Consider the following 57,671-nt stretch of genomic DNA (forward strand, 5'->3'; position numbering starts at 1 on the left):
TTGGACATGCTAACTTAGCCATCACAGAAAGTTAAGAAATAATCTTAATTTTAGCCTATGAAACAAGTCCGCAAAATTTATGACAAAGCTTTTAAAGGAAAAGCCGTTCAATTGAGTTATGATAGAACAAATGTATCAGAACTCGCCAGAGAGTTGGGAGTCACAGCACCACAGTTGTATAAATGGCGTAAAGAGTTTGAGGAATTTGGAGAAGGAAGTTTTCCTGGGAAAGGAAATTTAAAACTCACTCCCGAGCAAGAAAAAATCCACGAACTGGAGAAAAGACTCAAAGATGCCGAGTTAGAACGTGATATATTAAAAAAAGCAATCGGCATTTTTTCCAAGAGCGTTCGATGATTTATAGTTTCATAAAAAGCAATGAACAACTATTCCCGATTGAAAAAATGTGCAAAGTTCTACAAGTGAGCAGCGGAAGTTATTACCGATGGAAAAAACAAGCAATCACAGCAAGACAACAACTAAAAATTACCATAAAGGAACAGATAACATTGATTTATTTTGCAGCCAAGCAAAGATATGGAAGTCCTAGAATAACATTGGAATTACAGTATTTAGGTTATAAAGTTTCACGAATTACAGTTGCAAAATATATGAAAGAACTTGGCTTACGGAGCAAATTAAGCAAGAAGTTCAAAGTTACAACCAACTCAAATCATAATTATTTAGTTGTCGAAAATGTATTAAACAGAGAGTTTATTGTAAAAATGCCTTCAAAAGTTTGGGTTTCGGATATTACATATATCCAAACTAAAGAGGGGTTTGTATATCTGACCACTATTATGGATTTATACGACAGAAAAATTATCGGTTGGAGTTTGAGTGACGGAATGAGTACAGAAGAAACTACGCTTGGAGCTTGGAAAATGGCGGTTAAAAACCGAGATATTGATGAAGGTTTGATTTTTCATTCTGACAGAGGTGTTCAATATGCCAGTAAAAAGTTTGTAAATGTTCTTGATTCCTATAAAAAAATAACCCGCAGTATGAGCCGTAAAGGAAATTGCTGGGATAATGCTGTGGCGGAAAGCTTCTTCAAATCTTTGAAAACGGAATTGATTTATGGGAACAAACTGATTTCTAAAGAACAAATGAAACTAGAAATCTTTGAATACATTGAAATTTGGTACAATAGAAAAAGGAGACATTCTGCTTTGAATTATGCAACTATTGAAGAATTTAATAATCAAATTAATTACAAAAATGTAGCTTAACTTAATGTGCAGTTTTTATTTGCATATCCAGTTCACTATTAATTCTTTATAAATATTTTGAGTAAAGAATCTTTTCGATTACCTTTAAACTGTGAATGATATAACTTTTATTAACAATTGTATAACACTTTGAGCGTACAATCAAAATACATTTGTAATGTAATTATCACTTCTGCAAAAGGAGCTTTAATTATTTAAAGTGGATGTTTTTAAACCAATTCGGTTAAAAACATCCGCTAAAAAAAGTATAAATCTTAAAAAAGAAAAATCATGAATCTTAAAAGAATATTTGGAGCGTTACTTACTGCTCTTGGAATAGGTGGACTTATTTACACTGCAGTCATATTTGCAAGTACTTCAGGCGAAACAACGGATATTAAAGCACTAATCATTTACGGAGTATTAGGTATACTATTCTTTGTTTCAGGAATTAGCTTAGTTCGTACAACAAAAGACGAATCATAAATTATATTTCTGCCTGTATGATTCTATTTCTTTAAAACCAATTGAAACAAGCAAGCACAATAAATTGATTACAATCTATAACTTCCTTTTTATTATATAAAAGGAAGTTTTTTTATTTCCATAGTAATAGCTTTTTTTTTGCATTACCGAACTTAAAATACCAAATAAACCGCTCCATTTTTTAACTCACAGCAGTTTATTTTATAACCTACAAATATTCCTGTCTATTTCCAGAGTCTTTTCTGCCAAGACTCTAATTTCATTTCATAATAATCCTGAGATTTATCAGATTAGTAGAAATATTTTTTATAAAAATCCTTTAAAAACAACTACTTACCTATCACCTATGAGAAGTTGTATCGCTGAAATCATTTCTTTTTTTTAGTAAATCTAAATGGCCTGAGTACTTTGATCAACACCGAAATTGTAAAGATTTCATCCTGATTGATTTCAAAAGATTAATTTGACAATATGTGAAAGATGTAATACATATGATTAATTGTGTAATACTTTAGAAGTATTATAACTCCAACTTTACAATATCGAATTAATGTTCTTCAATAAAATAAAAAACAAATGAAAAGTACCATAACCAAAACTGATAAAAATGTCACGCTAGAAAAAGGGAAAGGAAATTCAAATGAAACATTTTCCGAAACTAGTGAAGGCTGTCGAAATATTTTTGTAGAGGAATTAAAAGAAATTTACTTTACAGAAAAAGCACTGATTATCTCGATTCCCGTATTGATTAAAAATGCTGTCACTGATGAACTAGCAGACGCACTCAAAGTGCATCTGCAATTTACAATAGACCATATCAAACGCCTGGAAGAATTTTTTAATTCCATTGGCGAAAAAGACATCATGTTGCAATATGAAGCAATGTATGGTTTGGTAACCCCACAAGAAAAACAAGAAATTACAATTAATCCTTCTAAAAAATAAAAAATGGCTATTCAAACTGTTAATCCATATACCAATAAAGTAGTACGCTCTTTTGAGGAAATGACTGATAAAGCTGTTGATATGTTGCTTGCGCAATCTGCAAAAACATTCAATTCATGGAAAGAAACTAATTACGAGCAACGTGCTCAAATATTGCACAAAGTAGCTGCTTTGATGCGTGAAAAAAAAGAATATCTAGCTAAAATAATAACACTGGAAATGGGTAAATTAATTGCTCAGGCCGAAGGTGAAATTTTATTGAGTGCTGATATTTTTGACTATTATGCTACTAACGCTGCGGAATTTTTAGCTGATAAAGAGTTAAAACCTGAATTTGGAAGCGCCTACATTCGTTGTAGCCCCATTGGTGTAATATTAGGCGTTGAACCATGGAATTTTCCGTTTTATCAAGTGGCGCGTTTTGCTGCTCCAAACCTTATGGTTGGAAACACGGTTCTTGTAAAACACGCATCAATGGTTCCTCAATGTGCCATTGCTATTGAAGATTTATTTAACGAAGCCGGAGCACCCAATGGTCTTTACACTAATCTTTTGATTTCTGGAAAAAGAGCATCTTCTTTGGTTGCAGACAAAAGAATAAAAGGAGTTTCACTTACCGGAAGCGAGGAAGCTGGTGCAAGTATAGCATCAGAAGCTGGAAAATATTTAAAAAAATCAGTACTGGAATTGGGTGGTAGCGATGCTTTCATCATTCTTGAAGACGCAGACATTGACAAAGCTGTTGAATGGGCAGTTGTAGGTCGAATCAATAATAATGGAGAATGTTGTGTGGCGTCTAAAAGATTTATAGCTGTAGAAGCAATTGCAGATGAATTCATTGAAAAATTCAAAGAAAAAATGTCCAACTTAGTTGTTGGTGACCCAATGAACTCCACAACAGAATTAGGGCCGATGAGCAGCGAAGAAGCTGCCGTACACATTATAGATCAAATTAGGAAATCTGTTGATGCTGGAGCAACCATTTTGCTTGGTGGAACTCGTTCTGATCTTCCAGGTGCTTTTGTACAGCCTACTATTCTAACTGATTTGAAGCCAGAAATTCCTGCTTATTATGAAGAAATATTTGGACCTGTAGCTTCTTTCTACAGAGTCAAAGATGAACAAGCGGCAATAACATTGACAAATGATTCCAGTTTTGGGTTAGGATGCTCCATATTTACTCAAGACATAGAACGTGGTAAACGTATCGCTGATAAAATTGATACTGGAATGGTATTTATCAATCACCCAACCTGGACCCAACCTGATCTGCCTTTTGGAGGAACTAAAAATTCCGGTTACGGCAGAGAATTATCTGAATTAGGAATTCAAGAATTTGTAAACAAGAAACTCATTCGTATTAGCGGGCTTTCGGATCCACTATAGAATAATTAAGGAACAAGATATTGGCCAAAATTCATATTACGGCAAAAAATATATAAATAAAAATGACTACAAATCAAATTGTATTGGCCTCAAGACCAAAAGGGATACCAACTCTGAGTAATTTTAGAAATGAAAATGTAAAAATGCCCGAAATTAAAAATGGAGAAATTTTAGTAAAAGTAATATACTTTTCTGTTGATCCTTACATGCGTGGCAGAATGAATGATATACAATCATATATAGAACCATTTCAAATTGATCAGCCAATAAAAGGTGCTGCAGTTGCAAAAGTAATAGAAAGTAAATCTAATAAATTTAAACCTGGGGAAGTCATTGTTGGTATGCTGCCTTGGAGCCAGCACTACATTTGTTCCGAAAAAGAAATCAAAAAAATTGATACTTCTATTGCACCGTCAAGTTATTATTTAGGTGTTTTAGGAATGACAGGACTAACCGCTTATTTTGGTTTTATGAACATTTGTAAACCTAAATCCGGAGAAACAGTTGTAATATCCGGAGCAGCTGGAGCTGTTGGTGTAGTAGTTGGACAGATAGCCAAAATTCAAGGCTGTAGAGTCATTGGAATAACTGGTTCTGATGAGAAAACAAATGTATTAAAGGATGACTTTGGTTTTGATGAAACTATCAACTACAAAACTACCAAAGATATCTCTAAAGCCATTGCTAAAATATGTCCCGATGGAGTTGATATCTATTTTGATAATGTAGGAGGTGACATTTCGGATGCTGTTATTGCAAATATGAATTTCCAGGGGCGTATCGCTTTATGCGGACAAATATCGCTATACAATACTATTGAAAAACCCATAGGGCCTCGCCTCCAACCTATATTACTGACCAGAAGTGTACTCATGCAGGGCTTTATAATCAGTAATTATCAAAGTGATTTTCCTGAAGGTATAAAACAGCTGTCTACATGGGTCAAAGAAGGTAAATTGAAATTTACTGAAACTATAGAACTTGGTTTTGACCAATTACCAAAAGCATTACTGGGATTATTCAAAGGAGAAAATACCGGAAAAATGATTGTTGAATCACAAATGCATTAAATTGTAAAAGACTTATTTATTGAGAAATACATTATTTTCTTAGCTATTTTAAATTTAAATAAATTAATTATAATTACCTTTATATCAATAATTTAAGATTATAAAACATGAAAACATTAGAATTATTCTTATCTAAAAAAGTTGGCGATTTAACATTAAAAAACCGAATTGTTATGGCACCAATGACAAGATGCCGAGCTATTGGGAATATTCCTAATGAATTGATGGCCGAATATTACAAACAACGTTCCGATGCCGGATTAATAATCACCGAAGGAACTTCTCCATCTCCAAATGGGCTTGGTTATGCCAGGATTCCAGGAATATTTAGTGAATTACAAGTAGAAGGTTGGAAAAAAACAACCAAGGCCGTTCATGAAAATGGTGGAAAAATAATTGTTCAATTAATGCACTCCGGAAGAATAAGTCATCCATTGAACATGCCTAAAGAATCACAAATTCTTGCTCCTTCTCAAGTGAAAGCCGCTGGACAAATGTGGACCGACTTGAAAGGCTTACAAGATTTTTCAATACCAAAAGAGATGACCGCACAAGATCTTTTACATGCTAAAACTGAATATGTAGCAGCTGCTGAAAATGCCTTATTTGCAGGATTTGATGGTGTCGAATTACATGGTGCCAACGGTTATTTGTTAGAAGAGTTTCTTTCGCCTATAAGCAATATCCGTACGGATCAATATGGCGGAAGCATTGAAAATAGATGCCGTTTTGTGATTGATGTTGTTACCGCAGTTGCACGAGCCATTGGAAAGGAAAAAACAGGCATTCGTTTATCACCCTACGGAGTAGCCAGTGATATGCCTCATTATCCAGAAATTGATGAAACTTACAATTACCTTACTAAAGAACTCAATAAACTGGATATTGCTTATATTCATCTTGTAGATCATTCCGCTATGGGAGCACCTGCTGTACCCTTGGAAATCAAGAAACTGATTCGTCATAATTTCAAGAACACTTTGATTCTTTGTGGTGGTTATGATAAAGAAAGCGCTGAAGCAGCTATTGAAAGCGGGCTTACCGACCTTGTTGCTTTTGGACGTCCTTTTATTAATAATCCTGACTTGGTGGAACGATTTAAAAATGATTGGCCTTTATCAGAAGATCTTAAAATCGATTTATTTTATTCGGCAGATGAAAAAGGATATACTGATTATCCAATTCATAAAACACAGTAATAGAATTATCACACCTATTAAACATTGAAATATTTATATCATATCAAACAAATGGTGTGTGAATAATGCAACTTATTTAATAAATTTTATAATTTTTTTTGGATGAATAGAATGAACTTTGTAATGTAAAATTTTAGTCTTAATTGCATTATACTGTTTTGAGAATTCAAAAGAAAAGAATTAGACAAAATCGTATTTAAGCACAAAAATTAAACAATAATAAAATTCAGAAATTATGAAACTACAAATAGGAATTACGCAAGAACATTTAAAAAACAGTATTTCAATTCTTTCTTCAACTTTAGCGAATGAAATGACTTTATACATCAAATTAAGAAAATTTCATTGGAACGTTTCAGGCGAAAGTTTTATGGAACTTCATAAATTATTTGAAGGTCAGTACACCCAATTAGAAAAATCTATTGATGAAGTAGCGGAACGCATTAGCAAATTAGGCGGGAAAACAATTGGAACAATGAAAGAGTTTTCAGATTTAACAATACTTAAAGAATCACCAAATCATTATCCTTCCCAAAAAGATATGATTAAAGAATTATTAGAAGATCATGAAACTGTTATTGTTCATTTAAGAAAAGATGTTGATGTTTCTGCAGAAGAAAATAAGGATGCTGGAACAGCTGATTTCCTGACTGGCTTGATGGAAGCACACGAAACAATGGCATGGACACTAAGAAGGTATTTAGAATAATTAAAACGAAATAAATAAAATGGAAAAATCAGAAAACGAAGTTTATTTAGCTTCTAAAAGTTATTGTAAAGTAGGTAAAATAACTCCCAGAGTCTATAACGAAGAAGATATAGCAAATACAGAAACCAGTTTTGAAAGTTTTGACGAAACGTTATGTATTAAAATGCTTTAGTTAAAGAGTTATGCTATTCAAAATTTCCATTCATTAAACTAAACTTTAACATGAAAAAATTAGAGAATAAAGTAGCGATTATAACAGGAGGAGCTGGAAGTATTGGTGAAACAACTGCAAAACTTTTCTTAGAAGAAGGTGCAAAAGTGATGTTGGTTGATTTAAATGAAGAAATACTTAAGGAGACTATTGAAAAACTAAATGATAAAAATGTCAAATATTGTGTTGCTGACGTGTCAAAATCTATAGACGTAGCAAACTATGTTAATGAGACTGTAAAAGCTTATGGAAAAATAGATGTATTTTTTAACAATGCTGGTATTGAAGGTATTGTGAAACCTATTGCTGATTATCCAGAAGAAATTTTTGACAAAGTTATTGCGGTTAATGTAAAAGGAACATGGCTAGGAAACAAATATGTTCTGCCACAAATGAATGATGGCGGGAGTATTATCATGACCTCGTCAGTAGCAGGAATAAATGGAAGTCCGAATGTAAGTGCTTATATCACCAGTAAACATGCTGTAGTAGGAATTATGCGAGCAACAGCTGTTGAAGGAGCAACGAGAAAAATTCGTGTAAACACTGTTCACCCTTCACCAGTTGATAACCGAATGATGCGTTCTTTGGAAGAAGGTTTTTCTGCAGGACATGCTGCCGAAGTTAAGAAAAATTTAGAAGCAACTATCCCACTAGGCCGTTATGCTGAACCAATTGAAATTGCAAAACTAGTAGTTTTTCTTGCCAGTGATGATAGTCAGTTTATTACTGGAACTACCCAAGTAATTGATGGTGGACTAAGTGTACAATAAATTTAGTAATGAAAGTTGGCAAAAATAACGTTTAGAATTTAAAACTCTAAACTATTCAAAAATAAGAATACAGTTCAAAAATGAACTACTAAAAATAATAAGATTAGGTTGGGTTTTTTGGTTAGGAAAAGGCTGTTGGCAACAACAGCTTTTTTATGGAAATAAACTACTTATTTTATTCCTTTTTTAACAAAAACCGTTTCAAATTCACCTTCAAATTAATTACTATTTCAACATTTTTATGAATATATTTTGAATCATCTTATCAAGATAGCGTCACTTCAATCTCATTATAATAGATTCATCTACTATTATTCTTTTTAAATATGTGAATTTTATAATTTTTATGTAAATTTATATAAACATTTATTAAAATAAATACCTGAAATTTAGACTATTATAATTTATATTTAAATAAGTAACCAAAATTATTCAGCTGTATTATCTAAAAAAGTTCATTATGAAAACAACCAAAAAATTAGGTGTCTGGATGGATCATTCCATTGCTTATTTAATGGAGTTTACATCAAAACATTTTGAAATAGAAACTATTGAATCAAAGCTAACAAATCAACAGAAAAACATAAGTTTAGCTGAATACGAAAGTTTAATAAAAAGTAAAGAAAAAAAACAGCTTTCTGATTATTATAAGAAAATAGGAGAAACCATAAAAAATTATAAACGTGTCATTCTCTTCGGGCCCAGTAATGCAAAAGTAGAACTGTTTGATTTTTTGAGTGAAGATGAGCGTTTTTTAAAAATTAAATTTGAGATTAAAAATACCGATAAAATGACGGCAAATCAGCAACATACTTTTGTAAAAGAATATTTTTCAGAAGCTTAATTCCAACTTTATAAAATAACTTTTAAATAAATAATAATAAACATGAAAACAAAAACCATAGGAATCGTATTGATTATTTTAGGAATAATAATGGTACTATACAATAGCTTCAATTTCACAACCACCGAAAAAGTAGTTGATATAGGCCCAATAGAGATAAATAAAGAAGTGAATCATCCAATGGCCTGGTCACCAGTAATTGGTATTGTACTTGCCGTAGGAGGTGTCGTTTTGATTGTGACGAGCAATAAAAAAAGTGCCTAAATTCAGTAACTGAAGCTCTTATTTTCATCTGTGAATAATGTAACATTTTAAAATAGTTATATAACTCATTTTACTGCTAATATTATGAATTTTGTATGGTAAATACATTTAAATAAAAACCATAATGACAATTAAATTCAATTCAATTAGTAGCAAATTATTCACGGGTGTTTCAGTACTTATCATGGCGTTATCTTTACATTCTTGCGGAAAAAATGTTTCTTTTCAAACTTCTTCGGTAGTTCCAGCAGCAGAGGGTGATGTAAAAGTGAATAAGGATAGCAACAAAAATTATTTGATTAAAATAAAAATATCAAATTTAGCAGAAGTTTCCAGATTAGAGCCTTCAAAAAATGTATATGTAGTTTGGATGGAAACTGATGAATCTCTGATCAAAAATATTGGACAGGTAAAAAGCGATACCGGATTTATGTCTTCAAAACTTAAGGCTTCATTTGAAACCGTTACTTCATTTAAACCATCAAAAATATTTATTACCGCTGAAGACCATCCAGATGTTAAATCTCCTGGAATGCAAATGGTTTTATCAACAAACAGATTTTAGATTTTAGATTTTTTTACTCAGATTATTAAATCAATTAATAATTTGAGTAATTTTTATAGGCTATTAAAATAATTATAAGTGTCAATTTAATTCAAGTGTAAGATGAATACAGCCAAATCAATTGTAGTATTAAACAATCTTATTGAGATCAATAACGATAGAATTGAAGGTTATGAAATAGCCACAAAAATAACGGAAGAAAATGATTTGAAAAATTTGTTTTCTGAATTTCAAGAAACCAGCTTAAAATGCAAATCAGAACTTGTTGAAGAGGTTAAAAAAATGGGAGGAATTCCTGTTGAAAAAACTAAAATTACAGCACGTTTATTAAAGTTTTGGCATAATTTCATGGCTACTCTCAACTATAGAGAAAGAGAAGATCTTTTAAATTCATGTGAATATGAAGATTTTGTAATCATGAAAAATTACAGGGATACTGTGTCAAATAATCTTGAACATCTTACCTATGAGTTACAAATAAAACTTAAAGCACAGCAACTTTTACTAAAAGCAGACCACGATAAAGTAAAAGAATTAGGAGATTTAATGCTTGTCTAATCGAAAAAAATATCAGTAGACAAAACCTTTAATCCCTTATGAATAAATAATACTACTATTAATTTTATAGTTTTTTGGTATTGTATCTCTGATAAATCATAAAAAAATCAATTGAAATTGTTCTTATGATAGTATGTTTTTGATTCCTGAATTCTACAATAAGAATATAAATAATTTTAGGACTATTTTTTAATTGAATAAAAAGATAAATAGGCTAATACATTATGATCCTTAAAAAATAGTAGCATACAATTGACTCCTTAGTTTATTCAAAATCCATAAACATCTAGTATACTCTTTAATAAAAAAACAATATAATGACAAATGAATAATATAGTAGCAGCTAAAAAAGAGAGCGTAATTAATTATATGAAAGATATTTTTAATGATGTAGGAAACGTGACAATATTTGCATTACGTTTTTTTAAAGAAGTCGTTAAGCCTCCTTATGAAATGAAGGAATTCATTAAACAATGTTATGTTATTGGATATAAATCTTTGCCATTAGTTACTATTACAGGTTTTATAATGGGATTAGTACTTACACTTCAATCCAGACCAACATTAGCTAAGTTTGGTGCAGAATCCTGGTTACCAAGCATGGTTGCCCTTTCTCTAATCAGGGAAATAGCTCCCGTGATTACCGCTTTGATCTGTGCAGGTAAAGTTTCTTCCGGTATTGGTGCTGAATTAGGTTCTATGAAAGTAACGGAACAAATAGATGCAATGGAAGTTTCTGCTATAAATCCTTATAAATATTTAGTAGTAACACGGATTTTGGCCACGACACTTATGATCCCACTTTTAGTGATTTATGCCGATGGAATTGGTATTCTTGGAGGATACGTGGGGATAAATATTCATAGTGATGTTAATTTTCATCGTTACCTAGCGCAAGTTTTAGAATCAATTACCTTTTTAGATATCTTTCCAGCGACCATAAAAACTTTTTTCTTTGGCTTTTTCATTGGTATGATAGGCTGCTATAAAGGTTTTAATGCGGCCAACGGGACAGAAAGTGTTGGTAAAGCCGCTAATTCTGCTGTAGTAACTGCTTCGCTAACTATATTTATTATTGATATGCTTGCGGTACAATTAACTGATTTATTTTTCTAATATGATACAAGAAAAAATAATACAAGAAACTACTCCAGTTTCTAAAACGGATACTGCAGTAATAGAAATAAAAGAACTCTATAAATCCTTCGGTAAAAACGAGGTTTTGAAAGGGGTCAATCTTACTGTGAAAAAAGGAGAAAACTTGGTCATTTTGGGAAAATCGGGCTCTGGTAAATCAATTACCATAAAATGCATCGTAGGATTATTGGCTATAGATAAAGGTGAAATAAACGTATTTGGCACTGATATTACTAAACTGGATAATGCCGGACTTAACGAAATTAGGGTCCGAATCGGATTTTTATTTCAAAATGCAGCTTTGTATGATTCCATGAGCGTTCGGGATAATCTTGGCTTTACTTTAAAACGACATGCAAAAGATTTATCTTCAGAGGAAGTAGAGAATCAAATTAAAGAAATTTTAGAAAGTGTCGGTCTGAGTGAAGCCATTGATAAAATGCCTTCGGAATTATCAGGTGGTATGCGCAAAAGAATTGGGCTTGCTAGAACTCTTATTCTAAAACCAGAAATCATATTATATGATGAGCCGACTACTGGATTAGATACTATAACTTCAAGAGAAATCAGTGAATTAGTATTGGAAATACAGAAAAAATATAAAACATCATCAATAATAATTACACATGATATGGCTTGTGCAAAACATACCAGTGATAGACTGATGATTTTAAAAGACGGTATCATCCATGCCGAAGGGACTTACGAAGAATTAGAAAAAAGTGACGACGAATGGGTTCGTTCTTTTTTCATATAACCAATAAAAAATAAGAAATGAATAAAGAATCTGGATACCAATGGAAATTGGGAATGTTTGTAATTATAGGATTAGTCCTTTTTGTAGGAACCATTTATTTTGTTGGAAAACAAAAAAATCTATTTGGATCCACATTTGAATTGTATTCAAAATTTAATTCGGTCAACGGACTTGAGATAGGAAATAATGTTCGTTTATCAGGTATTAATATTGGTACTGTTGAAGAGATTGAATTTTTAACGGATACTTCTGTGGTTATCAAATTAGTTATAAAAGATGAAGTTCGTAAATACATCAAAAAAGATGCTTTTGCCAGTATTAGTTCCGATGGTTTGATGGGCGACAAAGTCCTTACAATTTCTTCTGGCAAAAATTCTTCGAACATTGTTGTAGAAAATAATGATTATATCGCTTCAAAGAAAGCCGTTGAAATGGATGATTTAATGAATGGGATTAAGAAGAGTGTTGATAATGCAAGCGTTATAACTTCTGAAATTGCCAAATTCAGTTACAGCATGAATAATGGAAATGGTGCTTTGTCTAAATTGGTTTCCGATGAAGAATTTGGTAACAGTATAAAAAACATGATTGGTAATCTTGAAAATAGCTCGACTGAATTCAAAAAATTCACCGTTAAAATGAACGATGGAAAAGGAGCGTTATCAAAACTGGTGAGTGATGAAAGAATGGGAAAAGTTATTGATTCTTCTTTAACGAATGTCAAATCAGCTACAAAAGGTCTTAATGAAGTCATAGAGGCTGCCAAACATAATTTTTTGTTGAGAGGTTTTTTTAATAAAAAGAAAAAGGAGGAAGAAAAAAAGGCTGAGGAAGCTTTAGAATTAGAAGAGGCTGAAATGAAGAAAGAATTAAAAATAGATATTGAAAATGATTCTTTAAAATAATTTTCATTCTAAAAAACATTTAAAAATGAATAAGTCTTTTTTTAGAACCTTCAAAGTGCGAATCCTATAACATAATACGGAAGTACTATAATAATTCTAGATAAAGTGGTTAATATCTTTACCTAGTTGAAAAAACTTAAAACTAAAAAAATGAAAAAAATGAAAATTATTCTGTCCTTTATCATGCTTGGATTATTAATAACTTCATGTAACAATGATGATGATCAAGCAGCCAAGTATCCTTATGCTGTGAGACTAACTGATGCTCCAGGTCCTTATGATGAGGTAAATGTAGACATACAAGGAGTAGAAGTTATGGGTGAGGATGGTAAAACTGTCATACTAAATGTAAAGAAAGGTATTTACAACTTACTTGAGCTTTCTAACGGAGTTGATGTGTTAATTGCAACCGACTCATTAGAAATGTCTAAAGTAACTCAAATAAGACTTATTTTAGGAGCAGAAAACACGGTAGTACTTGACAACGTAACGTATCCTTTGAGCACTCCAAGTGCAGAACAAAGCGGTTTGAAACTTCAAGTCAACCAATCTCTTAAAGAAGGAATATTATATAGCGTTCTTCTTGATTTTGATGCCAACAAATCAATAGTTAATTTAGGAAATGGAGGGTATCAATTGAAACCGGTCATTAGAACAATAGAAAAAGCAACCAGTGGTTCTATAAAAGGCATGATTACTCCTGGAGTTATGGCTGTTGTAGAGGCAAAATCAACTACAACCCTACTGTCTTACTCAACTAATGTAAATGAAAATGGTGAATTTATGGTTATGGGACTTCCTCCAGGAATCTATACCATAACTGTAACTCCCACATTACCTCTATTACCTGTTATAAAAACTGATGTTGTTGTAACTGCGGGTCTGACAACAGACATCGGAATTTTAGTAGGTCTGTAAAAACAAAATACGGGTTACTTTCAAAACGCTCCTTTCTCTAAAGAAAAAGGAGCGTTTTCATTAATAGAATATCAATCTAAAAAACTAAAATTAAATTATCATGAAAACTGAAAAAGAACTTAACGAAGCTATTCTCAAAATTACTTCCAAAATACATAATGAATATCCCGAATTATCAAAATATTTATTAGAAATCCCAATAACGATTCCGGAGGTGAGTTCCCCAGAAATAAATATTAAAATTCTAACCGATTATTATGAAACCCTAGAGAATATTCTTAAAAAATACATTCCAAACCATAACTAGATTTGGAACTGAAAAAATAAAAGCCCCATTATCTTTATGCATTATTTTAAGCTTCTTCTGTGGAATCCAATAAATTTTTGAAAAGTTTTGTTGATTTTAATAAAATCTGTGAATAAAACAAATTTTTTATAAAGTTATACAAGAGATTTTATCTACAAACTGACCAACTTTGTAAAAGTGAAAATTATTTTACGTGCAATAAACAAAAAAAAATGAATTCAACGGAGCTAGCGGGAAATTGGGAAGAACAAAAGGAAAAACTGAAACAAAAATTTGCAGCTTTGACTGAAAATGATTTGTTTTTTTCAGATGGTAAGAAAGAGGAAATGATCGAAAAACTTAAAGTCAAATTGGGTATAACCAAAGAAGAATTACTTAAAATTATAGAAAAACTTTAAACAATCCCCTTTTACCAACCATTTACTATTTTAATAGTAGTTCCAATTAAAAAAATTTTGGTTAACAATTACAATTTTACTATCTTTAATACATTATAACTAACTAAGCAAAAGCTATTTAAAACAAATTCTTTTGCGAATTTTATCAAAAAAATATAAAAAAATGAAAAAAATAATTTTTACACTTGCCATCACAACATTCATGGCTGGAACTGTTTTAGTAGGTTGTCAAGATTCCTCAAAAAAAGAAGAAGCTGCTAAAGATAATGTTGAGGAAGCAAGAGATAATCTTAATGATGCAAAAGAAGAATTATCAGATGTAAGAGCCGCTGCTACCGAGAAAGAATGGAATGATTTCAAAGAAAGTACGGATGCTACTATTAAGCAGAATGAAATGCGAATAGCAGAAATGAAAGCTAACATGAAGAATACTGGTAAATCAATTGATGAAGCCTATGCTAAAAAAATTGAAGAGCTAGAAGAAAAAAATAAAGAAATCAAACTTAAAGTTGAGACTTATAAAAATGATGCTAATAGCGATTGGGAATCTTTCAAAGAAGAATATAAACGTGATATGGATGGACTTGGCCAAGCATTAAAAAACTTGACAGTGAACAATAAGTAGTGAATTATAAAGGCGAGTTTTGAACTCGTCTTTTTTATTTTATATTGTTCATTATGGTAACAATCTTTAAAACGAAACAATTACAACACGTTGAGGTGTGAATAATATAAATTTAACTAAAAGTATTGTAACAATGTAGCGCTGTAAGATGTTGATATTTGTATTATAATAATTCAATAAAAAACAAATAAAATGAAAAATTCAAAAAAACTAATTTTCGCTTCATTAGTATTAAGCTTTATGTCTTTTACAGCTGTTCAAGCTCAAGAAAAAACTGCCTCTTTTGGTTTTAAAGGAGGACTAAACTTCTCAAATCTATATACAGATAATGTAGATGATAATAATGTATTAACGGGTTTCAACGCCGGGTTGTATGCTAAGTTTCCTATTAGTAATAATATCGCGATTCAACCTGAAATTAGCTATACTACAAAAGGTGCTGAATTAGTATACAATAACGCTTTTGTACAAGGAACTGCTAAATTCAATGTAAACTATATTGAAGTACCCGTTTTATTAGTAATGAATATTACAGATAATTTTAATGTACATGTTGGTCCTTATGCTGCCTATATGGTAAGCGGAAAAACAACAAATGATTCCAATTTTAGTAGTTCTGAAAACGAATTAGACACTAATGATTTCAATAAGTTTGACGCTGGTCTTGCTGGAGGTTTAGGGATTGATTTAGATGTAGTAAACTTTGGGGTACGTTACAATTATGGATTAACTAAAATTGGAAAAGACGATAGTTTTATTTCTTCAGATGCAAAAAACAGTGTTTTAAGCGCATACATAGGTCTTAGACTAAACTAAAAATTAATCATTAAAACTAAAAATCATGAGCAACCTTCTTTACACCATCGCAGTAATCTTAGTTATTTTTTGGGCAATTGGATTCTTCGCATATAGTGCAGGATCAATTATTCACATCCTTCTAGTCATTGCAGTTATAGCAATTCTATTTAGACTTATCTCAGGTAGAAAAATTTAATTCAATCACTATTGAAAACTTTAATAAAAAAAATAATTAAAAATAAAAAATAATGAGCAATCTTCTTTATACCATAGCAGTAATATTAGTCATTTTTTGGGCTATTGGATTTTTTGCATTCAGCTTAGGATCAATAATACACATTCTTCTTGTTATTGCAGTAATAGCAATACTATTTAGACTTATTTCAGGTAGAAATATCTAATAAAATAATCAATAATAAAATAAATAATTATGAAAGCAGATAAAATAATATTAGGAGTTTTAGGTGGAGTTGCCGTTGGAGCATTATTAGGAGTATTGTTTGCACCTGAAAAAGGCGATAAAACGAGAAAAAAAATAATGGATAAAAGCAATGACTATGCTGATGAGTTGAAAGACAAATTAGATACATTATTAGGTTCAATTACCCAAAAATACGAGAAAATTTGGAAAGAAGGAGAATCTTTAGTTTCTGAAGGAAAATCAAAGTTTTACGATGCAAAAAATGAAGGCGAAGCTTTACTTGCTGAAGGAAAATCAAAATTTTACGATGCAAAAAACGAAATTAAAAATACGAATATCTAATCCGATATTTAATTTTTAAAATTTCAATAAATAAGTACGTTTACAAATTATATCATGGAAAACAACGCAACAACAATAGAAATGCTTTTTGAAAGAGCAGAGGATTACACTAGAACAACAGTAGAATTGGCAAAGTTACATACAGTCGATAAAGCTGCTGATGTCATGTCTTCTCTACTCTCTCGATTGGCCGTTTCTATTGTTTTTGCAATGTTTGCCTTTTTGGCAAATATTGGACTTTCCTTATGGATTGGAGAATTAGTTGGAAAACTATATTATGGTTTTTTTATAGTATCTAGTTTTTATTTACTAATTGCAATTATTCTTTACATATTTAAAAATGAGTGGATTAAAACACCTATTAGCAATTTTATGATTGTTAAAATGCTTAAAAAAAATTAATATGAAAAAGATAAACCAAACAGAAATTCTTAAGGAAACTATCTTGTTAATGAAGATGAAGCAAGCTGACGAATTAGTACAACTCAAAGATCAGTATCATTATACCATTGAAAGTTTAAAACCGTTGAATTTAATCAAAAACGCTTTTGGTCAAATGGCTACAACTTCTGAATTTAAAGGTAATATACTCAGTAATGTCATAGGGATATCAACAGGATACTTGGCTAAAAAAGTGTTATTAGGATCAACCCACAATCCAATCAAAAGAATATTAGGAACGTTATTGCAATTTGTAATAACAAATGTCGTTACAAAACATTCCGATAAGTCCACAGAGGAAAATTCACAAAATATTTAATTCTGATTTTATTTCTGGAATAAAAATGCTAAAATGAATTAAACAATTCTTTTTTTTCCTTTAACTAAATTAAATACACCTGTAATACTCTTATAAATTCTTTCGTTTAACAATATCAATTAAAAAATTTAATTTGAAAATACATGGACAAAAGAATAAAAAAAGAGGCATTACTTATTGCTAATAATGAACTTGTTTTTCAAAACCTAGAAAAAGAAAAACGAGCAGCAGAATTATTAATAGCCAACAAGCAACTTGTTTTTCAAAACCTAGAAAAAGAAAAACGAGCCGCTGAACTATTAATTGCTAACAAAGAACTTGCTTTTCAAAACCAAGAAAAAGAGAAACGAGCTGCCGAACTACTAATTGCCAACGAAGAACTTGCTTTTCAAAACCAAGAAAAAGAAAAACGAGCTGCCGAACTACTAATTGCCAACGAAGAACTTGCTTTTCAAAACCTAGAAAAAGAAAAACGAGCCGCTGAACTACTAATTGCTAACAAGGAACTTGCTTTTCAAAACCTAGAAAAAGAAAAACGAGCTGCTGAGCTACTAATTGCTAACAAAGAACTTGCTTTTCAAAATCTGGAAAAAGAAAAACGAGCCGCTGAACTACTAATTGCTAACAAGGAACTTGCTTTTCAAAACCTAGAAAAAGAAAAACGAGCTGCTGAGCTACTAATTGCCAACAGAGAACTTTCTTTTCAAAACCAAGAGAAAGAGAAAAGAACGGCTCAATTAATAAAAGCTAATTTAGAACTCAAAAGAGCCAAAGAATATCAAAATGAATATACCAATGGATTAGAGGAAATTATGTTTATAACTTCCCACAAAGTAAGACAACCCATTTCTAATATTTTAGGCATTTCTTACCTCCTGAATCAGCCTTCAAATTCACCCGAAGAATTGAAAGAATCCTTATTTTACATGAAACAATCTGCTTTAGCTCTTGATACCTATACTAAAGAACTAACTGTTTTTATTTTCAACTTGAAGCAAAAAGGAAAAAAAATCAATAAAATTGAGAATTAAAACCTTAATTTTTTTGTTCTATTCCAAAAATAAAATTCTGTGTATTCAATCTTTTGTTTTGACTATTTATAGTCCATTTTAATTACCCCCTACATTTTTTTCAATTTCACCTTTCTTTCTAAAGTAGTGCTCTAAAAGATGTTTTTAGAATAATTACTTGTCTAATTTCCCAATTTTTTCAGGAAGTACCTTAACTTTTGTTACTAAAATAAAAGAATAAATTATTGATTTTGAATCGACTATCAACTATTCAGTATTTGAAAGGAGTGAATTATACAAGTTATCTTTCTAATTGTATAATACTAACCGACGATAATAGAACAACCTTTGTTTTTACAAAATACTTAATCCCCTAAATTAAAAAAAATGAAAACAAAAAAATTACTATTAACCTTTGCAATACTTTTTATTGCACTAGTTACCGGTTGCGCGAAAGACGATTTCCAAGAAATCGATGGCGTATGTCCGGTTGTGACAATTACTGCTCCAACAAATGGAGCTACAAATGTCCCTCTTGATCAATTAATTTCGGTCACTTTTAATGAAGAAATGAATCCTGAAACAATAAATGAGTCTTCATTTACTTTATCTAACGGTACTTCACAAATACCAGGCGTAGTTACTTACGTTGGTACTACAGCAACCATTACCCCATCAGCTTTACTTGCTCCTAACACTACTTATACTGCAAGAATAGCAAGAACAGTAAAAGACCTTACAGGTAATGCATTACAAACAGAAACTATTTGGACTTTTAGCACAGGTTTAACAGTTACTCCAATGGTTGCATCTACTGATCCTGAAGACAAAACTAATAATGTGGTTTTAAATAAATTAGTAAGTGTTACCTTCAACATGCCGATGAAGGCTTCAACTATTACTGAAAGTACTTATACTTTAAAACAAGGAACTACAGCTGTTTCAGGAACTGTAACCTATAGTGGTTCAACAGCTACCTTCATACCAGCAGCACCTTTGACAGCTAATACTGTTTATACCGCTACTATTTCTAAAGCAGTAACAAATTTAGACAATACAGCTATAATAGCCGATTATGTATGGCAATTTACAACAGGCGCTTTAGTTGCTCCTACTGTAACGTCTACAGATCCAATTAATATGTCAACGGGAATCAGTATCAATAAAACGATTACTGCTAACTTCAGTATGATTATGGATCCGTTAACAATAAATGGAACAACTTTTACTTTAAAACAAGGTACAACAACTATTGCTGGAGCCGTAAGTTATTCTGGAACTACAGCCACTTTTAACCCAACAAGTGATTTATTAGAAAATACACTTTATACCGCCACAATTTCAATTGGTGCAAAAAATGTTGCAGGTGTTGCATTGGCAAATGACTATGTTTGGAGCTTTACGACATTGGATATTAATACTCCTGCTCCCGCTGCAGGTTTATTCTTCGGGGTATTTGGTGGAAACGCTGGAATCACGAATCAAGGTCTTAACACTAGGATTAATAACGGAGGCATCGGAACAACTGCAGCTTCTACATTAGTAACTGGATTTACTGATAAATTAGCTTCTCCAAATGAATTTTATGATGTTACTCCGCTTAATAACGGACTTGTTTTTGGTGGAATTTTTACTGCTGCACCTGCACCTGGAAATGCTACAAAAGCACAAATAGCGCTTGACGGATTGAATGCAGCAAGAGATCTTTATAATAGTATTTCTCCAGCTTCAAAACCAGGAGGAAGTGATCAAGGATCTGGCGAATTAGGAGCCTTAACATTGGCACCAGGTACTTACAAATCAGCTAGTGGTAGCTATAAAATCACAAATGGTGACCTTACATTAGATGCCCAAGGAAATCCAAATGCAGTTTGGTATTTCCAAGCAGAGTCTTCTTTAACGGTTGGTTCTCCAGCAGCTTCAAGAAGTGTTAAATTGATAGGTGGAGCTTTAGCTAAAAATGTCTACTGGTACGTAGGTAGCTCAGCAGTAATTAACTATGCTGGTGGTGGTGTAATGGTTGGAAACATTATCGCAGAAGAAGGAGTTACATTGTCATCTCCAGCTAACAGTACAACGCTTGTTGGTCAAGAAACTGTGTTGAACGGGAGAGCAATTTCATTAATTTCATCGGTAACTATGGTAAATACGATTATTAATATCCCTTCTAACTAAACAACTAGTATCAGATTTAAATCTCCCGTCTTCGGGCGGGATTTATTTAAATGAACCCTAATAATAAAAAATGCAAAAAATGAAATCAAAAACTAAATATACTGAGAAACCATGTGTGGCATGGTCTCCAAATCACCTTAACATCAAAAGCGTTGCAATAATTGCTTTATCATGGTTAAGTTTTCAAACTCCGCTTCAAGCACAAGAAACACAAGCAGTTAAATATGCAAAACCTTCTTGGTACTTTGGTGTCGCTGGTGGGGCCAATTCTAATTTTTACCGTGGTTCAACAAATCAGTTGAATTCTGGTTTTACACCTCCAGCTACTTTTCATGATGGAGATGGTGTTGGGCTTTTCATTGCGCCACTTTTAGAATATCGTCCAGCTGATTCCAGATGGGGAGTTATGTTACAAGCAGGTTATGATAGTCGTAAAGGATCTTTTGATCAAGTGCTTACCGATTGTGACTGTCCAGCAGATTTATCTACTGATCTTAGTTACATCACTGTGGAACCAAGCGTACGTTTTGCTCCATTCAAATCTAATTTTTATCTTTATGGAGGTCCACGTTTAGCTTTTAATCTGGATAAATCATTTGAGTATCAATTAGGTATTAATCCAGCATTTCCTGATCAAGAGGCTTCTCCTGCGGTAACGGGTGACTTTAGTGACATTGAAAAAACTATTTTATCAATGCAAATTGGTGCAGGATATGATATTCCACTTTCTTCAGATAGCAACAAAACACAATTTGTATTGTCTCCTTTTGTTTCTTTCCAGCCCTATTTTGGTCAAAATCCACGCTCAACAGAAACTTGGAATAACACGACCGTACGAGCTGGTGTTGCCCTTAAATTTGGACAAGGATTAAACGTTCAAGAAGCTACTGATTTGTTACAAGATCGTGAAGTACAGTTCTCAGTAAATTCTCCTAGTAATGTTCCCGGAGAAAGAAGGATGACTGAAATTTTTCCGCTTAGAAATTATGTTTTCTTTAATGAAGGATCAACAGAAATTCCAAATCGTTATGTTTTATTAACGAAAAATCAAGTGAAAGACTTTAAAGAAGATCAATTGGAAGTATTTGCTCCAAAAAACTTATCAGATAGGTCTAAACGTCAAATGACTGTTTATTATAACGTTCTGAATATCCTTGGAGACCGTATGCAAAAAAATCCTTCAGCGACAATTACTTTGGTGGGTTCCTCTAATAATGGCAATACAGATGGTCTTACTATGGCAGAATCTGTTAAAACCTATTTGGTAAATATATTTGCAATAAATGCAGCTAGAATTACTACAAAAGGTCAAGACAAACCAAATATCCCATCAGAACAACCAGGAGGAACACAAGAATTAGTGTTGCTACGTGAAGGAGATCGTAGAGTTTCTATCGAAAGTAATTCTCCAGATTTATTGATGGAATTTCAAAGTGGTCCTGATGCTCCATTGAAACCAGTACAAATTATAGCATTGCAAGAAGCACCTGTTGAAAGTTATGTAACCTTCAATAATAAAGGAGCTGGGGAAGCATTATCATCTTGGTCATTACAAATAGCAGACGAAAAAGGTAAAGTACAATCTTTTGGACCATACACTCAAGAAGAAGTTAAAATTCCTGGAAAATCAATTTTAGGTAATCGTCCAGAAGGTGATTATAAAGTAAAAATGATTGGTCAAACTAAAAGCGGTAAAATTGTAGAGAAAGAAACTCCGGTTCACATGGTGCTTTGGACTCCTGCAAAAATGGAAGAAGGTATGAGATATAGTATCATCTATGAATTTAATACGTCTAAAGCAATTACGATGTATGAAAAATACCTTACCGAAGTAGTTACGCCAAAAATTCCTGTTGGAGCAACCGTAATTATTAAAGGCCATACCGATATTATTGGTGAAGAAGTTTACAATCAGGATTTGTCATTAGCACGTGCAAATGATGTGAAAAAAATAATCCAGAACAGTTTAACTAAAGCCGGTAGAAACGATGTTAAATTCGAGGTGTCAGGTTATGGTGAAAATGAAAACAAATCTCCTTTTGAGAATAAAACTCCTGAAGAGCGTTTTTATAATCGTACGGTAATAATTGATATTATTCCTGCCACAAAATAAGTTGGAATAATACAGCATACCGTTTGATATGTTATAAAAGAGGATAGAAACTTAAAAGTCTATCCTCTTTTTTATTTAAAATTTAGAATTCAGTGAATATCTCATGCTGAAAATCTCTTTTATTTTTCAAAATTAAGAATCAACTAGCATTTTATTTTTTTACATTACCTTTTAAAACCTAAATTTTAACAAAAAAATTATTATTTTTACTATTCACTTTATGTAAATATGAACGCAAACGAAAAAACCATTATTAAGTTCTATACTGCTTTTGCCAATGCAGACGCTTCAACAATGTGTGAATGCTATCATTCCAAAATTGAGTTTCGCGATCCTGCTTTTGGTTTATTAAAAGAAAATGATGTTTGCCAAATGTGGAAAATGTTACTTGAAAAAAGTAAAGGCAATATCAAAATTGAATTTTCAGATATAAAAGCAGATGAATACGTTGGTTCCGCACAATGGATCGCTACTTACAACTTTAGCAAAACCAATAGAAAAGTAGTAAATGTTATTCGTGCGCAGTTTCAGTTTAAAGATGGATTAATAAAGAAACACACCGATAATTTCGACATCTGGAAATGGTCCAAACAAGCTTTTGGAATTACAGGATATTTATTAGGCTGGACTGGTTTTTTCCAACAAAAAATACAACAACAAGCACTATTATCATTGAAGAAATACAAAGAATCTAAAAATGCTAATTGAAAGCTTAAAAATACTGTTCAACCGAGATTTGAATAAGTTAAAAACCGAAATTGAGTCGTACCAAAATGAAAGTGATATTTGGAAAATCCAAAAAGGAATAGCTAATTCAGCCGGGAATCTTTGTTTGCATTTGGTAGGAAATCTTAATACATACATTGGAGCCGAATTTGGAAAAACCGGATATATCAGAAACCGAGCACTCGAATTTTCGCTGAAAGATATTCCAAGAGCAGAATTAATACAAAAAATCGAAGAAACCATTGTTGTCGTTAACAATGCACTTAATATCATCTCAGAAGAAGAATTAAAAATGGAATTTCCACTTTTAGTTTTCGAAAAAAAAACTTCAACTGAGTTTATGCTGATCCATTTGACCACGCACCTAGCCTATCATCTGGGACAAATCAATTACCACAGGCGATTATTAGATAATTAAATCTATTTTTAAGAATATCCTCAAAAATTAAAATTAATTTACACTAAAATTAATTTACACTAAAATTAATTTAAAATTTCTATTATTAATTTTTAGATGACAGATCCTCAATTAACGACTAACATATTAGATGGTTAATAAATAAGTTAAGCAAAATCTACAATGAAAACAATAATACATAAAAAACTAAATGAATTACAAGCAACTGCTATTTGCGGAAATGACATAAGTTCATCCTGTCTTTACGTATCGGCACTTACGATTATGTATGCGGGCCAATATGCTTGGATTTCGTTACTTTTTGTTGCGGTTGTCCTTTTTTTATTCAGAAAAATATATGGTGAAGTAGTTGGTGCAATTCCACTTAATGGTGGTGCTTATAACGTATTGTTAAACACTTCGTCCAAAAGGATGGCATCACTTGCAGCAACATTAACAGTGTTATCGTATATGGCTACCGCAGTAATCTCTTCATCTGAAGGTATGCATTATCTCCACGGAATAGTACCAGAAATTGACATCACAATAACTACAGTAATTGTTTTAGTCGCTTTTACCGGTTTGGCTATTTTAGGAATTGGAGAATCTGCTTTTGTTGCTGTCTTTATTTTTCTAATTCATTTAATCACCCTTAGCCTATTGGTATTTGCATCAGGCTGGTTTCTTTTTAATCATGGTTTACAAACTTTTCATATCAATTGGAGTCTTCCAGTTACCTCAGGCGGGATTGTTAGGGCACTTTTCTTAGGATTTTCAGCTGCAATGTTAGGAATTTCGGGTTTTGAAAGTTCTGCTAATTTTGTGGAAGAACAAGAACATGGGGTGTTTCCAAAAACACTTCGTAATATGTGGGCAATAGTGAGTTTTTTCAATCCTTTACTAGCTTTATTATTGATATGCATAATCCCGCTGGCAGAAGTTGGTGAACATAAAGAATCCCTGCTTGCCTTTTTAGGTCAAACAACCGGCGGATCGTGGCTTGCTTATCTTATTTCCATCGACGCCGTTTTGGTCCTATGTGGAGCTGTATTAACCTCATTTGTTGGCGTTTCTGGGTTACTAAATCGTATGACTTTAGACAGAATCCTACCCAATTACTTTTTGAAACAAAATAAGAGAGGTTCAAATTATAGAATAATTATCAGCTTTCTAATATTATGCATTTCCGTATTATTTGTTACTGGTGGAAATCTTGTTGCACTTGCCGGCGTTTACACGTTCTCTTTTCTGGCAGTAATGGGATTATTTGGTATTGGAAATTTATTATTGAAATTTAAACGAAAAAAACTGCCCAGACCTGAAAGAGCTCGTGGAATTTCGGTAGTTATTGCCGTATCATTAGTAATCACTGCTTTTGTAGGTAATGTCCAATTGAATGTTGATTCCTTTTATACTTTTATCAAATATCTGATTCCTTCATTGCTATTTATTGGTATCATGTTAAACAGGTCTTTTCTAATCCAGCTATCAATTGATGCCTTAGAATATTTTTACAAACCTCTACGCCGATTCGTTATATTCAGTAATCGTTATTTGATGAAAATGAATAAAAAAATCCATTCTCAGGAATTTGTTTTTTTTACAAAAGGAGATGATGTTGCAATTTTAAATAAAGTAATGCAATATGTAGAAAATAATGAAACGACTAAGAAATTAAAAATTGTCAATGTAAAACGGGAAGGCGAAAATAATGATTCACTCATAATTGACCTTAAAGTTCTTGACCGCGCTTATCCTGAAATTGACATTGAATTCATTGAATTAGAAGGTACTTTTGGTCCGGAAATCATTGACGAATTATCAAAAAAATGGAATATTCCTAAAAATTTCATGTTTATTGGTTCGCCAGGTAATCGTTTCTCTTACAGAGTCTCTGAATTAGGCGGTGTTAGATTAATTATGTAATTTTTGCACTCACGCAATGAAAACACCTTGAACTTTAAATATCTAGAATTCAAACAAATAGAAAATTAATTTTAATCCGCTATATTTGTTATACCAGAAAAAATCGTTTTTATTTTCAAAAAATGAAATACTAGCCTGCAATTCCAAAATAGAAATTTGAAATAACGATTATAATCCAAATTTGTATGTTACAATCTTCTAAAACGCCAGTTCCATTTCAATCCAACAGGAGATTTTCTGTTTTAGAAATACTCCAGTTTATAGTCTTGGCTTCTTTAATTCTGTACTTTGGCAAAACACTATTTATTCCGTTAAGTTTTTCGTTACTCATTGGTTTTATCTTGTATCCTATTTGTAAATGGATGGAAACAAAAGGCATTAATAAAGGAATTGCAATTGTTATTTCTATTTTGGGAGTCACACTTTTGGTGGGAGCTGTACTCTATCTATTATTCGCACAGTTCTCAGAATTCTTGCAAGAATGGCAATCTTTAAGAACCAAACTAACCGAAACGATACATCAATTGAGTCTTTTTATTTCAGAGCGATTTGATATTAGTTTAGAAAAACAAACGGAATTTATCAATAATACGCTCAATAATTCTGGTTCTCAAGCTTTTTCAATAGTTCGGAATACCGCTTATTCTCTCTCTGAATCAGCATTTTTTCTAATCATGATTCCTGTTTTCTCTGCATTAATACTTTTCCACCGCCAAATGTTATCAAATGCTTTGTATGAACTTTTCCCTCCCGAAAGAAAAAACACCATTCATGAAATCCTTGTTGAAACCATTCATGAATATTACAATTTCATCAAAGGAATGTTGGTAGTTTATTTAATAGTTGGATTATTAAACAGCATTGGACTTTGGATAATTGGAGTGCCAAATCCCTTTCTATTTGGTTTTATAGCCTCAATCCTCACTTTCATTCCGTATGTGGGCATTATGATATCGTCGCTATTGCCCATTGCCGTTTCCTGGATAACGTACAATTCTATTTGGTATCCATTAGCTGTTATTGCCGTTTTTTCTATTGTTCAAGCACTTGAAGCTTATATTATATTTCCTTTTGCTGTAGGAAGCCGCTTGAAAATAAATACATTGGTTATCATTATTGTAGTAATCGTAGGAGGTATTATTTGGGGCGCTGCAGGAATGATTCTGTTCATTCCGTTCATAAGCATCATAAAGTTGATTGCGGACCGCACACCAAGCTTAAAGATGTTATCCGTTTTATTGGGAGACGGTGAACAAAAGAAAACTACGAAATAATCTATTTCAAAAGCGCAAAATCAAATGTCCAATCCAGCTCTTTTTTATACCATAATTGTCCTTTTGAAACTTCCAGCGGACAGTCAAAATTATTGGTATAAAGCGCTCCGGTTCCTAATCCCTGAGGCATTAAATTCTGTTGTAAAAAGGTCCATTGCGCAATGGCATTCAGTCCAATATTACTCTCCAAAGCAGAGGTAATCCACCACCCTATTTTATGCTTTTCAGCCAATGAAATCCATTCTTGTGTGCCTCGAAAACCACCTACAAAACTAGGCTTCAAGATGATGTATTGCGGTCTGATTTTCTCTAATAATTTCTCTTTTTCTTCTAATGCAAACACTCCGATTAGCTCTTCATCCAAAGCAATAGGAAAAGGAGTAGTTTTACATAACTCTGCCATCCTGTCAGTACGGTTTTTTTGTATCGGTTGCTCAATACTATGCAACTTAAATTCAGATAGTTGAATTAATTTATCTAAAGCTTTATCTTCATCAAAAGCCCCGTTCGCATCCACCCGAATTTCGACTTGTTCCGGAGTAAAATGTTCCCTAATAAATCGCAATAATTGCAATTCTTTATCGAAATCTATCGCTCCTATTTTGAGTTTTATGCATCGAAAACCTTGTGCCAGTTTTTCCTCAATTTGCTCTTTCATAAACGACTCCTCGCCCATCCAAACTAAACCATTTATCAGTATCGATTTTACACCATTTGTAAAGTCCGAAGGGAATAACAAAAAAGGAGTTTCACTCACTAAAGATTGAAACGCCATTTCGACTCCAAATTGTATCGAAGGAAACTCTAATAAAGCTTCCCAAAGCTTGTCTTTTCCCAAGTTAATATTGTCGCAAGTCCATTTCAATTTTTCTTCATAATCTGATCGATCATCAATACTCAATCCGCGAAGGATTCCACATTCTCCGATTCCCTTTTTACCATCTTGTTCCAAGACGATAAACCAAGTTTCTTTTTCGGTCATAACGCCACGGGAAGTCCCCGATGGTCGTTTGAAATCCAGAATGTATTTGTGGTAGGTTGCTTTCAAGAAATTATGAGTTATGAGTTATTTTAATTTGGCAAACTTGTATCTAATTAATTGTATCAAAACTTAATCCACTAACTTCAAAATTCTTTCAAAATCACTGGAAGTTATTCCTGCCTTTTTGAAAGCAGCAAAATCTTGTTTTATTTTTTGAGTCCAACTCAAACTATCCGTGACGTTTTGAGATTGATACTCTTTATAAATAGCTTTTGCTGACGAATAATTATCATTTAATAAATAAGCGTGCGCCAAATTCATTTGTATCAATAACTCCGTATTATCAAGCTTCTCGCCTTCTTTTAGGAATTTAATCGCTTTACCGTATTGCTTCGTCAAAAGATAACTATTTCCTATTGCATTGTAATCCAAAGCAGTTGCTTTTCCATAATTGATTATCGTTGTAAATTTCAAAATGGCTTCGCCTTGCTTTCCTTGTTTTGCTAATGCAGCGGCTTGCTTGCGCAAATCGTCATAAACACTTTTAGAAAGACTGCTTTCACCAAAACAACTGTTACCAAAATCTTTAAACGCTTTAGAACGCTCTACAGCCAATAATTTCTGGAATTCCTTAAACTTATACTTGGATTGAATTTTATCGAGAATACAAACGCAAAAATCATCTGAATTGGTCATTTTTTGAGCCAAATTGGATGTTTTACATTGATCGATGATTGCTTTTCTGTTTTCAAGTGTCCAGCCACGACTGAGTGTATTATCGACCCACGGCACAACTTCCAGAATAATTTTTTGGTTCATGATCCAGTTTTTACTTTCAAAACCAAACCATAAATTTCCAGAATTCGATTGCATACAAGCAGATTTCTCAGATGAAAGTCGTTTAGCATCTTTGCTTACTGGCGTATCCTGAACCAGACAAGCGTCATCAGTTTTTCCGTTTTCTTTATATTTTGTAGCTAATTCAGCGCTAGAAAAAACTGCATACTTGCATTTGTCATCTCCTGAGATTTTTGACAATATAAAAACTGCTCCTGCTGAACCTTGACTAATCCCCGTTGGGTCTGGTATAGCTTTCAAAACAGAAACTAAACTGCCCGCCATTTGCTGGTTTTTGTCCAAAAGTGTTATTCTATAAACGACTTCGGTGGTACCTTCAGGAAAATCTTGAGTTTTTATGATGATTCTGTCTCTTGCGGAAACAGAAATTTCTTCGGTTGTACCACGGGTTTTATCCCAATAGCCGTCTTTTTGAGAGAAAACAGATTGAAAGGAAATAAATGCTACTATTATTAAAGCTATTTTTTGAATATTCATTTTCTTGATTAACGTTTTTTAGCCCAGATTACTTCACTTAATTTTTATTTACATAGGGGTTCATTGAACTTCGTTTGCAGTGAAAATCCTTTTTATCAGCCTTTTTCGGCTGATTAAAAGATTGCAACAAATAGCTGGAGATTGCTTCGAAAAACTCACAATGACTAATTACAATTCGATGGAACTTCCTATTTCCAGCAACATCAAATCTTTTCCTTTGTTGAAGAATTTACGAATGGATTCCTCATGGTCAATTTCGATATAACCGAAAGTATCGTAATGGTAGCCCAGAATTTTATCGCAATCCAAGAAATCAGAAGCAATAATGGCATCTTCGACATCCATAGTGAAATTATCGCCTATCGGCAAAATTGCTAAATCAAGTTTAGTTCGCATCGGAATGAGTTTCATATCCATTGTCAGCGCCGTATCACCAGCAATGTAGATATTTTTATGTTCGCCTTCAATGACAAAACCGCCCGGATTCCCCCCATAACTGCCGTCAGGAAAAGAACTGGAATGAATCGCATTTACATATTTCAGTTTTCCAAAATCGAAATTCCAACTTCCGCCATGATTCATGGGATGTGATTGAAAGCCTTTTGCTCCATAATAACCTGCAATTTCTGCATTAGAAACAATTACCGCATTGGTTCTTTTGGCAATTGCCTCGACATCGAGAATATGGTCCCCGTGAGCGTGCGTAAGCAAAATATAATCGGCTTTTAAAGTGTCAATGTCAATATGCGCTGCATTTGGATTAGCCGAAATATAAGGATCTACAATAATGTGTTTTCCTCCAACTTCTATACCTAATGACGCATGACCGTAAAATGTTATTTTCATATTTATTGATTTAAAATGGAATAATTCCCTACTTGATTATTAATTTATCTGCCGCCTAAAAAAGTATTTACAATGATATCCGAAAAAAAGTAAATCATACCTAACGACAATAAAACCGAAAGTGCAAAAGTACTCAATGCAAGTTTTTTTAATTCAGGATCTAATTCCTTAGCGTTTTGATTTTTATAGACCGTATTTAAATGCTTAATTAAAGGAATGTAAGCCAATAAAAACAAGTATTGATCAAAGTGAAAATCGTCAATAATCGCAAAAATCAACACCAAAACCATCGCCGTAACAATCAAAATGTAATGATATATTTTAGCTTTGGATCCGCCAATTTTTACGACAATTGTATTTTTATTTGACTTCCTATCGGATTCTTCATCACGCATATTGTTCAAATTCAAAACACCCACGCTCAATAATCCAATAGCAACCGCCGGCAAAACCAACAACGCATCCAATTGTTTCGAGTATAAAAAATTCACTCCTAAAGTACTCACCAATCCGAAAAATACAAACACAAATACATCGCCAAATCCACGGTAGCCGTACGCCGTATTTCCAACCGTGTAACGAATTGCAGATACAATGGAAAGAATTCCCAATACTAAATAGAAAAAGGAATACCATAAATTTGTATCTCTAAACGCATAATAAATCAATAACATCGCTGAAAGCAACGTCAAGGCTGATGTCATTATAATGGCTCGTTTCATGGCTTGTGGAGTAATCACACCGCTTTGTATCGCGCGTTTTGGCCCTACACGATCCTCATTATCCGTTCCTTTCATGCCGTCACCGTAATCATTAGCAAAATTGGACAGTATCTGCAATCCTAATGTTGTCAATATAGCAAATCCAAACAATCGCCAATTAAAGACCTCGGTTGGCGTTAATATACTATCTGTTGGGTGCGCCAAAGCATACATACTACCCACTATTATTCCAGAAACCGATAATGGTAAGGTTCGTAATCGTGCGGCTTCAATCCAATGTTTCATATTTTTTTATTTAAAAATTTGCAGTTTAAAACTTAAGATTTGTTGCACAGACAACTTTAAACCTTACACTTTAAACCATTTTGTTAAATCCAATTGCTATCGGAAGTTTCTATTTCGTACAACCAACGGTTGACTTGTTGTTTTACTATTGAATAATTCGCTAACTGAAAAGCAATATTTCCTCCTGCAGTATGCAATGTTATGGAACCAATATTCAACTTTTTATGCCAGAAAAGCTGCGAAGTTGTAATTGCTTGTATTTTACTGGGCTCAATAATATCATTGCTGATGTCCCAAGCGCCACTTTGCTTTATTATAAAATTCTCGTGAATGAATAATCGGTTATTTTTAAATTTAAAATACTGGATTAATCCAATAACAACTAAATACACCGGCACAACATAACTATATTCAAAAATTATAGGCTCAAGCCAATATCCAATCCCTAAAAATCCAAACAAAGGTAATCCTATTGAAATAAAAACAGAAAAAATAAGTTTACGAAAATTAGGTTGCAACATCAACCCTTTTTCAGGAATTTTATGAAACAATAATCTCAATATCGAATCTCTCTCTGCTTCACTACATCCCGGAATTTCAATTATTGATTTTCGTTCTTCTTTTTCTCCGCTGGTCGCTTGTCTAATTTTCAGCTCCAGAATCCCCATTTTCTTTTGGAAATAATTCCTTTTAACGGTCGTAATCTGAACTTTTTCAGGCTTGATAATAGTGCTTTTTGTGTTTAACAACCCAAAAGACAACAACAAAGACCCTTTTTGTCGGGTTATTTTGTAATCATAATATTTAAAAATGATTCGAATGATATTGATCACCAAAACGATCCCAAACAAAAATAGTATTGATCCTAATATAGTTTGAAAGACAAAGCTTTCGTCAATATAAGTCCCCATTTTTTCTTTATAAATAGTACTGTCGTCTCCAAAATTCTGTAAATTCTCGTAAATCGTACTGAAGAAAATTACTAGCAAAGCGATACTTCTTTCGTAATTTGACGTTATCCCAACTTTTAGCAAACTCAAAAAGCTTATTTTGATGAAAGGATGAGCCGCTTCAAATAGTTTTTGTTCGGTTTGCTCCAAGGTAGTTGTTTCTGTTCCAATTGTAGTCTTTAGCTCTTCATTTTCTAATAAATGGAATTTCAAATCCAAAGCCAATTCATGTGAAATCGCTTTGATAGCGCCTTCTTTTTTATTGCTTCCGGCTGTATCCACATCCAATTCATAAACCCCAATTAACTTTTGAATAAAAGACTGATTGATATTTACTTGTTGGATTTTACACAGTTGAATCGAGGTTTTGGTTTTATTAAAAACGCCTTCTGTAATGATAAATTCGTCGTTTTCGGAATCCAAAAAGAAAGTAAAATTCAGGTATTTCAAATAAGAAACAACCCCAATACTTGCAAATACGGCAATCATCCCAAGGAAAAAATACAATTTATTAACCTCGTCGAACTTAAAAATCCAAAGCACAATCATAGGCCACAAAGCTCTGGCATATTGCTGAAGCGTGTAAAAAAACATTACCAAAATACCTATTGAAGATTGCCTCTGTGGCTGACTAAAATCGGCTCCCATTACAATTGCTTTTGTATTTTACCCATCAACAATTGTTTGATATTTTCGGCTTGCTCTTTTTCGATTCCAGGGATTTCAATATCACTAGAACTTCCACCAGCAGTAAAAATTTCAATTTTGGTCAGACCAAAATAACGTGAAATTAACCCTTCATGCAAAGCCACGTGCTGTACTCTATTATAAGGAATTACGATTGTATTTGTAGCAATAATTCCGTACCTGAAAAGCACATCGTGTTCTCGGAAAGCAAATCCTTTTTTCTTAAATCCAATAATAGAAAATGCTACCAACAAAACTGAGAATATAGGAATAACGACACCTATGATCAACCAGACTCTTCCGGAAAATAGTTCGGGTTTAAACATGGAAACAAATATTGGAACAAGAATAAGTATTCCAATAAATAACGCCAAATTAATCAATACCACCCAAATGTAGTTAGGATGCAAATTCGTAAAAGTGACTTCCTCAAATTTTGGAAGTTGGCGCGTATCAATCGTTTCGTTTGTGAAATTTTCCATTTATAAAATTTAGTTTAAAGCTTAAGGTTTTAAAGTTTAAAGTTCCTTTTCAAAACAACTTTAAACTTTAAACATCAAACTTTTTTACGGCAACCATTTTTTCTCAAAATTCGGTTTTCTTTTCTCCAGGAATGCGTTTCTTCCTTCTTTAGCTTCTTCAGTCATATATGCAAGTCTTGTAGCTTCACCAGCAAAAACCTGTTGTCCTACCATTCCATCATCCGTAAGATTCATCGCAAATTTCAGCATTTTAATCGCCATTGGAGATTTTTGCAAAATTTCCTGCGCCCATTCGTAAGCTGTATCTTCTAATTCAGCATGAGGAATCACAGCATTTACCATTCCCATATCCATTGCATCCTGAGCCGAATAATTGCGTCCCAAGAAGAAAATCTCGCGTGCTTTTTTCTGTCCAACCATTTTAGCCAAATAAGCCGAACCGTATCCACCGTCAAAACTGGTTACATCGGCGTCCGTTTGTTTGAAAATAGCGTGTTCTTTACTCGCCAAAGTCAAATCGCACACCACATGCAAACTGTGTCCTCCACCTACAGCCCAACCTGGAACTACAGCGATAACTACTTTTGGCATGAATCGGATTAAACGCTGCACTTCTAAAATGTTCAAACGATGTTGTCCATCATCACCTACATAACCTTGATGCCCGCGTGCGTTTTGATCGCCGCCGCTGCAAAAAGAATACACGCCATCTTTAGACGAAGGCCCTTCGGCAGAAAGTAAAACTACTCCTATTGACGTATCTTCCTGTGCATCGTAAAAGGCATTATACAATTCAGCAGTTGTTTTCGGACGGAACGCATTGCGCACATCTGGTCTGTTAAACGCAATTCTGGCAACGCCATTGCATTTCTTATAAGTGATATCTTCGTATTCTTTAGCAGTGATCCAATCCATTACAATTGATTTAAATTATTTTAGTGTAAAAATAAATCATTTTTTACATTTTATCTATTCTATTTGCATAACCTTATGGTAATCCTTCTCTGATTAAAGGCTTTAAAATGTTAAAAAACTATAAAAAAATAGCAATTTAACAGTTGCCAATTCAAATTATTTTTAATTTTAGAACAAGCTAATCAGATGAATACAAATTCTTTATCTTGATTAATTATTGATTCTTCACTGATTTATTAACCTAAAAAAAGAATGTATTGAATGCAATTAAAAATGTTGTCGCTCCTTTTTCTACGGTAATAACTTATAAAAATATTTTCAAAGCCCCGATAAACGAGCTAATGATACTAGCATTTGCCCCAGCAGTAAAAAATAAAAAGTAACACCTACGGTTAATTAAAGAACTATTTTCTTGTCCTTGCAAAAGTGAGACATTAATAAACAATTGTTTAGAAAATTATCTTCCAATATATAGAAAACCAACGGCCTTATTGTGAAATTATTTCTTAACTCCTAAGCAAGTGATTGTACATTTAAAGACAAAACTATCCTTTAAAGTACTTACGCTTAAATTAATATTTTTAAAATAGTATCGAGCATACTATTGCGCTTAGAAGCGGATAAAGCTACTTTGAACTTCAAATTTATTTTAATGTTGCCAGAATTTAATATTCTAAAACAGCATTAAAAAGAGAAAGACTAACCGTTACGATTAGTCTTTCTTTTTTTTTATTCCTTAACCAAGTAAATTCCGTCTTCCTTGATTTCGATTAATTTCTCTCGGTATAAAGCTCCTATCGCTTTCTTGAAGGTTTTCTTGCTCATTTTCAAAACCGTTTTAATGTCCTCCGGATGTGAATTATCAGTCAAACGCAAGAAACCTCTGCTGGCTCTTAACTCATCCAGAATTTTTTCTGCATTTGGCTCTATACTTTGATATCCTTGAACTTGCAATGCCACATCAATCTTATTATCCGGACGAATCGTCTTGATATACCCTCGCATGCGGTCTCCCGTGCGAATCGCATCATCATAAACTTCATCTTTGTACATCAAACCTTTGTACTTTTCGTTGATGATAACGTTAATTCCTAATTCAGTGATATGAGAAACAATTAAATCTACTTCTTCCCCTTTTTCGACCGTTAAGTGATCATTTTTTAAAAACTGATTCAATTTACTGGAAGCCACCAAGCGATTGGTTTTCTCGTCCATATAAAGATACACCAAGTAGCGTTTACCTTTTTCCATAGGACGTGCCTGCTCTTTGAACGGAACCAAAATATCTTTTTCCATTCCCCAATCCATAAAAGCACCAATCTGATTGGTATAATTCACACGCAAAAGTGCAAATTCATTCAATAAAATATATGGTTCTAATGTCGTGGCAACGGGTCTTTCTTCGTGGTCTAGATACACAAAAACAATCAACTCCTCACCTATTTCAAATTCGTTTGGCACGTATTTGTTAGGCAACAGAATGTCATGGATTCCTTCGGGATCTTGTTCTGGATTGCCCAGAAACAAACCCACTTTGGTATCGCGTAATATGGTAAGCGTATTGTATTTTCCTATTTCAATCATTTTCTTTCAATTTCTAAAGCGCAAAGGTACGAAGTTTGAAAATAGTAAATTAAGAAACCGTCCACAAAAAAACAAAGCCCAAATCCGATGGCTATTTTCTTTTTTAGGAGCAGAATTTTCCGCTTTTTCATAACGAGTTGTCCCGCTGTCCGCAGTATCCACGCCCAAAAGCGTGGGATACTTGCTACCATCGGGGCTAGATTAGGAAGTTTTGTTTTTCAAAATTTCGAATAGTACAAGAGTAAACAATTCCTAAAACTCAATTTCGTTTATACTTTCTTTTTCTTTTTTACTAACTTTGAGAAAACTAAAAAAACCTATTAATGAAACCAACCTCAATTCTCTGTTTGTTCCTACTACTATTTGTTTCTCATACCAATTACGCACAAACCACAGTCGATGATCCCGAAATAAAAAAAATGGTTGCCGAAGTAAAATCGGAAAACATGGAAGCTACAGTTCGTAAACTCGTGTCTTTTGGAACCCGACATACATTAAGTGACACCAAAAGCAACACCCGCGGTATTGGAGCGGCACAACGCTGGGTAAAATCAGAATTTGATAAATATGCTTTGGCATCAAATGGAAGACTGACTTCTGTGATTGATTTTTTTACCATCAAAGCCGATGGAAGACGTATTGCAACTGACAGCCAATTGGGTAATGTAATGGCAACCTTAAAAGGAACTGATCCTACAGACAATCGTGTATTAATCATAAGCGGCCATTTAGATTCCCGTGCTTCAGATGTTATGGATGCCAAATCTGATGCACCAGGTGCAAACGACGATGCTTCTGGAGTTGCAGCGATGATGGAACTTGCCCGAATAATGAGCCAAAGAGAATTCCCTTTTACGCTGATTTTTGTGGCAGTTGTTGGTGAAGAACAAGGATTGTACGGAGCCAAACATTTAGCCGATGTTGCCAAAGATGGAAAATGGAACGTTATTGCGATGATTAATAATGATATGATTGGAAACAGTTTATCCAGCGGTACTTTATTACGAGACAATACTAAAGTTCGCGTTTTCAGTGAAACAATTCCATTCTTAGAAACGGAAGCAGAATCAAAAATGCGTAAATCGACCAATCGTGATAATGACAGTCCATCCAGACAATTAGCCCGATATGTCAAAACGGTTACCAATCAATATGTAGAGCAATTGGATATTAATTTAGTGTATCGCAACGACCGTTTCTTGCGTGGTGGCGATCACACTCCTTTTAGTCAAAATGGATTTACAGCGATTCGTTTTTGTGAAATGAACGAAAACTACGATCACCAACATCAAAGCGTTCGAAAAGAAAATAACATCCAATACGGTGATTTGGCTGAGTTTATGGACTTTGAATACATGAAGAAAGTAACATGTTCTAACTTGGCTACGTTCAGCAATTTGGCTTGGTCACCTAAAGCACCTACAAACGTAGGAATTGAAGTAAAGGATTTGACTAATTTCTCTACTTTAGTTTGGACCGCTCCTGATGGAAAGTCGGTTTATGGATATAACATTCTTATCAGAGAGACGTCATCACAGCATTGGGAAAAAACAATTTTTGTTAAAGACACAAAAGCTGAAATCCCATATTCTAAAGACAATTTTTTCTTCGCTGTTCAAGCTGTAGATGCATTAGGACATTCCAGTTTACCGATTTTCCCAATACCAATTCGTTAAAAAGCGTTCAATACTAAACAAAAAAGCGTTTGCCTCGGCAAACGCTTTTTTTTATGGGTATCATTTACAAATTAAGTATTAATTGTAAACACTTTCTTTTTTGAAGTGAACAGCCAGTAAATAATAAATTACCACTCTGTATTTATTCCTGTTAGAACGACCGTATTTTTCCATGACTGCATCTATTGCAGCATCTAATTCCGGTCCGTCACTAAGTCCTAATTTCTTGATTAGAAAATTGTTTTTTACCGTATCTAATTCGGCTTGTTGGGTTCCGGCAACCGTTGCAGAATCATCATTATAAATTGATGGACCACAACCAATAGTTACTTTTGTCAACAAATCCATATCTGGATTTACACCACATTTGTCTTTCAAATCGGCAGCATACTTTACAATTAATTCGTCTCTTGCACTCATAAATAAAAGTTTAATATTTGATTAATAGATTTTTATACACTCAAATTTAAACATTTAATCGTGCCTTTTAACGGACACCTGAAAATATTTAGACCAATTCTTTAAAATATTGCAGTAAAATGCTGTCATTTTCCAAAGTGGGTGTGAAAATTTCCAAAATACTTGGTTTTTCATTTTGAGCATATAAAGCGGTCAAACTTCTTGATAAACTAGCTTCATCGCTGGCAATACTATATTCAAAACCATACATTTTAGCCAAATGTTCCGCCGTTAAACAATGGGAAGTTTCAAAGAATGTATTAAAAACGGGACTTTCTTCATGACCTGGTAAAATTCTAAAAATTCCACCACCACCATTATTGATTAGAATAATCTTGAAGTTCTTTGGGATATAATTGTTCCACAACGCATTGCTGTCATATAAAAATCCAATATCTCCTGTTATAAAAACAGTTTGTTTATCATTGGCTACAGCCGCACCAATAGCCGTAGAAGTACTTCCGTCGATTCCGCTCGTACCACGATTGCAATACACTTCAATGGAAGGATGTACGTCTATTAATTGTGCATATCGAATCGCTGAACTATTGCTGATTTGCAATTGACTATTGGTTGGCAAACACTGCATCACTTTTTCAAAAACTTTAAAATCCGAAAAAGGAATTTTGTTTAAATAAATATCACTTTTTAGCTTTCGCAACGCTTTTACAGCATCTAATTGCTCGAAATAATTACTTTCTATTGATTTTGTAAGTGGCAAGAAAGTGTCGAAAAACACATTTGGATTTACTTCAAAATGTTTAGTCAAAGCGCCAAAAGTATCATACGCTCTCCAAGAATCAATATGCCAATGGTGTTTTGGTTTGTATTTTCTTAAAAAAGCCTTGATTCGTTTTGAAACGACCATTCCGCCAAAAGTGACTAAAATTTCCGGACGAAAATTTTCAAAATCTTCATTCGTAAATGGCGTAATTATCGTGTCTATATTATTGATAAAAGTATCGTGATGCACGTTAGAAGTTGTTTCGGTCAACACTACAACCGACTCATCTTTGGCGAAAGCCTCAATTATTTTTTCATTGATTGCATTCGGATCATTCAAGCCAACCAGAATCATTTTTTTGGTGGAATTGTTCCAAATCTTTGCATATTCTGTAACAACTTCAATGGAAATCGTCTGAGTAGCATTTGCGGAAGCGACTGTATTCACTTCGACCGAAAGCTCCGAAACAGTTTCGTATAAAGGTTCTTCAAAAGGCGCATTGATGTGAACAGGACCTTTTTGAGTGATAGCCATATTGATGGCTTCATTTATTTTTAAATCATTTTCGATTGAAACATCCTCATGCAGATTAGCATTGTAAAGCGAATGATTTTCGAAAACATTTTCTTGTCTAATCGTTTGTCCGTCGCCAATATCAATTTTACTTTGCGGTCTGTCTGCCGAAATCACAATCATAGGAATCTGGCTGTAAAATGCTTCTGCAAAAGCCGGATAATAGTTCAATAAAGCAGAACCGGAAGTACACACTAAAGCCACTGGTTGTTTGGTTTGTTGTGCGATTCCCAATGCAAAAAATGCAGCCGAACGCTCGTCAGCAATGCTGTAACATTGAAAAGCGGGATTGTTTACAAAACCAATTGTAAGCGGGGCATTTCGAGAACCCGGAGAAATAATTATAGTGGTGATTCCTTTGGCCAAACAAATTTCAATAATGCTTTGTGCTAAAGGTATTTTGGGGTAAATCATTGTTTTAGTTTCAAAGAAACAAAGATACAAAGATGTAAAGGTTTTTCTCTAATCTTAAATAGTTTTCTTAAATTTGAACGAAAATAAATTCTATATGGAAATCAAAATAAGACCGGCTGTTTTTACCGATTTAGATACAATATTGGAAATCATCAATCACCAAATACTGAACAGTACTTCGATTTATGATTATGAGCCACGAGATTTTGAAACCCATAAATTGTGGTTTGAAGACAAAATGGCTCATGACTTGCCTGTGATTGTTGCTGAAACTGAAAATGGAACGATTGGATACGCTACGTATGGCACTTTTCGTCATAAAATAGGCTACCGTTTTACAGTGGAACATTCGGTTTATGTTGCAGAAGAATTTTTAGGAAAAGGAGTTGGAAAATTATTATTGGCTGAACTTATCCAATTGGCAAAAAAACAAAAATACCACACTATGATTGGCGTTATTGACTCCGAAAACAAAGGAAGTATCGCTTTTCATAAAAAATATGGTTTTGAAACCGTTGGCGTTATTAAAGAATCAGGCTATAAATTTGATCGTTGGTTGAGTTCCGTTTTCATGCAACTGATTTTAGAATAATTGAATCTGTACTAGAATTTGGTTCGTTTTCTACTATGTTTGACTTTAAAAACTTTATGCCTTTAAGACTTGAGACTTTATAGTATATTTGCACAACTAAAAATTTCATGGACTATACCTTACTTTCATCGCCTTTACAGGGATTTACTGACTTTCGTTTTAGAAATGCCCAAAACAAAATTTTTGGAGGAATTGACACTTTTTACTCGCCTTACATTCGCTTAAACGGAAAAATGGTTATCAAACCGTCTTACGAACGCGACCTGCTTCCAGAGAATAATCTTGATTTAGAGGTAATTCCACAAGTGATAACAAACGATGCCGATGAATTTTTATTTGTGGCCAAATATGTTCGAGAATTGGGGTATAAAGAGTTAAACTGGAATTTAGGCTGTCCTTATCCTATGGTGACCAAGTCTGGTATGGGTTCCGGTCTAATCAGTAATCCCGAAAAAATCAACAATATCCTTCACAGAGCCCATACTGAATCTGACATTATTGTGTCTATGAAAATGCGTTTGGGGTATGAAAACAGCGAAGAAATTCTGGATGTTTTACCTATTTTAGACACCTATCCTATTAAGAATATTGCGATTCATGCGCGTATTGGAAAGCAACTGTATAAAGGTGGTGTAAACTTAGATGCCTTCCAGCATTGTGTTGATAATACCAAACATAAATTGTATTACAATGGTGATATAACCTCCGTTGCTAAATTTCATGAAATGCAGCAACGCTTTCCAACTATTGACCATTGGATGATTGGCCGAGGATTAATTTCGGATCCATTTTTACCCAGTATGATAAAAAATAATACTTCAGAATATCCTGCCAACAAAATTGAATTATTCAGTGCTTTTCATGATACTTTGTATGATATTTATAGCGAATCTCTTTCTGGTTCAACCCATATTTTATTGAAGATGTACCATTTATGGGAATATTTTTCAGCTACTTTTTCGAATCCGCATAAGATTTTGAAAAAAATAAAAAAAGCGCAAAGTATTCGGAATTACGAAGCTGCTGTAGCTGAAATTTTCAAAAACGAAAAATTCTAGCGGAAAAAATAAACCATTAAGAAATTAAGAAAAATTAAGCGCTGATTCTTAATATAACTTAATTTCTTAATGGTTCAAAGTTTAGAGAATATTCGACACTTACTTAAACCACAAAAAAAAGAGATTTTCATTTGACTGAAAATCTCTTTTAAAATATTTTACTTTATAAAGTTAGCTAGCTGATTATGCTTTGATCCAATTTAATACTTCCGGGTCAGTTACTAAGGTTCTTGGAGCAATTACTTTTTCTAACTCCCCTTTTTCGTTGATTAGGTATTTCTGAAAATTCCATTCTACAGTTGAATCTTGTAATCCATTTTTAGATTTCTGAGTCAAAAACTGGTAAATAGCCGCCATGTCATCTCCTTTTACGGAAACTTTATCCATCATTGGGAAAGTAACTCCGTAATTCATTTGGCAAAAAGTTGCAATCTCTTCATTAGTTCCTGGCTCTTGTGAAGCAAAGTTATTTGCCGGAAAACCTACAATTACTAATCCTTTGTCTTTGTATTCTTTATAAACTGCTTCAAGATCTTTGTATTGTGGTGTCAATCCACATTTTGAAGCGGTATTTACGATCATGATTTTTTTACCTTTCAAAGAAGCAAAATCAAAACTGTTTCCTGATAAATCTTCTACTTTGAACTGATAAATCGTTTCTTTAGCAACTAACGGTGTACTCATTTTATTTTCAGATTTTTGTGGTTGTGCCTGGTTTTGACAACTAAATAACATCAAAGCGCAAGTCGCTATGTATACAAGATTTTTCATAATTGAAATTTTTTATAAAATTAGATAAAAATTTGTTTTATCAAAGCATTTTTTATTTAAACAGTAGTTAAATAAAAAAGAAAACCTGACACTATGAAAATGCCAGGCTTCCAAACAAATAAACAACAAATCTTAATGTGGTATTTAAAACGTATAAGTAATTTTTCCTTTCATGAAGAAAGGCGTTCCTGGAGTAAAATGAATTTCTTCAACACTTTCAGGTTCATTTTGAAGCCTGGATTCAGTAGCAAATTGTGTTTCGTTCCATGCAGTATCAAAAATATTCTCTACTGCAATTCCAAAATTGATATTCTTATATTGATAATTAACATTTAAATCTGAAATAAAATAACCTTTGGCAACAATGGAATTATCTTCATTTGCCGGGCGGTTTTTTAAGTAACGATAGCGAATTCCTCCTGAGAAACCATTCACTTTTTGGAAACTTAATCCTCCAGTTGTAGTAAAATCTGGTGCTAGCGGAATGTAATCCTGACCTTTTGGTTCATCAATGCTTCTGGCGTATGTATAATTTGCATCCGCATCAAAATACAACCAGTCATTCAATTGGTAACGCAATCCAAGCTCTGCTCCCATACGTTTTGATTTTCCGCTTGGCTCAATAATTCCGGCATCTCCCACATAAACAAACTCCTGTTCCAAAAACAAATACCACAAAGCGGAATTCACGATTAATTTTGGAAATGGTTTCCAAATGGTACCAATATCCGTTCCTATAGCCGTTGGTAAAATTTGTTTCCCACTGTTTTGAACGACAACACGTGTATCATTCGAATGGAAACCCATTCCTGATTTTACAAAAAATTGCAAGTTGTTATTTTGCGAGTAAATGAAATTCAATTTTGGAGAAAACTTAACTTTAGATTCCGATTGTGTTTTGTAATTCTCCATCAATTTATCTTGATAATTGAACTTGAAATAATCCAATCGAATGGCCGGATTAATCATAAGTTTCCCAAAATTAAATTCGGAATTCACGTATGAAAACAAATTAGACTCATCAATATCACCTAATTTTATATTCTCAAGAACCGTTCTTCTGTTCAAAGTGTGTGAAAGCTCTGTGTCAGTTGTCGCATCGGCACGAAAACCAGCTCCAAATTGCAACAAAACATCTGTATCATTTATTTTCGTCTTCTTATTCAACTCCGCATTCATTCCATAAATATCGCGATTTTCTTTTTGTTTAATTTGGTCCCCATTAATTGGATCATCTAAAAAGAACGTAAAATTAGAGTATAATTCAAATTGGTAATTCGAATAAAAAGCATTCGCTTTCAAAAATGTATTTTCATCAATTGGTTTGCTCAAACTCGCATTAAAATTGGTTCGCGATGTATTTCCGCCTTCGGTATCATCAACAGCACCAAATCTTGAAATCGTTCCGTTATCGACCAAGCGTTGCGGTATTTGTCCGGAAGCGTCCCATTTGCTTGAAAAGCGAGAAGCCAAGATTGAAAACTTGCTATTGTCACTTAAAATAGCTGAATATTTCCCTAACAAGTTGATTCTGTTAAAATTTTGGGGAGAATCAAACGAACCATCTGTCAATATATATTCTGTGGCAATGTACGCACTTTGTGTTTTTTGGTTTCCCAAAAGATTAAAAAGTCCTACCGTTCTCAGCGTGTTGAATTGACCTACTTCGACACCAATACTGCTTTTTTCTATTTTATCTTTAGTTTGGAAAGCAACGTATCCTGCTGTAGCAAAATCCCCTTTGTTAGCATAATACGTTCCTTTTCCAAAATCTACTTTTTCTACCGTTTCCGGAATTACAAAATGCAGATCTGCATAACCCTGACCATGTGCGTGTGATACCATATTTACTGGCATTCCATCTACTGAAATGGCTATATCTGTTCCGTGGTCGATGTCAAATCCTCTCAAAAATATTTGCTCTGCTTTTCCTCCGCCGGCATGTTGCCCGATGAATAATCCAGGAACTTTTCTAAGAATTTCCTGAGACGAATTCACTGGGGTGGTTTGCAAATCTATTTTTGAAATAACATTCATCGCCGAAAGTTTTGGTTGGATTACTATCTCATTTAATCTAAATATATCATCTTCAAGAATGATTATATCATCCGAAGAAACAATAGTGTAATTTGACTTTTTATATCCTAAAGCCGTTATTTTGATAACATCTCCTAAAAGCGTTTTATCCAAACTGAACAACCCAAATTCATCAGTATGAGCATGGCTTTCAGAATTTGTATTCACCAAATAAGCATTTTCAACAGGATTACCATCACTATCCAACACTTTACCTTTTTGAATTTGGGCATAAGTTGACACTCCAAAAAGGATAATCAACACTAAAATAATATTTTTCATACGCTACAATTGATTTACCTTTTTCTCGAAATTAGGACCCAATTCATATAAACTGGATAGTAATTCCTCCTTAATAGGTTTAGTTTTGAGCGCTAAATTATTTGATTTGTAAATCATTGCCAAGTGGTACTGCACCTTTGGTTCAAAGGATTTTCCAACCACATGATTTTGAGCAATTTCTAATGCTTTTTTATTTTCGCCTACATTTAGATAAGCCCAAGCTAATAAATCGTAAGAATCAGCAGTGGGTCTGTGGTCTACTTCAATTTTAGCAATTTCTAATGCTTTTTGAGCGGTTTGTTTATCATCAGCATAAATCAAAGCATTGTATTTATTGTACATCGCACCATAATTATTTTTCTCCATCATAGAAAAATAAGCATTTCTGTTTTTTACTTCCACACTTTTATTACCTTCAAATTGAGCAATTTGAGATTTCAACAAATAAAAATCTGGTGTGTTATGAGTTGCTGCAATAGCATCAATAATTCTATTGGCCTCGTTTATATTTCTTTCTTTAGAAAAAACAATCCATGCAATTCCTTTTAAAGCATAGGAATAATTAGGATCTAGTGCTAATGTTTTTAAGTAACTGTCGTAAGATTCTTGTATTCTTCCAGCATGTCCATAAAAATCACCCAAATTAGAATAGGACCAGATTTTTAGCACTTTATTGTCTTCTTTTTCAGCAATATCTCTTGCCTTTTCCATGAAAGTTATCGCCGTTTCTAAATCGCCTTTATGATCGTTCCATTTTGCCAAGCGAATCAAATAATCAAAACTATTCATGTCTCTAATCGCATTCAGATTTTTAACCGCTTCCGGATAATTTCCCAATTCCATTTGAACGTCAAAAAGTAATTTTTGAGTTTCTTTTTTACCCTCGCCTATTGCTAATGCTTTATTGGCTAGTTCCAAAGCTTCCTTAAAACGATGTTGCGAAATATAATTTCTTGCCAATGATCGAACGGTTGAAACCCTTGAATAATTGTATGCTTCATTTGATTTAGTCAATAAATCTTCAGATTTATATAAGTTTTTGATATCTCCAGTATATTCAAAAAGTGTGTTATAGTTCGCCGCAAGTTGACTTAAATAACTGATTTGGTTTGGTGCAGCGTTATATTTTTTCTGCCAAAAATCAATTTCTTTATGAGCAAAAGACAACGATTTATTGTCTTTTAAACTCAAGTATTTAGAATAGTCTTCTTTGCTTGTAATTTCTTCTGATTTACTTTCACAACCTAATAAAAGTAGGGTTGTGAAAACAAAAAGGAAAGTTGTTTTTAAAGTTTTCATACTCTAATTATTTTGTTTGTTTGTTTGTTTGTTTGTTTGTTTGTTTGTTTGTTTTAATAAAAAAAACAGAGCGAATAGTGTTTTTTCAAACGCTCTGTTTTTTATAGAAATACTACCAAGCAGAAGCTAGGTAAGGGAAAGTTGTTCCAAATGCTTTGTCATTTGCATTCACATTATCTTTAGTCAATTGTGGATTAGTAGCACCAGTTGGTCCACCAAAAATCAATAATAATTCAACATCTATAACGTCATCTGCCAAAGCTCTTCCTGTCAAAACGTTAGTTCCGTCAAAGAAAGTTGTAGGTGCTGTTTTAGACACTCCTAATACATCTGTTGCTAAAAGACCTGTAAGTTGCGCGGCAGTTTGTCCTAAAGCATTGGTAGTATATGCAGGATTCAAAGCCAATAATCTGGATTGAAAAATAGGTTGGTATTTTGCTCCCATTGCCGATGGAATTGCAGCATTGAAGTCATCTTTAGGTTGTCCTGAAGCAACGAATACCGTATTAATTGCCGGTCTTGCCATTTGGTCTTGCTGAACAAAAGTTCCAGAAAAATCCAAGCTAGCTACTGGATCATTATTTGAATCGTCATTGTCACAATTTACTGAAACAACTGCAGCTACTAGTGCGATTGTTATAATTTTGAATTTATTTGTTTTACTCATGATGTTTAAATTTTAAGTTTTTCGAAATCGAAAATCTTCGATTCCATGTTTTTGCTTTTTTTAAATAAAATTAATTATTGTTTTTTCTTAGTTTCAGCCCAAACACCAACAGTACTTGATGAACCCAACATTGATTTTGGAACCTCAACAACTATAGACATTGCATTGGTACCAGCAAATGTGTCTGTACCCGGATTGTTAAATCCTGTAGCTGTTCCGCCAAGAATTGCTTTGAATTGACCTAAATCAAAAAAGAAAGGATCATCTCTTGGCCCTGCGAAAAATTTCATTCCGTTTTGTTCTGCAGTCAAAGCTGCTGTTCCATATTTAGAGATAGTAACACTTCCTGAGGCTGATGCAGTTTTAACGGTACTTGAAGTTCCAGTTGTTCCTGGAGCTACAGGTCCAAAGAAATACATCTTATCATCTTTCTTAATTGCCTGAATCACTAAATCTTCAACATTGTCACCATTATTGTCAATGTTTATCTCAACCATCACATTATCTTTGAATGTGGCAGCACCAGTAGCATTAGGACTTAACAATCCTTGAGTGTTTACTGCAAATACTAAATTACTTGTGTTTTGCCCTTGAAAAGCATAAACATCCGTAATATCTCCTGCGTCTCCTGACATTGTAGCCGGTGCATCAATGTGATCCGCTGCAACTAAAATTAAGCCCGAAACCGCCACTAGCGATAGACCTAAAAGCATTTTTGTTTTTTTCATTTTGTTTTAAATTAAAAGGTTATAAATGCATTTACGGGATTGTTTCCGATTTGGTTTTTTAAATCCTAAAAAAAAAATTAAAATAATATTTAACTAATTGATTTTAAACTTTTTAAATACTTAAAAAAAGTAAAATTATTTTTATTTTGATGTTGGTAACTATATATTATGTTATTTTTAATTAAGATTGTATAAGTTTGTAATTGTAAAATATAAGATATGAGTCAAGAAGAATTGTTAGTATTAATTTATAAGAAAGACGAAAGGGCATTTACACATTTATATGATATGTATTCCAAAAGTTTATTTTCGGTTATTAATGTTCTTGTAAAAAACAGAGAAGAAGCAGAAGATGTGCTTCAGGAAGTATTTGTAAAAATTTGGAAGAATATTGATTCTTACCACGAGAGTAAAGGAAGATTCTACACTTGGATTCTGAATATTGCCAGAAACACTTCTATTGATAAGCTGCGTTCCAAAAATTTTAATAACAGTCAAAAAAACCTTTCTACTGATAATTTCGTAAATCACTTTGAAGACAGTTCTAAACTATCAGACAAAGTGGATACTATAGGTTTGCAGGAATTTGTAAAAAGACTAAAACCAAAATGTATTCAAATAATTGATTTACTGTTTTTTAAAGGCTACACCCAACAGGAAGCTTCGGACGAATTGGCAATTCCTTTAGGAACGGTAAAAACGCAAAATAGAAATTGTATTAACGATCTAAGAAATTATTTGAAAGTATAATGGAAACAAAAGAATATATTGAATCAGGAATTCTGGAACTTTATGTTTATGGTTTACTAAGTGAACCCGAAAACGAAGAAGTTACAGCTATAGCAAAAAGTAACCCGGAAATAAATGCTGAAATTATAGCTATTGAAAAAGCGATTATTGCAATCTCATCAAGCTTTTCACCATTTCATTCGGTAGCTAATTTCGAAAAAATAAAAGAGAAATTAGAACTGAAACATGCCGAAGTCATTCAATTAGAACCTCGTAAAAACAGGTCTCAATACATTGGATGGGCAGCAGCTATCCTATTATTGGTTGGTATCGGTTACCAATATAATGAGCTGAATCAGACGTCAACTCAGGTTGCGAATACTGAAATTGAAAAAGCCAAATTAGAAAAAGAATTTAATGTCTTAAAATTAAAAAACACAGCTAATGAAACCAGTTTGGCAGTTGTAAGAGACACTAAAAACACGGTTGTAGCTCTTGGAGGACAGGCAGTTGCTCCAGAATCTTTTGCAAAAGTATATTGGAATCAAGATACTAAAGTAGTTTACATTGATGCTGCCGGTTTACCAGAACCACCTGAAGGAATGGTGTATCAGGTTTGGGCATTGAAATTAAGCCCGTTGACTCCTACCAGCATTGGTTTATTAGAAGACTTTGATGTAAATGAACAAAAATTATTTGCAGTGAATAATGCCAATGAAGCAGAAGCTTTTGGTATTACACTTGAGCCTAAAGGTGGAAGTTTAACTCCTACAATGGAACAATTATATACGCTAGGAAAAGTGTAAAAAACATATTCTCTTAGATACTAAAAAAGGTTCAACTGCAAAGTTGAACCTTTTTTAGTTTAAAAGTCTCTTATATTAATTAAGTCTTTTATATTTAAAAGTCACTCCACTAGTATCTTCGCTTAGATATTGAACGGCATAATAATTTCCACTATTTGTATGGTATATTCCAACGAAATCTGTTGGAGGTGTATCAACATTAATACAACTCAAATTTGGATCACCAATATAATCACAATAATAATAATTAGCTATATCTACTGATGTAAGATTATCAAAAGACTTATCATAGACCATTGCCATATCTGTATATTGATTATTCCACCACATTCTTGCACGTACTGTTCCCCCTCCTGCCGCAAATACAAGATCGTAATTTGAAGTTACAATATCAAAACAAGATCCACCACAAAGAGAACCTGCTTCCAAGTCAAAATATTCCTCAAATGGTATAGTTACTTGTGTAAAAAGAGTGATACTGGATGTTTTTGTTAATTTTATTTCTCCGTTTACACCTACTCCACTACTGGTACCAATAGCCCCATTTTTATTAACATAATTAGGTTTTATATTTGTTATTTCACCATTTTTGGTGACTACTGTAACGGCATTTACATTTAAATCAGCACTTATCGTATTGGATAAATGAGTAGCATCTGCATCCTGAGTAGCTGTTATTGTTGATACACCTGCAGCAACTATCGTAACTGTTGTACCACTAATTGTGGCAACATTGGTATCACTACTTACGTAAGAAAAAGCTCCGGTACTATCGGTATTAGGAGGGGTAATTGTAAATGAACCATCAAAATAATATTTGGTAATAGCATCAAAATTGGATAGCGTAGCCGTAGGTTGTACTATTTTATTAGTCATTATTTTTTTGTTTAGATTATCGTTAAAATAGATTGTTCCGTTTCTATCATTGTATAATTCATTACCAGTATATTCGCCATAGGAAACAATAATTCCCTCAGGTGTTATCGAATTAATTTGACTTTTACCGATGTTGGAATCATATGTAGCAAAGTATAAATTGCTCATTGCATCTATTGCAATACTTTGAGGATATACATTAGTTCCATAAATGTAAAGATTTGATACTATTCCTGTCGAGATCAACTTATTTATTTGATAGGTATTGTTATTTGAATCTTGGTTAACAAAGTATATATTGCCTAAATTGTCTATTTTTAGATTTTGAATATAATCATTTGTGCTATACAGTTCTGATACGCTACCATCAGCAGTAATTTTTTTAATTATCCTTGAATTAGTATTATTGTTGTTGAATACAAAATAGATATTACCAAAACTATCCACCATTAAATTTTGAAAATAACCATTATTATCGCTAGTTAAAACTGTTTCTGTTCCATCAGCAGCCATTTTTTTTAATTCCCTTAAATCACCCGAAGCACTATTTTGTATAAAGTATAAGTTACCTGAAGTATCCGTTGTCAAATTATCCAAATATCCTTGACTAACACTTAGAAGAACTGATGTGGCACCATTCGGAGTAATTTTCCTTATTTCACTTGAGTTAGTAATGTAATCATAATAAACAAAGTATAAATTATCGGAAGTATCTGCAGTCAAACTTTGGATATCAGCATTTATTGGAGTAAATAAGGTCGAAAGTACTTTTTCAGGAGTCAACTTGTTAATAGAAGAATTCCAATTGGGGTCATAACTAGTAAAGTATAAAGTATGATTGGTCGTTAAAACGAAATTAGAAGGGTAATTTAACGTTGCACCATAGTTGAAGTGGGTTATAAATGGGTAAGTAGTATCTTCACACCCATTATAAGAATAAACTCGAACACCCGGCAAGGTATTGGGACAGAGGTCTGAAAAATTAGAAATGCCATCAGCATCATCATCCAAAAAATTTAGATAAATGCTATTGTTTTGCTGAGAGGTTCCAGCGACATTAAATGAACCATCATAAATGGAATTAGTTGAAGGCTTTACGGTTATCATTTCCGCTCCAGAAATTTCACCTGAAAGCGCAATTCCCAAAGTATAAATATTTCCATTAGCACTAATACTAGTAGGTATCGAGGAGATTAGGGTGGCATTTCCGCCACTTATTCCTAATTCAAAATCACTCACTTCCAAGGTTCCACTTCCAGTATTTGTATTAAAAACGGGGCGCTTCATAGTTACAATTAAGGTACTTTCTGTTACGGAATGTGTTACAGCCGATATGAAGTTGTCTAAAGTATTGTTTATTATTACTGCTGGTGTTCCGGTATAACTAGTTCCATTATTTATAAAAATATTATTTATAATAGCTGTTTTACTATCATATTTAGAACTCCCTCCTGGATTGATAATAGTCCCCGTATTTCCTGTAAAAGTGTTTCCTTGAAAAAGTGTGTTGTTAGTTCCTAAAGTACCTTCTCCAAAAGAAGGAGTATCGCCTATCCAACTTGAAAAAGAAAATAATGTCCCTCCTGTATTATTGGTAAAAGTAGAATTCAGAACTTGATATCTATTTACACCTCTAAAATAACCAATTTGTTGGGTATTAGCTGTAAAAACACAATTATCAATTTTCACATATCTTTCAGTGTAAAAAATAATTCCTGTATTAGCATCAAAAGTTGAACCGGTAACTGTTATTCGATTCGTATAGTCTGTTTCTATGTCAGATGTTATATTTGGTGCAGAACCATAATCGCTACCAAACAATGTACCACTATTATTAGCAAAAGTCGAATTGGAGATGGTTATTGACGAATTACTATTTGTGTAAAAAGCATAATTGCGTGCATTACTTGTAACATTTATCGAAGATGCCACTACTGATGAATAACTATTATCAGCTCTAAAAATTGAACCATTATAGGATGCATTATTGCTAAATGTAATTCCGGACAGGGTTAAAACGGAACCCCCAACCACATTAAACATACTGTATTGCGTATTTCCAGAAACAATCAAATTTGAAACTCCAGGTCCAATGATAGTCAGATTACTTGTAATAGTAGGCAAGTTAGATGTCAATGTTAATGTGCCTGAGAAACCTATTGTGAAATCAATTTCGTTAATATTATTATCTAAATTAGCTGCGGTAATAGCCCATCGCAAAGTTCCTACACTACCATCATCCAGCAAACTCGTTACAGTTACACCCTGAGAATAAACACTTGTTATAAAAAACAGTGCTATTAGTGAATTTAAAATTTTAGATACCCGTTTACTGCTCATATTTTCCAATTATTTTTATTAAATTCTATAATTTCTAATACTTATTTTTTAATAAGAATAATCAAATTGAATTCTATCATTTATTGATAAGGAATACGAACCATTATTAGAGGGAATATAAGTTAATATAGTTCCAGTCCAGCTATATGCTGAGTTACTAATCCGAATACCATTTACATACATTTTCACTTTACTATTAGGTGATGGAGTTTGAGATAAAGAAAAAGTCACTACAGATTCAGTTAAATTAAATTCATCGGCAATTTCCATTACTACAGCTGCTCCTGTTGAAACACTTCCATTCGCCATCAAATACTGTAAAGCGGTACCACTTGCTATTTTGTATCCAGAAGCCGTAATTACCGCACTTGTATTTACATTGGTTACAGCAGTGTAAGAACCACTTCCGTCAGAACCTAATTGAATCGTATTAGATGCAGTAACAATGGCATTAGCACCAATGGCAACCGAATTTGTAATACCGTCAAAACTTACATCTGCACGATTACCAATTACAGTATTTGAATTTTCATTAAACTTACCTCTTCCTACCGTAACTCCATTAATATTAGCATCTGATGTAAAACTTTTAATTCCTGCTATAGTTTGATTTGATGATAGGTTAACAAAATTAGTATTTGCATTTTCACTCATTGTGGCAACAGCATTTGTAACAAAATTCGTTGTAGCGATTTGTGTTGTAGCGCTTCCAAATGTAGGATTGGGAGCTAGAGGTGTTCCTGTAAATGTTGGGGAAGCCAAAGGCGCTTTTAAATCTAAGCCCGTTGTTAGTATTTCATCAGCGGCAGCTCTTGCGATTGCTTCAGCCGTAATGCCATCTGCATTAGCTACTTCTGCTATTCCTGCTCTTGTCACTTCAGCAGCAATGGCTGTAGCATTTGCTAACTCTGCCGCTCTTGCCGTTACCGCTTCTACTGTCAAAGTATTGGTCAAAACTGTCTCAGCTGTAGTAGCACGAGTTATTTCTGCAGCTAATAAGCTGGCAGCATAAGTTGTTGCAGCATCAATATAGGTTTTTACCGATTTTACTGTTGGATATTTCACATTCGAAGCTTCATCAGTAGTAATACTAATGCTTTTATTGGACAAATTTTCTTTTAAATTAAGTTCGAATTGTGCAGCAGTACTAACTGGCTTATCCAGATCAGTCGTATTATTAACATTTTCTAAACCTAAGTTAGTCTTTGCCCCAGCAACTGTAAGGGCATTTGTACCTCCATTTTCAATAGATACCACTCCGGTAACATTTTCAGCATTTTTAGCAAAAAATGCGAAAGGAACCGAATTAAATGGCTGATTGCTTATTTCAGTAAATGAGCTGCAATTGCCATTGGTATTAATAGCCACTATCAATTTTTTACTGATAGCATTCCATGCGATTTCCTGAAAAGAGGGAGCATACCCGCCTGTTTGTGATCCTGATCCAATAATTAGATTGACCATTCCAAATTCATCCGTTTTAGTTTGAATCACTTCCTGATATTCTACATTAGAATATTCGTCAACAAATTTAAACAACATACAAATGTCTTTACTGACTAAAAAAGCATTTGGATTATTTACTCCAGGCAATTGTTGTCCCTGTGGATTCAAAATTACAGCCTGATAAGTTATACCATTAGTTTGCGCAAAATTTTTGGCACCAATAAAAAGGAAAATAAGTAGAATTATTTTTTTCATAATTAAATTTTAATTGATTGGAAAATGAACACCCAATTGTAACTGATGGGTCATAAATGATATTTTTTCAGTAGTCGAATTGGAAACATTATAAGTTTGACCTAAATTATAACCAACACTTAAAGACCCGAAGGAAGGAACGCGATACTTGACTTGAAAACCCATCGATGGTTCCACTACTACTCCCGAAAATTCTTTTTGGTGTACTAAATCGTAATACGCGCCATCCATTTTTTGTTTTCCGTAAATTATGGTTTCGCCCAAAATACCAGCTTGCACTAAAAAATTTAGTTTATGAAGATCATCCATAGGAAAAAAAGAAAATCCCAATCCTGCTTTAAGACCCAGATATTTAGTTTCCCAACTATAGGAATTCGCTACATTGCCGCCTAAGGCATTATATTCATTCAAAGAAAGTCCATAAGAATAAAGCATGTGCTTATTTGGTAACGGTTTATTAAACCCAATTTCATAAAAATTACCAGTTCCGCTTTGAAGGTCAGGATCTGCTTGCCCAAAGCCATTTTTATAATTATACTTTGTAAAATTCTTTCCCGTATTCAAATAAATTTCTTGGGAAAATAATTGACAGGACGCAATTAACATTACAAGCAGTAGGTAGTTTTTCATCATTGTTTAATAATTTTAGTGTATAAAGTGAATTTAGAGGCATTTAATCGTACGAGATATTCTGATCTTGACAACTGTGCCAAATTAATTGTTAAAATAGTGTTGACTGATGCTTTTTTTTGTTCAAATATCAAACGGCCCAAAATATCAAAAACAGTAATAGTAATAAGATCAATAACCGGCTCCGAGAATTGAAAATTGACCGTTTCAGTAAAAGGATTGGGATAAGTTAGTGTCGTAATTTCAATTTTATCATTGGAAACAATGTAATTACTCCAAAGACTTTGCTGAAACCCCTGTATGACGACAGCATTACCAATTGAATTGCCAGTGACGCTTTGCTGCCCAATAGTTTGTTTAATCATCAAACCATCTGGCATTCTTGTTGACTGCCCCTGGGAAGAAAGCATTTGATGGTGCATAACTTGACCTTGAAAAGTCACAGTAAAAAGTATAAGTAAGTACCTCATAAAATTTATTTTTAACAATATTAATCTAAAATAAATGTATTTCATCGATAAAAAATGCATTTAAACGATAATACAGTTGATTAGTAAGAACTTTTCAGTTTTTAGTAACTCTAAAACTATGATATCAAGAGCAGAAATGGCGAAATAATTGTTATTCGAAGTATTAAATACGAGTTCTAAACTTAAAAAAAAGCATTCAAAATTATCTGTGAGTTATTTTTCAATTTATAGTAACTTAGTAATTCAACTCTAAAAAAAAAATGTAATTTTAAATCCAGAAAAAATTAACAAAAATGCTTTCAAATTTACTTTTCATTATCACTGGATTAATTGGATTAATAACTACATTTTTAATTTTTACTAATTATAAATCCAATAGAATAATGAACTTATACATCATTCTATTTATACTTATTATTTCTTTGCGTTTTTTCTTATCCGGTTTGACAAATTTCATTTTTGATTCCAATTTCAGAACAACTTATTTCAAATATTCAAACTTCTCACTGGTAGTAATCCCTATTTGCTATCTGTACTTTAAGAACTTATCTGAAAATTACAGGAAACTAAATTCAAAGGACCTTTTACATTTTATATTTCCTGTAGCACTATTTTTAGCTATGATTTATCGAGAGCATTTCGATTTTGATTCAAAACAAATAGAAATAATATTATATGGACTCTTTTTTATTTTTGCTATAACGTATATTATTTTATGTTTTCAAATGTTAAGGACTACCATTTGGATTAGAAAAGGAGACATAAAAGTGATTCAGCAACAAAATAAATTAATAAATAACTGGACACTTTTTTTATTTATTGGACTAATACTTACCATATTCAGGCTCTTCATATCAATTTCAACGGAAATCTATTTTGGTGAAAGCATTAAAGGACACAGTTATCAATGGATATCGGCGCTGATTTGGTTAACCATTTTATTTAAAATACTACGTTCTCCAGAAATTCTTTATGGTTATAATGTGCTGCACCAGAAGATTAATGAGAATAAGAATAATACTTTAGTCTTGAATGATATTTGGAAGAAGAGTACTAATATTGAATTGAATAACGAACAGCATTTGGTTCTTAAAGAAAAAATAGATTCAAATATTATTGATTATATCAAGGAAATTGAGTCTATTTCACTGAAATATGAATTATTTAGAAATTCAAAACTTACAATCTCAGACTTAGCAAATAGTCTAAAAATTCCAAAAAGCCATCTTTCGTATTTATTTAAATACCACTCAACAATCTCGTTTTCTGAATATAAAAAAGTGATTCGAATCCATGACGCCATTAATCAAATTGAACAAAACTACCTAAAAAATAACACTTTAGATTCATTATCAAAAAAGGTTGGATTTACCTCCTACAACCCTTTTTTCACAAGTTTTAAAGAAATTGCAGGCGTATCTCCATTAGAATATTTTAAAATGAATAAGGTTGATTTTGAGCAATAAAAAAGCACTTTCATAAATCAATAAGGTGTTAGTTTTATGTGAATTTTATATCTCTAAAAAAGAATAATAAAATTACAACGAACAAATTTTCTTATAAAACGAAGATTTTTTATTATGTATCATAAATCTATCATATTTTAAATATTATTTATTCATCACGATTTATAAATCTCTTTGGAAATAACTATTTTTGCAATCTAAAATTTTAGTCATGCCAAACAAAAAATACAAAATAGCGGTCATTCAATTGAATCTTAATGATATTGCCGAAAACAACTTGAAAAAATGTATCAGTTGGGTTCGTGATGCCGCCAACCTTGGTGCCGAAGTGATTTCGTTACCAGAATTATACAGCAGTCATTATTTTTGTCAAAGTGAAGATGTAGATAATTTTGCTTTAGCAGAACCATTGTACAGTACTTCGTTTATTGCTTTTAGCGCTTTAGCAAAAGAATTAGGCGTGGTAATTATTGTTCCTTTCTTCGAAAAAAGAATGGCAGGGATTTACCATAATAGTGCGTACATCATTGACACAGACGGTTCAGAAGCAGGATTGTACCGCAAAATGCACATTCCGGACGATCCTCATTTTTATGAAAAATTCTATTTTACTCCTGGTGATTTAGGTTTTAAAACAATTCCAACCAAAAAAGGAAAAATCGGAACTTTAATTTGTTGGGATCAATGGTATCCTGAAGCAGCTCGTTTGACTGCTTTACAAGGTGCTGAAGTATTGTTTTACCCAACAGCAATTGGATGGCATCCACAAGAAAAAGAGCAGTACGGTGAAAACCAACATGGTGCTTGGATGAGTGTTATGAAAGGTCACGCAGTTGCGAATGGCGTATATGTTGCAGCGGCAAATAGAATTGGTTTAGAGCAATACTTGCCTGACACGGCGGGAATTCAGTTTTGGGGATCTTCATTTATTGCGGGACCACAAGGTGAAATTTTGGCGCAAGCCTCACACGACAAAGAGGAAATCCTGATAGCCGAAGTGGATCTGGATTTACAAGAAAATGTGCGTCAGAACTGGCCTTTCTTTAGAGACAGAAGAATAGATGCTTTTGGTGATATTACCAAAAGAGCGATTGACTAAATTTTCTTTCGATAATAAAAAAATCCCTGCTGAGAAATAATTCTTAGCAGGGATTTTTATTTAAAGTAAACTTCTAAATCTAATTCAAATCCGGTTGAAATATTTTAACGACACCATCGCCCTCACTGCTTACCACCACTAAACTTCTTTTAGTTGGACTTTTTGAAGCTGGAATAAAAAGCAATCCTTCAGGCGCATCACCCGTTTTAAAACTCTGCAAAAATTTTGGAGCAACTG

60 protein-coding genes (1 of these 60 running past the window's edge) are annotated in these 57,671 nt (G+C 33.0%); 40 read left to right on the forward strand and 20 right to left on the reverse strand.

What is annotated here, in order from left to right; translation table 11 throughout:
• Positions 1-57: 57 nt before the first annotated feature.
• From BMX64_RS08475 to BMX64_RS08620, 33 genes are all read left to right on the forward strand, one after another.
• Positions 58-1,232, forward strand: a protein-coding gene (locus tag BMX64_RS08475; protein ID WP_244273223.1) for an IS3 family transposase whose coding sequence is annotated in 2 segments (ribosomal slippage) — positions 58-325 and positions 325-1,232 — 1,176 coding nt in all. Because the reading frame shifts where the segments join, the coding sequence is not laid out codon by codon here.
• A gap of 270 nt (positions 1,233-1,502) precedes the next feature.
• Entirely contained in the window at positions 1,503-1,697 is a 195-nt protein-coding gene (locus BMX64_RS08480; protein WP_091170203.1) for a hypothetical protein, read from the forward strand.
• A gap of 576 nt (positions 1,698-2,273) precedes the next feature.
• Positions 2,274-2,642 (forward strand): DUF892 family protein, encoded by a 369-nt coding sequence (locus BMX64_RS08485; protein ID WP_091170207.1) that lies wholly within the window; start codon positions 2,274-2,276, stop codon positions 2,640-2,642.
• 3 nt (positions 2,643-2,645) lie between these two features.
• Positions 2,646-4,028, forward strand: coding sequence for an NAD-dependent succinate-semialdehyde dehydrogenase (locus BMX64_RS08490; RefSeq protein ID WP_091170213.1), 1,383 nt, complete (start codon positions 2,646-2,648; stop codon positions 4,026-4,028).
• Positions 4,029-4,090: 62 nt separating this feature from the next.
• Positions 4,091-5,098, forward strand: coding sequence for an NADP-dependent oxidoreductase (locus BMX64_RS08495; RefSeq protein WP_091170216.1), 1,008 nt, complete (start codon positions 4,091-4,093; stop codon positions 5,096-5,098).
• 107 nt (positions 5,099-5,205) lie between these two features.
• Positions 5,206-6,297 (forward strand): alkene reductase, encoded by a 1,092-nt coding sequence (locus BMX64_RS08500; protein WP_091170221.1) that lies wholly within the window; start codon positions 5,206-5,208, stop codon positions 6,295-6,297.
• A 235-nt stretch (positions 6,298-6,532) separates the two neighbouring features.
• Positions 6,533-7,006 (forward strand): Dps family protein, encoded by a 474-nt coding sequence (locus tag BMX64_RS08505; RefSeq protein ID WP_091170225.1) that lies wholly within the window; start codon positions 6,533-6,535, stop codon positions 7,004-7,006.
• Positions 7,007-7,025: 19 nt separating this feature from the next.
• Positions 7,026-7,178, forward strand: coding sequence for a hypothetical protein (locus BMX64_RS15700; protein WP_167543044.1), 153 nt, complete (start codon positions 7,026-7,028; stop codon positions 7,176-7,178).
• A gap of 50 nt (positions 7,179-7,228) precedes the next feature.
• The gene (locus BMX64_RS08510; protein ID WP_091170229.1) at positions 7,229-7,990 is read left to right on the forward strand and encodes an SDR family NAD(P)-dependent oxidoreductase; all 762 of its coding nucleotides are present in this window, start codon (positions 7,229-7,231) and stop codon (positions 7,988-7,990) included.
• A gap of 460 nt (positions 7,991-8,450) precedes the next feature.
• Entirely contained in the window at positions 8,451-8,834 is a 384-nt protein-coding gene (locus tag BMX64_RS08515; RefSeq protein ID WP_091170232.1) for a hypothetical protein, read from the forward strand.
• Between the two features lie 42 nt (positions 8,835-8,876).
• Positions 8,877-9,098, forward strand: coding sequence for a hypothetical protein (locus tag BMX64_RS08520; RefSeq protein ID WP_091170235.1), 222 nt, complete (start codon positions 8,877-8,879; stop codon positions 9,096-9,098).
• Positions 9,099-9,222: 124 nt separating this feature from the next.
• Positions 9,223-9,663: a hypothetical protein gene (locus BMX64_RS08525; protein ID WP_091170240.1), complete on the forward strand. Its 441-nt coding sequence runs from the start codon at positions 9,223-9,225 to the stop codon at positions 9,661-9,663.
• Positions 9,664-9,765: 102 nt separating this feature from the next.
• A complete protein-coding gene (locus BMX64_RS08530; protein ID WP_091170244.1) occupies positions 9,766-10,221 on the forward strand; it encodes a PA2169 family four-helix-bundle protein in 456 nt (151 codons plus the stop codon).
• 369 nt (positions 10,222-10,590) lie between these two features.
• The gene (locus BMX64_RS08535) at positions 10,591-11,337 is read left to right on the forward strand and encodes an MlaE family ABC transporter permease (protein WP_396180372.1); all 747 of its coding nucleotides are present in this window, start codon (positions 10,591-10,593) and stop codon (positions 11,335-11,337) included.
• A gap of 1 nt (position 11,338) precedes the next feature.
• The gene (locus tag BMX64_RS08540) at positions 11,339-12,115 is read left to right on the forward strand and encodes an ABC transporter ATP-binding protein (protein ID WP_091170249.1); all 777 of its coding nucleotides are present in this window, start codon (positions 11,339-11,341) and stop codon (positions 12,113-12,115) included.
• Between the two features lie 17 nt (positions 12,116-12,132).
• Positions 12,133-13,020, forward strand: a complete 888-nt coding sequence (locus BMX64_RS08545; RefSeq protein WP_091170254.1) for an MlaD family protein — start codon at positions 12,133-12,135, stop codon at positions 13,018-13,020.
• A gap of 249 nt (positions 13,021-13,269) precedes the next feature.
• Entirely contained in the window at positions 13,270-13,938 is a 669-nt protein-coding gene (locus tag BMX64_RS08550) for a DUF4382 domain-containing protein (RefSeq protein ID WP_244273273.1), read from the forward strand.
• A gap of 100 nt (positions 13,939-14,038) precedes the next feature.
• On the forward strand, positions 14,039-14,245 hold the full coding sequence (locus tag BMX64_RS08555; RefSeq protein WP_091170259.1) for a hypothetical protein: 207 nt from the start codon (positions 14,039-14,041) through the stop codon (positions 14,243-14,245).
• A gap of 212 nt (positions 14,246-14,457) precedes the next feature.
• The gene (locus BMX64_RS08560; RefSeq protein ID WP_091170263.1) at positions 14,458-14,643 is read left to right on the forward strand and encodes a CsbD family protein; all 186 of its coding nucleotides are present in this window, start codon (positions 14,458-14,460) and stop codon (positions 14,641-14,643) included.
• Between the two features lie 163 nt (positions 14,644-14,806).
• On the forward strand, positions 14,807-15,268 hold the full coding sequence (locus tag BMX64_RS08565; protein WP_091170266.1) for a sll1863 family stress response protein: 462 nt from the start codon (positions 14,807-14,809) through the stop codon (positions 15,266-15,268).
• A 192-nt stretch (positions 15,269-15,460) separates the two neighbouring features.
• Positions 15,461-16,084: a porin family protein gene (locus BMX64_RS08570; RefSeq protein WP_091170270.1), complete on the forward strand. Its 624-nt coding sequence runs from the start codon at positions 15,461-15,463 to the stop codon at positions 16,082-16,084.
• Between the two features lie 25 nt (positions 16,085-16,109).
• Positions 16,110-16,262 carry a lmo0937 family membrane protein gene (locus BMX64_RS15580; RefSeq protein ID WP_121365230.1) on the forward strand — a complete coding sequence of 51 codons (153 nt, stop codon included), beginning with the start codon at positions 16,110-16,112 and terminating at the stop codon, positions 16,260-16,262.
• A gap of 52 nt (positions 16,263-16,314) precedes the next feature.
• Entirely contained in the window at positions 16,315-16,467 is a 153-nt protein-coding gene (locus tag BMX64_RS15585) for a lmo0937 family membrane protein (RefSeq protein ID WP_143056069.1), read from the forward strand.
• A gap of 29 nt (positions 16,468-16,496) precedes the next feature.
• Positions 16,497-16,829: a YtxH domain-containing protein gene (locus BMX64_RS08575; RefSeq protein ID WP_091170274.1), complete on the forward strand. Its 333-nt coding sequence runs from the start codon at positions 16,497-16,499 to the stop codon at positions 16,827-16,829.
• 54 nt (positions 16,830-16,883) lie between these two features.
• Positions 16,884-17,231, forward strand: coding sequence for a hypothetical protein (locus BMX64_RS08580; protein WP_091170278.1), 348 nt, complete (start codon positions 16,884-16,886; stop codon positions 17,229-17,231).
• 1 nt (position 17,232) lies between these two features.
• Complete coding sequence (locus BMX64_RS08585) at positions 17,233-17,589, forward strand: hypothetical protein (RefSeq protein WP_091170282.1); 357 nt, start codon at positions 17,233-17,235, stop codon at positions 17,587-17,589.
• A 143-nt stretch (positions 17,590-17,732) separates the two neighbouring features.
• Complete coding sequence (locus BMX64_RS08590; RefSeq protein ID WP_244273274.1) at positions 17,733-18,620, forward strand: coiled-coil domain-containing protein; 888 nt, start codon at positions 17,733-17,735, stop codon at positions 18,618-18,620.
• Positions 18,621-18,986: 366 nt separating this feature from the next.
• Positions 18,987-20,774, forward strand: a complete 1,788-nt coding sequence (locus BMX64_RS08595) for an Ig-like domain-containing protein (protein WP_091170286.1) — start codon at positions 18,987-18,989, stop codon at positions 20,772-20,774.
• Between the two features lie 79 nt (positions 20,775-20,853).
• Entirely contained in the window at positions 20,854-22,887 is a 2,034-nt protein-coding gene (locus BMX64_RS08600; protein ID WP_091171131.1) for an OmpA family protein, read from the forward strand.
• Positions 22,888-23,115: 228 nt separating this feature from the next.
• Positions 23,116-23,595, forward strand: a complete 480-nt coding sequence (locus tag BMX64_RS08605) for a nuclear transport factor 2 family protein (RefSeq protein ID WP_091170290.1) — start codon at positions 23,116-23,118, stop codon at positions 23,593-23,595.
• Positions 23,585-24,031: a DUF1572 family protein gene (locus BMX64_RS08610; RefSeq protein WP_091170294.1), complete on the forward strand. Its 447-nt coding sequence runs from the start codon at positions 23,585-23,587 to the stop codon at positions 24,029-24,031. The genes BMX64_RS08605 and BMX64_RS08610 overlap by 11 nt, the downstream gene beginning before the upstream one ends.
• A 162-nt stretch (positions 24,032-24,193) precedes the next feature.
• Positions 24,194-25,936 (forward strand): APC family permease, encoded by a 1,743-nt coding sequence (locus tag BMX64_RS08615; RefSeq protein WP_091170297.1) that lies wholly within the window; start codon positions 24,194-24,196, stop codon positions 25,934-25,936.
• A gap of 185 nt (positions 25,937-26,121) precedes the next feature.
• Positions 26,122-27,210, forward strand: a complete 1,089-nt coding sequence (locus tag BMX64_RS08620; RefSeq protein WP_091170300.1) for an AI-2E family transporter — start codon at positions 26,122-26,124, stop codon at positions 27,208-27,210.
• A gap of 1 nt (position 27,211) precedes the next feature.
• On the opposite strand, the gene BMX64_RS08625 is transcribed toward BMX64_RS08620, so the two are convergent.
• The 8 genes from BMX64_RS08625 to BMX64_RS08660 all read right to left on the reverse strand — a co-directional run bounded on the left by BMX64_RS08625 (position 27,212) and on the right by BMX64_RS08660 (position 35,998).
• Positions 27,212-28,258 carry an o-succinylbenzoate synthase gene (locus BMX64_RS08625; protein WP_091170304.1) on the reverse strand — a complete coding sequence of 349 codons (1,047 nt, stop codon included), beginning with the start codon at positions 28,256-28,258 and terminating at the stop codon, positions 27,212-27,214.
• 63 nt (positions 28,259-28,321) lie between these two features.
• Positions 28,322-29,527: a tetratricopeptide repeat protein gene (locus BMX64_RS08630; RefSeq protein WP_091170308.1), complete on the reverse strand. Its 1,206-nt coding sequence runs from the start codon at positions 29,525-29,527 to the stop codon at positions 28,322-28,324.
• 168 nt (positions 29,528-29,695) lie between these two features.
• On the reverse strand, positions 29,696-30,373 hold the full coding sequence (locus BMX64_RS08635; RefSeq protein WP_091170311.1) for a metal-dependent hydrolase: 678 nt from the start codon (positions 30,371-30,373) through the stop codon (positions 29,696-29,698).
• A 44-nt stretch (positions 30,374-30,417) separates the two neighbouring features.
• Positions 30,418-31,380: a 1,4-dihydroxy-2-naphthoate octaprenyltransferase gene (menA, locus tag BMX64_RS08640; protein ID WP_091170314.1), complete on the reverse strand. Its 963-nt coding sequence runs from the start codon at positions 31,378-31,380 to the stop codon at positions 30,418-30,420.
• 83 nt (positions 31,381-31,463) lie between these two features.
• Positions 31,464-32,978, reverse strand: coding sequence for a PH domain-containing protein (locus BMX64_RS08645; RefSeq protein WP_091170318.1), 1,515 nt, complete (start codon positions 32,976-32,978; stop codon positions 31,464-31,466).
• Positions 32,978-33,499, reverse strand: coding sequence for a PH domain-containing protein (locus tag BMX64_RS08650; RefSeq protein ID WP_091170321.1), 522 nt, complete (start codon positions 33,497-33,499; stop codon positions 32,978-32,980). Before BMX64_RS08650 ends, BMX64_RS08645 begins: the two co-directional genes overlap by 1 nt.
• Positions 33,500-33,583: 84 nt before the next feature.
• On the reverse strand, positions 33,584-34,414 hold the full coding sequence (locus BMX64_RS08655) for a 1,4-dihydroxy-2-naphthoyl-CoA synthase (RefSeq protein ID WP_091170323.1): 831 nt from the start codon (positions 34,412-34,414) through the stop codon (positions 33,584-33,586).
• 729 nt (positions 34,415-35,143) lie between these two features.
• A complete protein-coding gene (locus BMX64_RS08660; protein WP_091170327.1) occupies positions 35,144-35,998 on the reverse strand; it encodes a CvfB family protein in 855 nt (284 codons plus the stop codon).
• Between the two features lie 323 nt (positions 35,999-36,321).
• Between BMX64_RS08660 and BMX64_RS08670 the strand changes: the two genes are divergently transcribed.
• Positions 36,322-37,674 (forward strand): M28 family metallopeptidase, encoded by a 1,353-nt coding sequence (locus BMX64_RS08670; RefSeq protein WP_091170335.1) that lies wholly within the window; start codon positions 36,322-36,324, stop codon positions 37,672-37,674.
• 78 nt (positions 37,675-37,752) lie between these two features.
• On the opposite strand, the gene BMX64_RS08675 is transcribed toward BMX64_RS08670, so the two are convergent.
• Positions 37,753-38,094, reverse strand: coding sequence for a DUF2853 family protein (locus BMX64_RS08675; protein WP_091170339.1), 342 nt, complete (start codon positions 38,092-38,094; stop codon positions 37,753-37,755).
• 88 nt (positions 38,095-38,182) lie between these two features.
• Positions 38,183-39,844 carry a 2-succinyl-5-enolpyruvyl-6-hydroxy-3-cyclohexene-1-carboxylic-acid synthase gene (gene menD, locus BMX64_RS08680; RefSeq protein WP_091170342.1) on the reverse strand — a complete coding sequence of 554 codons (1,662 nt, stop codon included), beginning with the start codon at positions 39,842-39,844 and terminating at the stop codon, positions 38,183-38,185.
• 94 nt (positions 39,845-39,938) lie between these two features.
• On the opposite strand from menD, the gene BMX64_RS08685 reads away from it, so the two are divergent.
• A complete protein-coding gene (locus tag BMX64_RS08685) occupies positions 39,939-40,436 on the forward strand; it encodes a GNAT family N-acetyltransferase (RefSeq protein ID WP_091170345.1) in 498 nt (165 codons plus the stop codon).
• Between the two features lie 107 nt (positions 40,437-40,543).
• A complete protein-coding gene (locus BMX64_RS08690; RefSeq protein WP_091170347.1) occupies positions 40,544-41,494 on the forward strand; it encodes a tRNA dihydrouridine synthase in 951 nt (316 codons plus the stop codon).
• A 183-nt stretch (positions 41,495-41,677) separates the two neighbouring features.
• Here BMX64_RS08690 and BMX64_RS08695 read toward each other — a convergent pair whose 3' ends face one another.
• The 5 genes from BMX64_RS08695 to BMX64_RS08715 all read right to left on the reverse strand — a co-directional run bounded on the left by BMX64_RS08695 (position 41,678) and on the right by BMX64_RS08715 (position 47,317).
• On the reverse strand, positions 41,678-42,178 hold the full coding sequence (locus tag BMX64_RS08695) for a glutathione peroxidase (protein ID WP_396180373.1): 501 nt from the start codon (positions 42,176-42,178) through the stop codon (positions 41,678-41,680).
• 231 nt (positions 42,179-42,409) lie between these two features.
• Positions 42,410-44,623 (reverse strand): TonB-dependent receptor, encoded by a 2,214-nt coding sequence (locus BMX64_RS08700; protein WP_091170355.1) that lies wholly within the window; start codon positions 44,621-44,623, stop codon positions 42,410-42,412.
• Positions 44,624-44,626: 3 nt separating this feature from the next.
• Complete coding sequence (locus BMX64_RS08705; RefSeq protein ID WP_091170358.1) at positions 44,627-45,922, reverse strand: tetratricopeptide repeat protein; 1,296 nt, start codon at positions 45,920-45,922, stop codon at positions 44,627-44,629.
• A gap of 112 nt (positions 45,923-46,034) precedes the next feature.
• Positions 46,035-46,589, reverse strand: coding sequence for a DUF4331 family protein (locus BMX64_RS08710; protein ID WP_091170361.1), 555 nt, complete (start codon positions 46,587-46,589; stop codon positions 46,035-46,037).
• 74 nt (positions 46,590-46,663) lie between these two features.
• Entirely contained in the window at positions 46,664-47,317 is a 654-nt protein-coding gene (locus BMX64_RS08715) for a DUF4331 family protein (RefSeq protein ID WP_091170365.1), read from the reverse strand.
• A gap of 219 nt (positions 47,318-47,536) precedes the next feature.
• Here BMX64_RS08715 and BMX64_RS08720 point away from each other — a divergent pair, with 219 nt between their 5' ends.
• Both BMX64_RS08720 and BMX64_RS08725 read left to right on the forward strand, forming a co-directional pair.
• Positions 47,537-48,067 (forward strand): RNA polymerase sigma factor, encoded by a 531-nt coding sequence (locus BMX64_RS08720; protein WP_091170368.1) that lies wholly within the window; start codon positions 47,537-47,539, stop codon positions 48,065-48,067.
• Entirely contained in the window at positions 48,067-48,852 is a 786-nt protein-coding gene (locus BMX64_RS08725; protein WP_091170372.1) for an anti-sigma factor, read from the forward strand. The genes BMX64_RS08720 and BMX64_RS08725 overlap by 1 nt, the downstream gene beginning before the upstream one ends.
• Positions 48,853-48,927: 75 nt before the next feature.
• Here the strand turns inward: BMX64_RS08725 and BMX64_RS08730 are convergent, their stop codons facing one another.
• From BMX64_RS08730 to BMX64_RS08745, 4 genes are read right to left on the reverse strand one after another with little or no spacing between them, the layout of a single operon-like run.
• Positions 48,928-52,068 carry an NHL repeat-containing protein gene (locus BMX64_RS08730; RefSeq protein ID WP_091170375.1) on the reverse strand — a complete coding sequence of 1,047 codons (3,141 nt, stop codon included), beginning with the start codon at positions 52,066-52,068 and terminating at the stop codon, positions 48,928-48,930.
• A 48-nt stretch (positions 52,069-52,116) separates the two neighbouring features.
• On the reverse strand, positions 52,117-53,769 hold the full coding sequence (locus BMX64_RS08735; RefSeq protein ID WP_091170380.1) for a hypothetical protein: 1,653 nt from the start codon (positions 53,767-53,769) through the stop codon (positions 52,117-52,119).
• A gap of 9 nt (positions 53,770-53,778) precedes the next feature.
• A complete protein-coding gene (locus BMX64_RS08740; protein ID WP_091170383.1) occupies positions 53,779-54,402 on the reverse strand; it encodes a hypothetical protein in 624 nt (207 codons plus the stop codon).
• Entirely contained in the window at positions 54,399-54,869 is a 471-nt protein-coding gene (locus BMX64_RS08745) for a T9SS type A sorting domain-containing protein (protein ID WP_167543045.1), read from the reverse strand. Before BMX64_RS08745 ends, BMX64_RS08740 begins: the two co-directional genes overlap by 4 nt.
• Before the next feature lie 725 nt (positions 54,870-55,594).
• Between BMX64_RS08745 and BMX64_RS15705 the strand changes: the two genes are divergently transcribed.
• Positions 55,595-56,335, forward strand: a complete 741-nt coding sequence (locus BMX64_RS15705) for a helix-turn-helix domain-containing protein (RefSeq protein WP_167543046.1) — start codon at positions 55,595-55,597, stop codon at positions 56,333-56,335.
• A gap of 211 nt (positions 56,336-56,546) precedes the next feature.
• The gene (locus BMX64_RS08755) at positions 56,547-57,434 is read left to right on the forward strand and encodes a carbon-nitrogen hydrolase (protein WP_091170395.1); all 888 of its coding nucleotides are present in this window, start codon (positions 56,547-56,549) and stop codon (positions 57,432-57,434) included.
• Positions 57,435-57,513: 79 nt separating this feature from the next.
• Here the strand turns inward: BMX64_RS08755 and BMX64_RS08760 are convergent, their stop codons facing one another.
• Positions 57,514-57,671: the end of a choice-of-anchor I family protein gene (locus BMX64_RS08760; RefSeq protein WP_091170398.1), read on the reverse strand. Its footprint extends 1,369 nt past the window's final position; 158 of the gene's 1,527 nt are visible here — the last part of the coding sequence; the start codon falls outside the window, past its right edge; its stop codon occupies positions 57,514-57,516.

This window comes from Flavobacterium sinopsychrotolerans (assembly GCF_900110375.1).
Lineage (GTDB): Bacteria > Bacteroidota > Bacteroidia > Flavobacteriales > Flavobacteriaceae > Flavobacterium > Flavobacterium sinopsychrotolerans.

Coding starts and splice junctions, on each gene's coding strand:
- BMX64_RS08480 (WP_091170203.1), top strand. CDS start 1,503: ATGAATCTTAAAAGAATATTTGGAGCGTTACTTACTGCTCTTGGAATA.
- BMX64_RS08485 (WP_091170207.1), top strand. CDS start 2,274: ATGAAAAGTACCATAACCAAAACTGATAAAAATGTCACGCTAGAAAAA.
- BMX64_RS08490 (WP_091170213.1), top strand. CDS start 2,646: ATGGCTATTCAAACTGTTAATCCATATACCAATAAAGTAGTACGCTCT.
- BMX64_RS08495 (WP_091170216.1), top strand. CDS start 4,091: ATGACTACAAATCAAATTGTATTGGCCTCAAGACCAAAAGGGATACCA.
- BMX64_RS08500 (WP_091170221.1), top strand. CDS start 5,206: ATGAAAACATTAGAATTATTCTTATCTAAAAAAGTTGGCGATTTAACA.
- BMX64_RS08505 (WP_091170225.1), top strand. CDS start 6,533: ATGAAACTACAAATAGGAATTACGCAAGAACATTTAAAAAACAGTATT.
- BMX64_RS15700 (WP_167543044.1), top strand. CDS start 7,026: ATGGAAAAATCAGAAAACGAAGTTTATTTAGCTTCTAAAAGTTATTGT.
- BMX64_RS08510 (WP_091170229.1), top strand. CDS start 7,229: ATGAAAAAATTAGAGAATAAAGTAGCGATTATAACAGGAGGAGCTGGA.
- BMX64_RS08515 (WP_091170232.1), top strand. CDS start 8,451: ATGAAAACAACCAAAAAATTAGGTGTCTGGATGGATCATTCCATTGCT.
- BMX64_RS08520 (WP_091170235.1), top strand. CDS start 8,877: ATGAAAACAAAAACCATAGGAATCGTATTGATTATTTTAGGAATAATA.
- BMX64_RS08525 (WP_091170240.1), top strand. CDS start 9,223: ATGACAATTAAATTCAATTCAATTAGTAGCAAATTATTCACGGGTGTT.
- BMX64_RS08530 (WP_091170244.1), top strand. CDS start 9,766: ATGAATACAGCCAAATCAATTGTAGTATTAAACAATCTTATTGAGATC.
- BMX64_RS08535 (WP_396180372.1), top strand. CDS start 10,591: ATGAAAGATATTTTTAATGATGTAGGAAACGTGACAATATTTGCATTA.
- BMX64_RS08540 (WP_091170249.1), top strand. CDS start 11,339: ATGATACAAGAAAAAATAATACAAGAAACTACTCCAGTTTCTAAAACG.
- BMX64_RS08545 (WP_091170254.1), top strand. CDS start 12,133: ATGAATAAAGAATCTGGATACCAATGGAAATTGGGAATGTTTGTAATT.
- BMX64_RS08555 (WP_091170259.1), top strand. CDS start 14,039: ATGAAAACTGAAAAAGAACTTAACGAAGCTATTCTCAAAATTACTTCC.
- BMX64_RS08560 (WP_091170263.1), top strand. CDS start 14,458: ATGAATTCAACGGAGCTAGCGGGAAATTGGGAAGAACAAAAGGAAAAA.
- BMX64_RS08565 (WP_091170266.1), top strand. CDS start 14,807: ATGAAAAAAATAATTTTTACACTTGCCATCACAACATTCATGGCTGGA.
- BMX64_RS08570 (WP_091170270.1), top strand. CDS start 15,461: ATGAAAAATTCAAAAAAACTAATTTTCGCTTCATTAGTATTAAGCTTT.
- BMX64_RS15580 (WP_121365230.1), top strand. CDS start 16,110: ATGAGCAACCTTCTTTACACCATCGCAGTAATCTTAGTTATTTTTTGG.
- BMX64_RS15585 (WP_143056069.1), top strand. CDS start 16,315: ATGAGCAATCTTCTTTATACCATAGCAGTAATATTAGTCATTTTTTGG.
- BMX64_RS08575 (WP_091170274.1), top strand. CDS start 16,497: ATGAAAGCAGATAAAATAATATTAGGAGTTTTAGGTGGAGTTGCCGTT.
- BMX64_RS08580 (WP_091170278.1), top strand. CDS start 16,884: ATGGAAAACAACGCAACAACAATAGAAATGCTTTTTGAAAGAGCAGAG.
- BMX64_RS08585 (WP_091170282.1), top strand. CDS start 17,233: ATGAAAAAGATAAACCAAACAGAAATTCTTAAGGAAACTATCTTGTTA.
- BMX64_RS08590 (WP_244273274.1), top strand. CDS start 17,733: ATGGACAAAAGAATAAAAAAAGAGGCATTACTTATTGCTAATAATGAA.
- BMX64_RS08595 (WP_091170286.1), top strand. CDS start 18,987: ATGAAAACAAAAAAATTACTATTAACCTTTGCAATACTTTTTATTGCA.
- BMX64_RS08600 (WP_091171131.1), top strand. CDS start 20,854: ATGAAATCAAAAACTAAATATACTGAGAAACCATGTGTGGCATGGTCT.
- BMX64_RS08605 (WP_091170290.1), top strand. CDS start 23,116: ATGAACGCAAACGAAAAAACCATTATTAAGTTCTATACTGCTTTTGCC.
- BMX64_RS08610 (WP_091170294.1), top strand. CDS start 23,585: ATGCTAATTGAAAGCTTAAAAATACTGTTCAACCGAGATTTGAATAAG.
- BMX64_RS08615 (WP_091170297.1), top strand. CDS start 24,194: ATGAAAACAATAATACATAAAAAACTAAATGAATTACAAGCAACTGCT.
- BMX64_RS08620 (WP_091170300.1), top strand. CDS start 26,122: ATGTTACAATCTTCTAAAACGCCAGTTCCATTTCAATCCAACAGGAGA.
- BMX64_RS08630 (WP_091170308.1), bottom strand. CDS start 29,527: ATGAATATTCAAAAAATAGCTTTAATAATAGTAGCATTTATTTCCTTT.
- BMX64_RS08635 (WP_091170311.1), bottom strand. CDS start 30,373: ATGAAAATAACATTTTACGGTCATGCGTCATTAGGTATAGAAGTTGGA.
- menA (WP_091170314.1), bottom strand. CDS start 31,380: ATGAAACATTGGATTGAAGCCGCACGATTACGAACCTTACCATTATCG.
- BMX64_RS08645 (WP_091170318.1), bottom strand. CDS start 32,978: ATGGGAGCCGATTTTAGTCAGCCACAGAGGCAATCTTCAATAGGTATT.
- BMX64_RS08650 (WP_091170321.1), bottom strand. CDS start 33,499: ATGGAAAATTTCACAAACGAAACGATTGATACGCGCCAACTTCCAAAA.
- BMX64_RS08655 (WP_091170323.1), bottom strand. CDS start 34,414: ATGGATTGGATCACTGCTAAAGAATACGAAGATATCACTTATAAGAAA.
- BMX64_RS08660 (WP_091170327.1), bottom strand. CDS start 35,998: ATGATTGAAATAGGAAAATACAATACGCTTACCATATTACGCGATACC.
- BMX64_RS08670 (WP_091170335.1), top strand. CDS start 36,322: ATGAAACCAACCTCAATTCTCTGTTTGTTCCTACTACTATTTGTTTCT.
- BMX64_RS08675 (WP_091170339.1), bottom strand. CDS start 38,094: ATGAGTGCAAGAGACGAATTAATTGTAAAGTATGCTGCCGATTTGAAA.
- menD (WP_091170342.1), bottom strand. CDS start 39,844: ATGATTTACCCCAAAATACCTTTAGCACAAAGCATTATTGAAATTTGT.
- BMX64_RS08685 (WP_091170345.1), top strand. CDS start 39,939: ATGGAAATCAAAATAAGACCGGCTGTTTTTACCGATTTAGATACAATA.
- BMX64_RS08690 (WP_091170347.1), top strand. CDS start 40,544: ATGGACTATACCTTACTTTCATCGCCTTTACAGGGATTTACTGACTTT.
- BMX64_RS08695 (WP_396180373.1), bottom strand. CDS start 42,178: ATGAGTACACCGTTAGTTGCTAAAGAAACGATTTATCAGTTCAAAGTA.
- BMX64_RS08700 (WP_091170355.1), bottom strand. CDS start 44,623: ATGAAAAATATTATTTTAGTGTTGATTATCCTTTTTGGAGTGTCAACT.
- BMX64_RS08705 (WP_091170358.1), bottom strand. CDS start 45,922: ATGAAAACTTTAAAAACAACTTTCCTTTTTGTTTTCACAACCCTACTT.
- BMX64_RS08710 (WP_091170361.1), bottom strand. CDS start 46,589: ATGAGTAAAACAAATAAATTCAAAATTATAACAATCGCACTAGTAGCT.
- BMX64_RS08715 (WP_091170365.1), bottom strand. CDS start 47,317: ATGAAAAAAACAAAAATGCTTTTAGGTCTATCGCTAGTGGCGGTTTCG.
- BMX64_RS08720 (WP_091170368.1), top strand. CDS start 47,537: ATGAGTCAAGAAGAATTGTTAGTATTAATTTATAAGAAAGACGAAAGG.
- BMX64_RS08725 (WP_091170372.1), top strand. CDS start 48,067: ATGGAAACAAAAGAATATATTGAATCAGGAATTCTGGAACTTTATGTT.
- BMX64_RS08730 (WP_091170375.1), bottom strand. CDS start 52,068: ATGAGCAGTAAACGGGTATCTAAAATTTTAAATTCACTAATAGCACTG.
- BMX64_RS08735 (WP_091170380.1), bottom strand. CDS start 53,769: ATGAAAAAAATAATTCTACTTATTTTCCTTTTTATTGGTGCCAAAAAT.
- BMX64_RS08740 (WP_091170383.1), bottom strand. CDS start 54,402: ATGATGAAAAACTACCTACTGCTTGTAATGTTAATTGCGTCCTGTCAA.
- BMX64_RS08745 (WP_167543045.1), bottom strand. CDS start 54,869: ATGAGGTACTTACTTATACTTTTTACTGTGACTTTTCAAGGTCAAGTT.
- BMX64_RS15705 (WP_167543046.1), top strand. CDS start 55,595: ATGTTAAGGACTACCATTTGGATTAGAAAAGGAGACATAAAAGTGATT.
- BMX64_RS08755 (WP_091170395.1), top strand. CDS start 56,547: ATGCCAAACAAAAAATACAAAATAGCGGTCATTCAATTGAATCTTAAT.